At 71.9% G+C, this 55671-nt stretch carries 52 protein-coding genes, 4 pseudogenes and 1 riboswitch (1 of these 57 cut by a window edge); of the genes and pseudogenes, 21 read left to right on the top strand and 35 right to left on the bottom strand.

Annotated elements, in window-relative coordinates; translation table 11 throughout:
- Both SSQG_RS31585 and SSQG_RS31580 read right to left on the bottom strand, forming a co-directional pair.
- On the bottom strand, window positions 1–1276 hold the start of the coding sequence (locus tag SSQG_RS31585) for a CHAT domain-containing protein (protein WP_039934061.1). 1583 nt of this gene lie to the left of the window's left edge; only the first 1276 of its 2859 coding nucleotides appear in the window; its start codon is at window positions 1274–1276; its stop codon lies beyond the left edge, outside the window.
- Between the two features lie 159 nt (window positions 1277–1435).
- Window positions 1436–2712, bottom strand: a pseudogene (locus SSQG_RS31580) (histidine kinase).
- A gap of 181 nt (window positions 2713–2893) precedes the next feature.
- On the opposite strand from SSQG_RS31580, the gene SSQG_RS31575 reads away from it, so the two are divergent.
- Window positions 2894–3094: a hypothetical protein gene (locus SSQG_RS31575; protein ID WP_039934060.1), complete on the top strand. Its 201-nt coding sequence runs from the start codon at window positions 2894–2896 to the stop codon at window positions 3092–3094.
- Window positions 3095–3113: 19 nt separating this feature from the next.
- Here the strand turns inward: SSQG_RS31575 and SSQG_RS31570 are convergent, their stop codons facing one another.
- Window positions 3114–3509, bottom strand: a complete 396-nt coding sequence (locus SSQG_RS31570) for a ribonuclease domain-containing protein (protein WP_003994013.1) — start codon at window positions 3507–3509, stop codon at window positions 3114–3116.
- 149 nt (window positions 3510–3658) lie between these two features.
- Entirely contained in the window at window positions 3659–4285 is a 627-nt protein-coding gene (locus SSQG_RS31565) for a dihydrofolate reductase family protein (protein ID WP_003994012.1), read from the bottom strand.
- Window positions 4286–4494: 209 nt separating this feature from the next.
- Between SSQG_RS31565 and SSQG_RS31560 the strand changes: the two genes are divergently transcribed.
- Window positions 4495–5238, top strand: coding sequence for an SDR family oxidoreductase (locus SSQG_RS31560; RefSeq protein WP_003994011.1), 744 nt, complete (start codon window positions 4495–4497; stop codon window positions 5236–5238).
- A gap of 165 nt (window positions 5239–5403) precedes the next feature.
- On the opposite strand, the gene SSQG_RS31555 is transcribed toward SSQG_RS31560, so the two are convergent.
- From SSQG_RS31555 to SSQG_RS44110, 5 genes and pseudogenes are all read right to left on the bottom strand, one after another.
- A complete protein-coding gene (locus tag SSQG_RS31555; protein WP_003994010.1) occupies window positions 5404–6303 on the bottom strand; it encodes a biotin-dependent carboxyltransferase family protein in 900 nt (299 codons plus the stop codon).
- Entirely contained in the window at window positions 6300–6929 is a 630-nt protein-coding gene (locus SSQG_RS31550) for a 5-oxoprolinase subunit B family protein (protein WP_003994009.1), read from the bottom strand. Before SSQG_RS31550 ends, SSQG_RS31555 begins: the two co-directional genes overlap by 4 nt.
- Window positions 6926–7690 carry a LamB/YcsF family protein gene (locus tag SSQG_RS31545; RefSeq protein WP_039934059.1) on the bottom strand — a complete coding sequence of 255 codons (765 nt, stop codon included), beginning with the start codon at window positions 7688–7690 and terminating at the stop codon, window positions 6926–6928. The genes SSQG_RS31550 and SSQG_RS31545 overlap by 4 nt, the downstream gene beginning before the upstream one ends.
- A gap of 55 nt (window positions 7691–7745) precedes the next feature.
- Window positions 7746–7835, bottom strand: a complete 90-nt coding sequence (locus tag SSQG_RS44115; protein WP_425315005.1) for a hypothetical protein — start codon at window positions 7833–7835, stop codon at window positions 7746–7748.
- Between the two features lie 38 nt (window positions 7836–7873).
- Window positions 7874–8126, bottom strand: a pseudogene (locus SSQG_RS44110) (hypothetical protein); the annotation flags it as partial.
- Between the two features lie 116 nt (window positions 8127–8242).
- Here SSQG_RS44110 and SSQG_RS31540 point away from each other — a divergent pair.
- Window positions 8243–8983, top strand: coding sequence for a GntR family transcriptional regulator (locus SSQG_RS31540; protein WP_052310371.1), 741 nt, complete (start codon window positions 8243–8245; stop codon window positions 8981–8983).
- Here the strand turns inward: SSQG_RS31540 and SSQG_RS31535 are convergent.
- The 4 genes from SSQG_RS31535 to SSQG_RS31520 form a co-directional block, all read right to left on the bottom strand.
- The gene (locus SSQG_RS31535) at window positions 8980–10242 is read right to left on the bottom strand and encodes an ABC transporter substrate-binding protein (RefSeq protein ID WP_039934057.1); all 1263 of its coding nucleotides are present in this window, start codon (window positions 10240–10242) and stop codon (window positions 8980–8982) included. The two genes, SSQG_RS31540 and SSQG_RS31535, sit on opposite strands and share 4 nt — an antisense overlap.
- A complete protein-coding gene (locus tag SSQG_RS31530; protein ID WP_039934056.1) occupies window positions 10242–12236 on the bottom strand; it encodes a sensor histidine kinase in 1995 nt (664 codons plus the stop codon). The genes SSQG_RS31535 and SSQG_RS31530 overlap by 1 nt, the downstream gene beginning before the upstream one ends.
- Window positions 12237–12504: 268 nt before the next feature.
- The gene (locus SSQG_RS31525) at window positions 12505–13779 is read right to left on the bottom strand and encodes an MFS transporter (RefSeq protein ID WP_039935571.1); all 1275 of its coding nucleotides are present in this window, start codon (window positions 13777–13779) and stop codon (window positions 12505–12507) included.
- A gap of 158 nt (window positions 13780–13937) precedes the next feature.
- Complete coding sequence (locus tag SSQG_RS31520; protein ID WP_003994002.1) at window positions 13938–14435, bottom strand: ATP-binding protein; 498 nt, start codon at window positions 14433–14435, stop codon at window positions 13938–13940.
- Between the two features lie 179 nt (window positions 14436–14614).
- Here SSQG_RS31520 and SSQG_RS31515 point away from each other — a divergent pair, with 179 nt between their 5' ends.
- The 3 genes from SSQG_RS31515 to SSQG_RS31505 all read left to right on the top strand — a co-directional run bounded on the left by SSQG_RS31515 (window position 14615) and on the right by SSQG_RS31505 (window position 19051).
- The gene (locus tag SSQG_RS31515; protein ID WP_003994001.1) at window positions 14615–15922 is read left to right on the top strand and encodes an acyl-CoA carboxylase subunit beta; all 1308 of its coding nucleotides are present in this window, start codon (window positions 14615–14617) and stop codon (window positions 15920–15922) included.
- A 17-nt stretch (window positions 15923–15939) separates the two neighbouring features.
- Window positions 15940–16152 carry an acyl-CoA carboxylase subunit epsilon gene (locus tag SSQG_RS31510; protein WP_003994000.1) on the top strand — a complete coding sequence of 71 codons (213 nt, stop codon included), beginning with the start codon at window positions 15940–15942 and terminating at the stop codon, window positions 16150–16152.
- 100 nt (window positions 16153–16252) lie between these two features.
- Entirely contained in the window at window positions 16253–19051 is a 2799-nt protein-coding gene (locus SSQG_RS31505; protein ID WP_078506958.1) for a SpoIIE family protein phosphatase/ATP-binding protein, read from the top strand.
- Between the two features lie 105 nt (window positions 19052–19156).
- On the opposite strand, the gene alc is transcribed toward SSQG_RS31505, so the two are convergent.
- Together alc and allB are read right to left on the bottom strand one after the other, a co-directional pair.
- Complete coding sequence (gene alc / locus SSQG_RS31500; protein ID WP_003993998.1) at window positions 19157–20272, bottom strand: allantoicase; 1116 nt, start codon at window positions 20270–20272, stop codon at window positions 19157–19159.
- Window positions 20273–20322: 50 nt separating this feature from the next.
- The gene (allB, locus tag SSQG_RS31495) at window positions 20323–21663 is read right to left on the bottom strand and encodes an allantoinase AllB (RefSeq protein ID WP_003993997.1); all 1341 of its coding nucleotides are present in this window, start codon (window positions 21661–21663) and stop codon (window positions 20323–20325) included.
- A 248-nt stretch (window positions 21664–21911) separates the two neighbouring features.
- Between allB and SSQG_RS31490 the strand changes: the two genes are divergently transcribed.
- The gene (locus SSQG_RS31490; RefSeq protein ID WP_003993996.1) at window positions 21912–22709 is read left to right on the top strand and encodes an IclR family transcriptional regulator; all 798 of its coding nucleotides are present in this window, start codon (window positions 21912–21914) and stop codon (window positions 22707–22709) included.
- Between the two features lie 388 nt (window positions 22710–23097).
- Here SSQG_RS31490 and SSQG_RS31485 read toward each other — a convergent pair whose 3' ends face one another.
- On the bottom strand, window positions 23098–23391 hold the full coding sequence (locus SSQG_RS31485; protein ID WP_244299532.1) for a DUF5955 family protein: 294 nt from the start codon (window positions 23389–23391) through the stop codon (window positions 23098–23100).
- 196 nt (window positions 23392–23587) lie between these two features.
- Between SSQG_RS31485 and SSQG_RS31480 the strand changes: the two genes are divergently transcribed.
- Window positions 23588–24202, top strand: a complete 615-nt coding sequence (locus SSQG_RS31480) for a nucleotidyltransferase family protein (RefSeq protein ID WP_003993993.1) — start codon at window positions 23588–23590, stop codon at window positions 24200–24202.
- Between the two features lie 207 nt (window positions 24203–24409).
- Window positions 24410–26035, top strand: coding sequence for a malate synthase A (aceB, locus tag SSQG_RS31475; protein ID WP_003993992.1), 1626 nt, complete (start codon window positions 24410–24412; stop codon window positions 26033–26035).
- 7 nt (window positions 26036–26042) lie between these two features.
- Here aceB and SSQG_RS31470 read toward each other — a convergent pair whose 3' ends face one another.
- Together SSQG_RS31470 and SSQG_RS31465 are read right to left on the bottom strand one after the other, a co-directional pair.
- On the bottom strand, window positions 26043–26363 hold the full coding sequence (locus tag SSQG_RS31470; RefSeq protein WP_003993991.1) for a SelT/SelW/SelH family protein: 321 nt from the start codon (window positions 26361–26363) through the stop codon (window positions 26043–26045).
- Complete coding sequence (locus SSQG_RS31465; protein WP_003993990.1) at window positions 26360–27274, bottom strand: HipA family kinase; 915 nt, start codon at window positions 27272–27274, stop codon at window positions 26360–26362. The genes SSQG_RS31470 and SSQG_RS31465 overlap by 4 nt, the downstream gene beginning before the upstream one ends.
- A gap of 148 nt (window positions 27275–27422) precedes the next feature.
- Here SSQG_RS31465 and SSQG_RS31460 point away from each other — a divergent pair, with 148 nt between their 5' ends.
- On the top strand, window positions 27423–28922 hold the full coding sequence (locus SSQG_RS31460; protein WP_039935566.1) for an APC family permease: 1500 nt from the start codon (window positions 27423–27425) through the stop codon (window positions 28920–28922).
- Window positions 28923–28937: 15 nt separating this feature from the next.
- Here SSQG_RS31460 and SSQG_RS31455 read toward each other — a convergent pair whose 3' ends face one another.
- Window positions 28938–29309: a hypothetical protein gene (locus SSQG_RS31455; RefSeq protein WP_003993988.1), complete on the bottom strand. Its 372-nt coding sequence runs from the start codon at window positions 29307–29309 to the stop codon at window positions 28938–28940.
- Window positions 29310–29372: 63 nt separating this feature from the next.
- A riboswitch (cobalamin riboswitch) is annotated at window positions 29373–29496 on the bottom strand.
- Between the two features lie 159 nt (window positions 29497–29655).
- Here SSQG_RS31455 and SSQG_RS31450 point away from each other — a divergent pair.
- On the top strand, window positions 29656–30447 hold the full coding sequence (locus SSQG_RS31450) for a hypothetical protein (RefSeq protein WP_208865682.1): 792 nt from the start codon (window positions 29656–29658) through the stop codon (window positions 30445–30447).
- Here SSQG_RS31450 and SSQG_RS31445 read toward each other — a convergent pair.
- Together SSQG_RS31445 and SSQG_RS31440 are read right to left on the bottom strand one after the other, a co-directional pair.
- Window positions 30438–31589, bottom strand: a complete 1152-nt coding sequence (locus tag SSQG_RS31445; protein ID WP_003993986.1) for an aromatic ring-hydroxylating oxygenase subunit alpha — start codon at window positions 31587–31589, stop codon at window positions 30438–30440. The genes SSQG_RS31450 and SSQG_RS31445 overlap by 10 nt on opposite strands.
- A 101-nt stretch (window positions 31590–31690) precedes the next feature.
- Window positions 31691–33244, bottom strand: coding sequence for an IucA/IucC family protein (locus SSQG_RS31440; RefSeq protein WP_003993985.1), 1554 nt, complete (start codon window positions 33242–33244; stop codon window positions 31691–31693).
- Window positions 33245–33353: 109 nt separating this feature from the next.
- Between SSQG_RS31440 and SSQG_RS31435 the strand changes: the two genes are divergently transcribed.
- Genes SSQG_RS31435 through SSQG_RS31425 form a run of 3 tightly spaced genes read left to right on the top strand, consistent with a single transcriptional unit; the run spans window position 33354 to window position 36960 of the window.
- Window positions 33354–34850: an IucA/IucC family protein gene (locus SSQG_RS31435; RefSeq protein ID WP_039934045.1), complete on the top strand. Its 1497-nt coding sequence runs from the start codon at window positions 33354–33356 to the stop codon at window positions 34848–34850.
- Between the two features lie 44 nt (window positions 34851–34894).
- Entirely contained in the window at window positions 34895–36169 is a 1275-nt protein-coding gene (locus SSQG_RS31430) for a vWA domain-containing protein (RefSeq protein ID WP_039934043.1), read from the top strand.
- Window positions 36169–36960 (top strand): hypothetical protein, encoded by a 792-nt coding sequence (locus SSQG_RS31425; protein ID WP_039934041.1) that lies wholly within the window; start codon window positions 36169–36171, stop codon window positions 36958–36960. Before SSQG_RS31430 ends, SSQG_RS31425 begins: the two co-directional genes overlap by 1 nt.
- Window positions 36961–37010: 50 nt before the next feature.
- Here the strand turns inward: SSQG_RS31425 and SSQG_RS31420 are convergent, their stop codons facing one another.
- Window positions 37011–37637 carry a winged helix-turn-helix transcriptional regulator gene (locus tag SSQG_RS31420; RefSeq protein WP_039934039.1) on the bottom strand — a complete coding sequence of 209 codons (627 nt, stop codon included), beginning with the start codon at window positions 37635–37637 and terminating at the stop codon, window positions 37011–37013.
- Window positions 37638–37723: 86 nt separating this feature from the next.
- Here SSQG_RS31420 and SSQG_RS31415 point away from each other — a divergent pair, with 86 nt between their 5' ends.
- The 3 genes from SSQG_RS31415 (at window position 37724) to SSQG_RS31405 (ending at window position 40154) form a co-directional block, all read left to right on the top strand.
- Window positions 37724–38932: a pyridoxal phosphate-dependent aminotransferase gene (locus SSQG_RS31415; RefSeq protein WP_003993980.1), complete on the top strand. Its 1209-nt coding sequence runs from the start codon at window positions 37724–37726 to the stop codon at window positions 38930–38932.
- 73 nt (window positions 38933–39005) lie between these two features.
- Entirely contained in the window at window positions 39006–39635 is a 630-nt protein-coding gene (locus SSQG_RS31410; RefSeq protein WP_039934037.1) for a hypothetical protein, read from the top strand.
- A gap of 96 nt (window positions 39636–39731) precedes the next feature.
- Complete coding sequence (locus SSQG_RS31405) at window positions 39732–40154, top strand: acyl-CoA thioesterase (protein ID WP_003993978.1); 423 nt, start codon at window positions 39732–39734, stop codon at window positions 40152–40154.
- Between the two features lie 19 nt (window positions 40155–40173).
- Here SSQG_RS31405 and SSQG_RS31400 read toward each other — a convergent pair whose 3' ends face one another.
- The 12 genes from SSQG_RS31400 to SSQG_RS31345 form a co-directional block, all read right to left on the bottom strand.
- Entirely contained in the window at window positions 40174–41562 is a 1389-nt protein-coding gene (locus tag SSQG_RS31400; protein WP_003993977.1) for a nucleobase:cation symporter-2 family protein, read from the bottom strand.
- 266 nt (window positions 41563–41828) lie between these two features.
- Window positions 41829–43208, bottom strand: a complete 1380-nt coding sequence (locus tag SSQG_RS31395) for an 8-oxoguanine deaminase (RefSeq protein ID WP_003993976.1) — start codon at window positions 43206–43208, stop codon at window positions 41829–41831.
- 118 nt (window positions 43209–43326) lie between these two features.
- A complete protein-coding gene (gene pucL / locus SSQG_RS31390; protein ID WP_003993975.1) occupies window positions 43327–44223 on the bottom strand; it encodes a factor-independent urate hydroxylase in 897 nt (298 codons plus the stop codon).
- A gap of 2 nt (window positions 44224–44225) precedes the next feature.
- Window positions 44226–44630 (bottom strand): hydroxyisourate hydrolase, encoded by a 405-nt coding sequence (gene uraH, locus SSQG_RS31385; protein ID WP_003993974.1) that lies wholly within the window; start codon window positions 44628–44630, stop codon window positions 44226–44228.
- Window positions 44627–45142 (bottom strand): 2-oxo-4-hydroxy-4-carboxy-5-ureidoimidazoline decarboxylase, encoded by a 516-nt coding sequence (uraD, locus tag SSQG_RS31380; RefSeq protein ID WP_039934034.1) that lies wholly within the window; start codon window positions 45140–45142, stop codon window positions 44627–44629. Before uraD ends, uraH begins: the two co-directional genes overlap by 4 nt.
- A gap of 145 nt (window positions 45143–45287) precedes the next feature.
- The gene (locus SSQG_RS31375) at window positions 45288–45656 is read right to left on the bottom strand and encodes a helix-turn-helix domain-containing protein (RefSeq protein ID WP_003993972.1); all 369 of its coding nucleotides are present in this window, start codon (window positions 45654–45656) and stop codon (window positions 45288–45290) included.
- Window positions 45653–45904: a hypothetical protein gene (locus tag SSQG_RS31370; protein ID WP_003993971.1), complete on the bottom strand. Its 252-nt coding sequence runs from the start codon at window positions 45902–45904 to the stop codon at window positions 45653–45655. Before SSQG_RS31370 ends, SSQG_RS31375 begins: the two co-directional genes overlap by 4 nt.
- Before the next feature lie 98 nt (window positions 45905–46002).
- The gene (locus SSQG_RS31365; RefSeq protein WP_063749174.1) at window positions 46003–47001 is read right to left on the bottom strand and encodes a DMT family transporter; all 999 of its coding nucleotides are present in this window, start codon (window positions 46999–47001) and stop codon (window positions 46003–46005) included.
- Window positions 47002–47054: 53 nt separating this feature from the next.
- Window positions 47055–48524 carry a pyridoxal phosphate-dependent decarboxylase family protein gene (locus SSQG_RS31360; protein ID WP_003993969.1) on the bottom strand — a complete coding sequence of 490 codons (1470 nt, stop codon included), beginning with the start codon at window positions 48522–48524 and terminating at the stop codon, window positions 47055–47057.
- A 49-nt stretch (window positions 48525–48573) separates the two neighbouring features.
- Window positions 48574–50367 carry an NAD(P)/FAD-dependent oxidoreductase gene (locus tag SSQG_RS31355; protein WP_003993968.1) on the bottom strand — a complete coding sequence of 598 codons (1794 nt, stop codon included), beginning with the start codon at window positions 50365–50367 and terminating at the stop codon, window positions 48574–48576.
- Between the two features lie 45 nt (window positions 50368–50412).
- Window positions 50413–51108 (bottom strand): GNAT family N-acetyltransferase, encoded by a 696-nt coding sequence (locus SSQG_RS31350; protein WP_003993967.1) that lies wholly within the window; start codon window positions 51106–51108, stop codon window positions 50413–50415.
- The gene (locus tag SSQG_RS31345; protein ID WP_003993966.1) at window positions 51108–51839 is read right to left on the bottom strand and encodes a gamma-glutamyl-gamma-aminobutyrate hydrolase family protein; all 732 of its coding nucleotides are present in this window, start codon (window positions 51837–51839) and stop codon (window positions 51108–51110) included. Before SSQG_RS31345 ends, SSQG_RS31350 begins: the two co-directional genes overlap by 1 nt.
- Before the next feature lie 314 nt (window positions 51840–52153).
- Between SSQG_RS31345 and SSQG_RS31340 the strand changes: the two genes are divergently transcribed.
- From SSQG_RS31340 to SSQG_RS39910, 4 genes and pseudogenes are all read left to right on the top strand, one after another.
- Window positions 52154–52975 carry a TIM barrel protein gene (locus SSQG_RS31340; protein WP_003993965.1) on the top strand — a complete coding sequence of 274 codons (822 nt, stop codon included), beginning with the start codon at window positions 52154–52156 and terminating at the stop codon, window positions 52973–52975.
- Between the two features lie 25 nt (window positions 52976–53000).
- Window positions 53001–53895: pseudogene (locus SSQG_RS31335) on the top strand (2-hydroxy-3-oxopropionate reductase).
- Between the two features lie 485 nt (window positions 53896–54380).
- Complete coding sequence (locus SSQG_RS31330; RefSeq protein ID WP_003993963.1) at window positions 54381–54617, top strand: hypothetical protein; 237 nt, start codon at window positions 54381–54383, stop codon at window positions 54615–54617.
- A gap of 162 nt (window positions 54618–54779) precedes the next feature.
- A complete protein-coding gene (locus SSQG_RS39910; protein WP_003993962.1) occupies window positions 54780–55385 on the top strand; it encodes a hypothetical protein in 606 nt (201 codons plus the stop codon).
- A 28-nt stretch (window positions 55386–55413) separates the two neighbouring features.
- On the opposite strand, the pseudogene SSQG_RS31320 reads toward SSQG_RS39910, so the two are convergent.
- Window positions 55414–55671, bottom strand: a pseudogene (locus SSQG_RS31320) (glyoxylate carboligase); the annotation flags it as partial.

Here is a 55671-nt window from a genome sequence, read left to right as displayed (position 1 = left end):
GGCCGACGCGGCGGGAGGCGTCGTAGTTCAGCCGCCGGGTGCGGTGGTCGGGCGCGTACTCGTCGCCCCGCAGGCGGTAGGCCTTGGCCAGGGTCATGCCGGTGCCGCCCCACAGCGGGTGGTGCGGCCCGTCGGTCATCCGCAGGGTGTGCCGCAGCCAGGCGATGCCCTGGTCGAGGTGGTTGGGGCGGTCGGCCGGGGGCGCGAAGTGGAGCGCGGCCATGGTGCAGTGGACGACACCCAGGGCGCCCGTGCCCCGGATCCATCGGTCGTCGTCGGGTTCGAGCAGGTCCAGGGCGGCCTGCTGGAGTTCCATGGCCTCCAGCATCCCCCGGTGGTCCATGGCCGACAGGGCGCGTGCCCCCACGGCGAAGCCCGCCTCGGCCAGTTTGTCCGCCTGGGCGTTGCGCGGCAGTGCGGCGATCCTGCGGCGCAGCTCGTCCGTGGGGGTGGCGGCGCCCGCTCCTTCGGCGACGGGTTCGAGCCGTCCGGTGCGCTGGGCCCGCAGCAGGCTCAGGTGGCTCCGGGCGGCCTCCAGGTTGGACTCGAACGCGAGCAGGTCGACGTGGTCGGCGGGCAGCTCCCCCAGGGCGAGTTCGAGCACGCGGATCTGCTCGGCCATGGCGGCCTCGTCCGCGCGCCGGGCCGCCTGGTGCACCCGGAACAGGGCGACCTGGGCGTTCAGGGCCGACCGCTCGTCCGGCCGGAGTGCCGAGTTCTCGACGATACGGGCCATGTCGTCGACGGCGTCGTCGAAGTCGTCCTCGCCGCCGCCCAGTTGGGCGAGATAGGTGCGTAGGCCGGCGTGGGCGAAGTCGAGGTTCTCCCGGGTCCGGGTGCCGGCCGGGTGCAGGGCGCGGGCCTGGTCGATGCGCGCGATCGCCCGCTCTATCTGGGCGGGCTCGGTGAGGTGCCGCAGCCCGAACGCGCTGTTCTTGACGACGACGTCGGCCTGCCAGGTGCCGTCCGCGGGCCCGTGCTCGCGCACCGCCTGCCAGAGTTCCTCCTCGCGCACCGGGTCGTAGAGCGGTTGTTCGAGCCGCAGGATCGGCAGCACGCAGAGCACGTGTCCGGCGCGCAGCCCGGACATGACGGTGGCCCGGGGTAGCGCCGCCCAGTCCTCGTACAGCTTGTCGTAGGCCTGCCGCGCCGTGTCGCACCCCAGCCGGTCCAGGACCAGTTGGGTCATGCCGGCCAGTTGCCGGGCGTTCACGACGTCCTTGATCCGCTGTTCGATCTCCCAGCGCAGCGCCTGGAGGTCGTAGGGAGTCGTCACTTCACATCCCCCGCTCGGTCTGCCGTGGCGCGGTGCGCGTGAACTGCGGTGCACCAGGCGACATATGCCCATGATCCACCGCATGCCTGGGCGGCCACAAGGCTTTCGGGGGTCGGTGTCGGGCCACCCTTGACGGGCGGGCCGCCGCGCCCCGGCCGCTCAGCTCCACGGCAGCCACGCCCGCACCTCGAACCCGCCGTCCGGGGTGGGCCCGTGCTCCAGGCGGCCACCCGCGAGGGTCGCCCGCTCCGTCAGGCCGATCAGGCCCTGCCCGGAGCCGGGCACGGGCGGCACCTCGCCCTCGGGGGGCGGGTTGCGTACGGAGACGGTGAGGCCGTCGCCCGGTGCGCCGGCGACGGACACCGTGACCTCCGTGCCGGGGGCGTGCTTGCGGGCGTTGGTCAGGCCCTCCTGGGCGATCCGGTAGGCGGTGCGGCCGACGGAGGACGGGACGGCGGCGGGGTCGGTGACGTCGCGGTGGAGGAAGACCTTCATGCCGGCTTCACGGGCCTCGGCGACCAGCGTGTCCAGCGCCGCGAGGGTCGGCTGCGGCCGGCCGGCGTCGTCGGCTTCTCCCGCCCGCAGGACGCCGATGATCTCCCGCAGGTCCTGGAGGGCCTCGTGCGCGCTCTCCCGGATCACGCCCGCCGCCCGTGCCGTCTCGGCCCGGGGGCGCGTCGGGGCCGGAACTCCAAGGCGCCCGCGTGCACGCTCAGCAGGGTCAGCCGGTGGGCGAGCACGTCGTGCATCTCCCGCGCGATGGCCTCGCGGGCGAGCCGCTGCGCCTGCTCGGCCCGCAGCCGCGCCTCGGTCTCGGCCCGCCGGGCACGGTCCCTGAGGCTCAGCATCAACTGCCGCTTGGCCCGTACGAACATGCCCCAGCCGACGATCGCCACCGTCAGCAGCACGGCGAAGACCACGCTCACGAGGTAGGGCATGTCGACGTCGGGGCGCAGCCAGTAGAACAGCGGGACCAGCGCCGCGTTGACGCCGCCCACCCAGGCCACGTACCGGAAGGGCCGGTGCACGGCGAGCGTGAACAGGGCGATGACGCTCGCACCGCCCGCGGTGTCCGAGACGAAGCTGACGGGGGTCAGCGCCACGGCCAGCCCCAGCGGCCAGCGGCGGCGTAGCCAGACCGCCGCGCAGGCCAGCGCGCCCATCACCTGGTCGACCACGGCCAGCCCGTCCGGGACCCGGGGGTTCCTGCTGAGGGCCTCTATGGCGACCATCCCCAGCAGGACGGCGACGACGAAGCAGGCGAAGTCGACGACCCAGTCGCGGGCGGTACGCCGGGGCCGTCGCCCGGGGCGTCCGGCGTCGGGGTCGAGTTCGTGGAGCAGCGCCGACGGGATGAACCATCTGCGCCCGGTGAAGAGCGCGGGCGTCTGTGCCGTCGGCACCGGGGAGGCCTGCCCCGTGTCGTCACCACTCACGGTCGGCAAATCTACGCAGGGCGGGCCCCTTTCACCTCGCCCCGGGCCGGACCGTCGACCAAAGTCGCGGCGCCGGAGACTTTCGGTGCGGCCGGTGGACCCGGAACAGAGACTTCCGTCCGGGTGTGCTCGCCCCGCGGCCGATGTGCGTGGGGGGTCCGACGGGGCGAGGCTTTCCACCATGAGGCAGGTACTGGAGATTCTCGGCTTCCTCGCCCTGGTGCAGGGCGTGGCGGGCCTGGTGCACGAGTTCACCGACTGGGACTGGGGCCTCGTGCAGCGACTGGGGTTCCTCGACGGCCACGAGGTCTACGCGAGCGTCGCCCTGCTCGTGCTGGGCATCGCGCTGTTCGCGGCCGCCGGGAGCCGGAAGTCCGTCTGAGCCGCCGGACGGACCCTCGTCAGCAGCCGTGGTCGACCAGGTCGAAGGACTCGTAGTGGTCGGCGGTGTAGTAGTCCTCCTGGTTCTTCTGTCCGGTGACGATGCGCCGTGCACCGCGCGTGTCGGAGCCGGGGGTGATGACCGTGTACTCGTGGTAGTAGCCGGACGACTGGCTGGGCAGGACGCGCTCCCGGTTCTGGAAGACGGTGCCGTCCTGCTCGAACGGGTAGGGGCCGCCCTGCTCGATCAGGTCGAGCGTGTCGTGGGCCTGGGACGGCAGCTCGCTGTAGCAGATGTCACCGACGGCGGTGGGGGCCGCGTCGGCCGTGGTCGCGGAGACGGTGCCGCCGACGAGGAGGGCGGACAGGAGTGCGGCTGCCGTGCCGAGCCGCGAGGCGCGTGGGGGGAAAATCATGCGCTCATGATGACGCGCGTAGACAGTGGCATGTCAATGACAAGCGGGAAGAATTTGCTGTGAAGTCCCGTGCGTTCGCGGGCAGTTCATCTGACAACCGACGTCCTGGCGCCCTTTTCACCAGGGGTGACACGGACGCCGGTGCAGGGCTACGCGTTCTCCGGCAGGCCGAATTCGCCGTACTCCGGACGGCCCGCCAGGTCGTACGTCTGGATGGAGACGCCGGCGCCGGTGACGCTGCCTCCGGCGTGGCGGAACGCGGTCGGCACGGCGCCCTCCGGGAACAGCCGGAACCCGGTGCCGAGCACGACCGGGAAGGTCAGCAGGTGGAGCGTGTCGACGAGGTCGAGCGCCAGAAGGGACCGGACCAGGGCGCCGCTGCCGTGCACCTGGAGCTCGCCGTCGGTGCGCTCCTTCAGGGCGGTGACCTCCTTGGCGAGGTCCCCCGAGAGCACGGTGGTGCCCGCCCATCCGGGGTCCGTCAGGGTCGAGGAGGGGACGTACTTCGGCAGTGAGTTGAGCTTCGAGGCGACCGGGTCGGCGGGGTCGGTCACCTTAGGCCAGTACGTGCTGAAGATGTCGTACGTACGGCGCCCGAGCAGGAAGGCGCCCGGCTTCACGAAGACCTCGCCCATGAACCGGCCGAAGTCCTCGTCGGCGTACGGGAAGCTCCAGCCGCCGTGGGTGAAGCCCCCGCGGGTGTCCTCGTTCGGGCCGCCGGGGGCCTGGTAGACGCCGTCGAGGGTGACGAAGAGGGTGGAGACGAGCTTGCCCATGGCGGGTGCCTTCCTTCCGGGACGGGTGGGTCGGTCTGCTGTCATGAGGTCTGTTGTCATCGGGTCTGTTGTCATCGGTACAGACCCGGCCGGCACCCGCAACTCATCGCTGGGCCGTTCGCCGTCCGCACGCCGTCGCCGCCGGCCGCCGGGACCTCCATGTCCGTTCCCCGCCAGCGTTCCGGACGCGCCGGCGCTGGGATGGACGCATGACAACCCAAGGAACTCTTGACGGCAAGGTGGCTCTCGTGACCGGCGGCAGCCGGGGCATCGGCGCGGCGACGGCACTGCGGCTGGCCCGTGAAGGCGCGGACGTCGCCGTCGGCTATGTGAACGGCAAGGAGGCGGCCGAGGACGTCGTACGGGCCGTGGAGGCGCTGGGGCGCCGGGCGGTGGCGGTGCGCGCGGACGCGGCGGACGCGGACGACGCGGCCGGTGCCGTGACCGCGACGGCCGATGCGCTGGGCGGCCTCGACATCCTGGTCAACAACGCGGGGGTGGGGGTGCTCGGGCCGCTGGAGACCCTGTCGCTGGCGGATGTGGACCGTGTGCTCGACATCAACGTGCGGGGTGTCTTCCTGACCTCGCAGGCCGCCGCCGCGCGGATGGCGGAGGGCGGGCGGATCATCACGATCGGCAGCTGCATGGCCCAGCGGGTGCCGGGCCCCGGCGGGACGCTCTACGCGATGAGCAAGGCGGCGCTCGCCGGTCTGACGAAGGCCCTGGCGCGGGAGCTGGGCGGGCGCGGGATCACCGCGAACCTCGTCCTCCCGGGCCCGACGGACACCGACATGAACCCGGCGGACGGACCGTTCGCGTCCGGCCAGGCGGCGATGACCGCGCTGGGCCGGTTCGGGACGGCGGACGAGGTGGCGTCGACGGTGGCGTACCTGGCGGGGGCGACGTATGTGACCGGTGCCGAGTTCGCCGTGGACGGCGGGCACGCGGCGTGACACACGTGGGGCGCACCGGGCTGTCAGGCGGTGCGCCCCACGGGACGGGGCGCCGCTCAGCCGGCCGAGGCGACAAGCAGGCCATATCCATAGCGGCCCTGGAGCCCTGGCTCGGACACCAGCCGCAAAGCAGCTACCGCACCCGCTGTCTCAGCGTCGGACTTCTCATGGTGAGACGGCCCGGCCGGCCGGGCGCCGGTTCCGCAGCGGGGTGAAACGCACGGGAAGACCTGGCGGAGCCTGGGCGGCGGCGGACAGCCGGGCCTCGGGGACGACGCCGATGACGGGGTACCCGCCGGTGGTGGGTGAGTCGGCCAGGAAGAGCACGGGCCTGCCGTCCGGTGGCACCTGGACCGCGCCGAGCACCATGCCCTCGCTGGGAAGTTCGCCGTCCACCGCTCGTTCCAGGGCGGGGCCGTCCAACCGCAGTGCGATGCGGTTGCTGTGGGGTGACACGGAGAAACGACCCGCCGCGAGGGTGCGCACGGCCGCGGCGGTGAACCAGTCGTCGCGCGGGCCGAGCAGGACCGGGAGCACCAGTTCCCGCGGTGGCCCGTCGAACAGGGTCAGGTGGTGGCGGGGTGCGCCCGCTCCTGCCGGTTCGCCCAGGGGCAGGATGTCACCGTCCTTGAGGGGCGCGGGGCCGAGGCCGGACAGCAGGTCGGTGGAGCGGCTGCCGAGGACCGGCGACAGGGCGATGCCGCCGCTGAAGGCGAGATAGCAGCGCAGCCCGAAGGTGGCGGCGCCCACGCCGAGCACCGCGCCGGCCGGCAGGTGGACAGGGCTGCCCCATGCCGCCGGCCGACCGTCGACGTGGACCGGGGCGGGCGCCCCGGTGACGGCCACGGTCACCGGCCGGGTGGCGCGTACGGCCACGCCGGTCAGTGTGGTCTCCAGGGTGGCGGCGTCGGCGGGATTGCCCACCAGCCGGTTCGCCAGCCGGTGTGCCGGCTGGTCCAGGGCGCCGGAGCGGGGCACGCCGAGCGCCGCGTGGCCGAACCGCCCGAGGTCCTGCACGGTGGTCAGCGCACCGGCCCGCACCACTTCCACCTTGCCGTCGCTCATGCGGCCGCCTCCTCGGACAGCGGCACGAAACGCACCCGGGTACCCGGCACGAGCAGGGCCGCCGGTTGGCGCTCCAGGTCCCACAAGGTGACCGAAGTCCTGCCGATCAGTTGCCATCCGCCCGGCGAGCTCCGGGGGTAGATGCCCGTGTAGGTGCCGGCCAGGGCCACCGACCCGGCCGGTACCGAGGTGCGCGGCTGCGCCCGGCGCGGCACGACGTACGGCTCACCCTGTCCCGTCAGGTACGCGAATCCCGGGGCGAAACCGGAGAACGCCACCCGGTATTCGGCGCCGCTGTGCACACGGACCACGTCGTCCTCACTCATGCCCCACAGCTCGGCGACCACGGCGAGGTCGGCCCCGTCGTACCGGACGGGGATCTTCACCAGGTCATCGCTGTCCGCCGCCGGCGCGGGAGCGGACCAGCGGAGCAACTCCGCCCGGATGCCGGGGAGATCGTGCACGCCGTACAGCAGCACGGTCTTCTCGCCCGGCACGATCTCCCGCACCGGCGTCAGGGTGCCCGTGTCACGGCGGCGCAGCAGTTCGGCATGCCAGGCCTGAGCCTCGCCCGGTCCGTCCAGATCGATGAGCAGCGAGTCCTGTCCGACCGGCAGCAGCCTCATACGAACGCCTCCAGCCTGACTCCGGCGTCCTGCAGCGCCTTGCGGATCCGGAGGGCGAGGTCTACCGCCCCGGGAGTGTCCCCGTGCAGGCACAGCGACCTGGCCCGTATCGGTACCGGTTCACCGGTGAGTGCGGTCGTGCGGCCGTCGCGGGCCAGCGCGACCACCTGCCTGACGACCTGATGCGGATCGCTGATCACTGCGCCGGGTGTGCCACGTGGGACCAGGGTGCCCGCCGCGGTGTAGGCGCGGTCGGCGAAGGTTTCGGCTACCACGGCCAGCCCTTCTCGGCCGGCCGCCTGATGCATGGCCGAGTCGGCCAGGCACAGGACGGCCAGTCCGGGGGCGGCGTGCCTGATGCCCGAGGCGACGGCGGCGGCCTGTTCGGGGTCGGAGACCACCCGGTTGTAGAGCGCTCCGTGCGGCTTGACGTAGGCGACGTCCGCGCCGGCGGCGCGGGCGAACACCTGGAGGGCGCCGATCTGGTACGTGACCTCGTCGGCCAGTTCGCCCGCGGGGACGTCCATGGCCCGGCGCCCGAATCCGGCCAGATCCCGGTAGGAGACCTGGGCCCCGATGCGCACCCCGCGCTCGACGGCCAGGTCACAGACCCGGCGCATGATGCCGGGATCGCCCGCGTGGAATCCGCAGGCGACATTGGCGCTGGTCACCAGGTCCAGCATGGCCTCGTCATCGGTGAGGGCCCACCGTCCGTAGCCCTCCGCGAGATCCGCGTTGAGATCGATCACGACGTCTGTCATCTCTGGTGCCTGTTTCTCCTCGCGAGAGCACATGTTCCGGATTCCTCGGCACGCGTCATCCGACGCGGTGGTCGGTGTCCCGCACATCCGTGATCAGCATGTATCCGGGTGCGTGGGTCACGGCGAAGGGCGGTCGAGAGGCCATCAGGGCGGCCTGCGGGGTGACGCCGCAGGCCCAGAACAGGAGCCGGGGTCCGTGACGTCGAGCACCGGACACGGCTTGGGGTTGCGCTGGCAGAACAGCAGCACGTCGTAGGCCCAGTCGGCGGGTACCGAGATCAGATTGACCTGGGTGAAGCCCCCGCACCAGCCGGCAGTGGACCGGCTTCTCACCGGTTCGGAACAGCTCCCGGGCCTGAGCGGGGCTCAGGGCTGCGGGGTGAGCGACAGTTGCCACCAGCGATCCTTTCGGCAGGCGAGGTCGAGCGCGGTGCACGCGCGGCCACCCCAAGCTAGAGGATTGTTGAACAATCCCACAAGAGCCGTGTTGTTCCATCCTCGAGTTTTCGGTTGACTGGTCTTCCAGAGCTCCACGAAGGGGGACCGAAGACGATGGCTGCCGAGGTGGATCCGGCCGTGCTCGTGGCGGACCGCGCCCTGCTGGGGCGCTCCAGCACCGCCGAGCGGGTCGCCGACATCCTGCGCACCCGCATTTCGGAGGGGCACCTCGCACCGGGCGGCAAGCTCTCCGAGGACACCATCGGCAAAGCGCTCGGCGTCTCACGCAACACCCTCCGTGAGGCGTTCCGTCTGCTCACGCACGAGAAATTGCTGGTGCACGAACTCAACCGCGGGGTCTTCGTCCGGATGCTCACCGTCCAGGACGTCATCGACATCTATCGGGTGCGTCGCCTCGTCGAATGCTCGGTGGTCCGCCACCTCGGCAACCCGCCGTACGATCTGGCCGCCGCCGAGGCCGCGGTCGCCGAGGGGGAACAGGCCGCAGCGGCAGGCGACTGGCTGCAGGTCGGCACGGCCAACACGCACTTCCACGACGCGGTGGTGGCGCTCGGCGAAAGCGTCCGCCTGAACGAGCTGATGCGTGGCGTGCTGGCGGAACTGCGCCTCGGCTTCCATGTGATGGGCGCGAGACTGCGGGGGTTCCACGAGTCCTACCTGGCCCGCAACCGGGACATCCTCGCCGCCCTCAGATCCGGCGCCATCGTGAAGGCGGAACTCCTGCTCGCCGACTACCTCGACGACGCCGAGGAGGAACTCGTGCGGACGTACGCCGCGACGATCACGGCCGAAGCGGGCCGAAGCCAGGGCGAGCAGGAGCGGCAAGGCCCCTAGGGCATGGGCCACCGCAGCCGTGCGCGAGCCACGTCGAAGGGGTAGACCAGGCGGTAACCCCCCTTCTGGATCTGCTCCACGACGCCCCGGGCCCCGATGTTCTGATGGTTGTCGTCGAACTTCACGCCGTCCCACGGCATGATCGTGTCCCGTCCCGGGACATCGAGGTTCACCAGGGCGGAGCGGATGTCCGCCGGGGAGAGGGAGGTCGCCTCGCCGACCGCCTGGGCGAGGCTCATCACCGCCGTGAACGCACGTGCGGCGTCGTCGTTCATCGGCCTGTGGTACGTCGCCCGGTAGAGGCCGGCGACGGCCCGTGCCGCCCGGTTGTGCGTGGCCAGGTCCGCGGACCAGGCGAACCGGCTGCATATCCCTTCCGCGTCGCGGCCCTCCGTCGTGACGAAGGCCGGGTCGGCGTACCCCCCGCCGAAGGCCACGAGAGCCGGTGGCTCGTACGACACGGCGCGGGACTCATCACTCAGGGCGAGCGCCTGCGGCGTGTACAGCAACGTCAGGACGACGTCCGGGTCCGAGGCCCGCACCTTTTCGACGGCCCCCGACAGGTCGGTGGACCCGGCGCTCACCTCGACGTCGGCCACGACATCGCCGTCGACCTGCGAGGCGAGGCGCTTGATCATGTCCGATCCGTCCGAGCCGTACTGGTCGTCCGTGTGCACCACGGCGATGCGTCGAACGGCGGTGCCTTCGCTCTGGCGCTGCTCCTTGAGCAGTGAGAACACCACCCGGCCGTAGCCGAGGTCGGAGGGCCCCGTACGGAAGAACCAGTCCAGGCCCCGCTCGGTCAGCGACGCCGCCGATGATCCGCCGTTGACCAAGGGGACCTTCAGCGCCTCGGCCCGCGCGGCGGCCGCCTGGGTGACCGCCGACTCGTAGCCGCCGGCCACGGCCACCGCGCCCCGGCCCCTCACGAGCCGCTCCACCTGTCCGGCGACGGTCGTGCCGGAAGCCGCGGTGTCGGCGGTCAGCAGCCTGATCTTCGTACGGTTCGCCCGGAGGAGCCCCTCCCCCGGGCCGAGCGGAAGCGGGATGGAGGTCAGGTCCTCGTTGACGATCTTCACCGCCAGTTCGGCACCGCGCCGGGTGTCGGCGCCCACGGTGGCCGCGGGGCCCGAGAGCGGGGCCAGGAAACCGATGGACACGGTGGCCCGGGGGTTCGCCACGGGGTCCCCCGTGCAGGCGGAGGTGAGCAGCAGGGCCGAACAGAGGGCGGCGACCGCGCCGGCAGCGGGTCTCGGCATCACGGTTGTCCTTCTGTGGTGAACGGTACGGACGGCGGTGCGTGGCCGGCGTCGGCGTGCAGCCCGTCGGAGAACCGGCGGTGGACCAGCCAGTCCTGCGCCGAACCGAACGCGGGTGCGGCGGGCGGGACCTGCGCGGCGAGTGCGTGCGGGTGGGCGGCCTCAGCGGCGGAAGGGTCCTCGAGCCTGGCCAGCAGGTGACGGGGCAACCGCACCAGGGCCGTCGTCCCCCGCCGGGGCGAGGGGACGAGGGCGACCGAGATGCCGTGTCTGGACGCGAGGCGGCTGACGACGAAGAGGCCCATGGTCTGCCCCGCCTCGGGGTCGAAGGCGCGCACGGAGGACAGCCGGTGGTTCGCGAGCGCCAGGTCGGCGGGAGTCATCCCCGACCCCTCGTCCACGATGGTGATCACCAGACCGGCGGCGCGGTCGCGAGCGACGCCGTACGTCACCATGACGGTGGAGCGCGGGCCGGAGAACTGCGTGGCGTTCTCCATCAGTTCCGCGAGGAGGTGCACCAGGTCGGTCACGGCGTCACCCACGACGTCCGCCTCGACGGACGGCCGGCAGACGACCCGGGCGTAGTGCTCCACCTCGGCGCTCGCCGCGAGCAGGACCTCCGCCAGGGGCATCGGGCGGTCCCATCCCCGCCCGGTGTCCGAACCCGCGAGCACCAGCAGGCTCTCGTCGGTACGCAACATCTGCGTGGCCAGGTGGTCCAGTTGGAACAGCCGTGCCAGGCGCTCGGGGTCCCGCTCGTCCTGTTCGAGGTCTCCGATCTCGGTGAGGAGCTTGCCCACCAGACGCTGGTTGCGGCGGGAGAGGTGCACGAACATCCCGTTGATGTGCGAGCGGAGCGCGGCCTGATCCGTGGCCAGCCGCACGGCCGCGTCGTGCACGGCGTCGAAGGCCCGGGCGACCTCGCCGATCTCGTCCTCGCAGACCACCCCGGTGGGTTCGGCCCGGATGTCGCCGAGGTCATCGACGTCCGCCTGCCGCAGACGTTCGAGCGCCGCGGGCAGCCGGTGGTGGGCGACATCGAGGGCCGAGGCGCGCAGTGTCCGCAAAGGACGCGTCATGGACCGTACCGCCGCGGTGACCATCCCTCCGGTCGCCAGGAACACGGCCAGCATGCCCGCCGCACCCCACCAGCCGGCCCACAGCCGTGCGGCGTGCGCCGCGTCGCTGACGCTGATCAGGTCGTCCAGGACCCGGGACTCGACCGTGCGCATCAGTGCGATCTTGCGCCCGGAGACCTGCTTCCACCGGGCCGGTTCGATACCGATCCGGCCGGCCTGCGCCTGCTCGGCGGCCCGTTCCTGGATGGCCTGGGCAGCGCTGACCGAGGTCCCCTTGACGGAGTCGGCGTACAGGGTGCGCTGCGGCAGGCTGGTCGTGGCCAGGAAGTCGTCCACGGACTCCTGCTGACGGGCGACCGCGCCGGCGAACTCCGGGAACTGGCCGACCAGGAACGTCCCGGTGGTCAGGGCGGCATTGAGTTCCGCCCGGACCCGGCTGGTGTTCTCCACGGCGACGGACAGCGTGTTGAGGACCCGCACCCGTTGCGCGGACGTCCCGTCACCGTTGTGCTCGGCGAGGACCGGGCCGAGGTCCATCAGTCTGCTCACCATGACCGTGTAGCCGGCGACGATCGCCCCCTGGGTCAGCCCGGCCTCGTCCACCGCCCGGCGCAGCCCGCCGAGCGTGCGCAACTCCTCCGCGGCCCTGCGCGACGCCACCTCCAGTCGCGGATCACCGGCGGCGTCGAGGGCGCCCGCCGCCCGGCGGTAGGCGACGGCGGCGGTGTCGGCCGCGGCGCGTCGTTCGTCGAGGCTGCCGCGCGAGCCCTCGCGCCGTTCGGCGACGAACGCGGCCGTGTCGTCACGCTCGTCCTGGAGGGCGTGGACCAGGCCGAGGGCGGGGCGCTGGAGACGGGCCAGTGCGGCGAACCGCCCGTAGTCACGGGCGTCGCCGATGGTCCGGGAAAGGCTCACGGTAGCGAGGAAGCCGGCCAGGAGTCCGGGGATCAGGACGACGGCGGTGAGTTTGCTGCGTACCCGCCAGTTCCTGGCGCGGGCGAGATGGCGCGCTGTTCGCGCGTCGGGCCAGTGACGAGGACGAGGTCTCGTCCGGTGGGCCCTGCCGACTCTCGGGTGCAAGGGATGAAGCCTCTCCTGTGCGGCGGCGCCCCGGGGCCATGGGTCCGGTGTCATTCGGCCCCGGGGCGCCGCGCCGTACGGTGCGTCCCAGTGGCGGGACGCCTCAGGTGAGTTCGGTACCGCGGGTCTCCGGCAGCCCCAGGAGGGCGACCAGGGCGATGGCGTAGCCGATGACTCCGTAGATCAGGGCGCCGCCGACGCCCGCGCTGCCCGCGGAGAAGCCGACCGCGGTGGGGAAGAAGGCGCCGAGGGCGCGGCCGACGTTGTACGTGAAGCTCTGGCCGGTGCCACGGACCGGGCCCGGGTAGAGCTCGGCCAGGAAGGCACCGAACCCGGAGAAGATGGCGGAGGCGCAGAACCCCAGCGGGAAGCCCAGGAGCAGCAGCGTGGTGTTGGCGCCCTGCGGGATGTTGATGTAGGCCAGCAGCAAGCCGGCGCTGAGCACCGCGAAGAGGGCGAAGGTCTTCTTGCGTCCGAGCACGTCGGTGATGTAGCCGGCGGCGAGGTAGCCGAGGAAGGCGCCGGTGATGAGCATGAACAGGTAACTGCCGGTGCCGACCACGGTGAGGCCGCGCTCGACCTTGAGGTAGGTGGGCAGCCAGGTGGCGATGGTGTAGTAGCCGCCCTGCACACCGATGGCGAGCAGCGTCGCGAAGAGCGTCTTGCGGGCGAGGTCGCCCTTGAAGATCGACGACAGCGGGACACGCGGTTCCTTGCTCGCCAGCCGCTCGGTCACCTCGGGGGCGTCCTTGACGTTGCGGCGGACGTACACCAGCAGCAGCGCGGGCAGAGCGCCCGTCCAGAACATCACCCTCCAGCTGATGGAGGGGTCCAGGGTGTCCATCACGACCGTCGACACCATCACGGCGAGGCCCCAGCCGACCGCCCAGGAACTCTGGATGAACGCCAACACCCTGCCGCGATAGCGGGACTTGGCGTACTCCGCCACCAGAACAGCCCCGGCCGCCCATTCACCGCCGAAGCCGAGGCCCTGGAAAGCCCTGCACACCAGCAGCATCGGGTAGTTGACGGCGAAGCCGCACAGCACGGTGAAGACGGCGTAGGTGGCCACCGTGATCATGAGCGTCTTCACCCGGCCGACCCTGTCGATCAGCAGGCCCGCCAGAACGCCACCGAGCGCGGACACCAGCAGCGTGACCGTGGTCAGCAGGCCCGTCTGCGCCGTGGTGAGGCTGAAGTAGGCCGCCATGGCCACCATGCTGAGCGGGAGTACCTGGAAGTCGTACGAGTCGAGGGCGTACCCGCCGAACGCTCCCTTGAAGGCGCGGCGTCCCTGCGGGGAGAACGACCGGTACCAGGCGAATCGGCCGGTCAGATCCTCGGCGACGACTGGGGGACTGGTGGGCGTGGTTGTCATGGAGACCTCACGGGAGGAGGGAACGGAGTAGAGGTGGCTGGTGATGGGTCGGTCCATCCCGTACGCCCAGCCTTCGTGGGAACCGGCCCTGCGCACCAGCCGGCCTCGACGTGGGAACAACCTAGGGATCGTTCAACGATCCCTCAAGAGGAATGGGCTTATTTTCTGCTTTGGCTTTCCACGTGCACATCGAGTGAGCCGACCGACGACCGGACGGACACCTCGGCCCACACCACGAAACCGTGCGGCAGGCGCCAGGCGCCCCACCGCGAGGACAGCGCCTCGACCAGCAGCAGACCCCGGCCGCCGCAGCTCGACCCGTCCCCGCGCTCGCGCGGCTCCGGAACCCCGGCCCAGCCCAGCCCGTGGTCGCCGACCTCGAGGCGCACCACGTCGGCGGCGCCGTCCGGTATGTGCCGCACCGTGTGCCAGACGGGACCCGACCCGTGGCAGACAGCTTTCGTGACGAGCTCGGAGACGATCAGCGTCGCATCGTCGGCCACCTGGGACAGGCCCCAGCCGTCCAACTGCGCCACCACCTGCCGGCGGGCCGACCGAGCGGATGCGGCGACCGAAGGGAGGTGCCACGTCGCGCGATCCGCGACATCGGCACCCAGGACGGCCACAGCCGGCCGAGAGGAAGGGAAGGGAGACATCTTTGCCCCACAGAGGTAGGTGCGAGAGTGGATTGTTCAACAATCCTCACAAGTGAATACTCCCCATCAGACGACGGCGTCAATGCTTCGGCGGGGACGTGGAGTATTGAAGGATTGTTCAACAATCTCTAGGCTCTGCGGTCACAGCTTCCAGCACTCACCAGGACAGGAACATCCGGATGACCGAAGTGGGCACCGACCTCAGCAGCGCCCGCGAGCTGGTTGAGCTGCTGCTCGACGAAGGCTCCCTCACCGAGTCGGACGCCGTGGCACATCGCCACCCCGACAACGTCGTCGGCTACGGCACGGTCGACGGCCGGCCCGTGTGCGTCGCCTCCGGCCCGAAGATCCCCAAGGCGCTGGAGTTCGCCCTGAAGACAGGATGCCCGCTCATCTCCGTCGTCGGCTCCGACACCGGCGGAGGTGCCGTGGGCCTCCCGGGGGAGATCTTCCGCCGCGCCGTACTCGCCTCCGGGGTCGTCCCCCAGATCGCCCTGATCGTGGGGCATGCGGGCCACGCCGCGCCCTCCCCCGCCGTCAGCGACTTCGTGGTGACGAGCGACCAGGCGTCGTACATGTTCGCGACCGGACCCGTGGAAGTCGAGGACGTCACCGAAGAGCTCCTGGGCCCCGAAGAGCTCGCCGGCGCCAGGGCCCTCAGCACCGAGTCCGCCATCGCACACCACATGGCCGACGACGAGAAGGCCGCCGTCGAATACGTCAGAACACTGCTGTCCTACCTCCCCTCCAACAACCTGGAGGAGCCACCGGCCGACCCCTGGAGTCTCACGGAGGATGTCGAGGCGGAACTGCGGCCACTGCTGGACTCGGTCGTACCCCCCACGCTCCACCAGCCGTACGACATGCTCCAAGTCGTCGAAAACGCCCTGGACGACGACGAGTTCCTGGAGACCCAGGCCCTCTTCGCCCCCGCCGTCATCACCGGGTTCGGCCGCGTCGAGGGTCACCCCGTCGGCATCGTCGCCAACCAGCCCCTGCGCCACGGCGGTTGTCTGGACACCGACACCTGTGACAAGGCCGCCCGCTTCATCCGCACCTGCGACGCCTTCAACGTGCCGGTCCTGACCTTCGTCGACGTCCCGGGCTTCCGCCCCGGCACCGACCAGGAGCGGAGCGGCACGGTCCGCCACGGCGCCAAACTGGCCTATGCCTACGCGGAGGCCACCGTGCCACTGCTCACCGTGATCACCCGCGAGGCCCGCGGCGGCGCCTACGACGTCATGGGCTCCAAGCATCTCGGCGCGGACCTCAACCTCGCCTGGCCCACGGCCCGCATCACCGTGCCCGGAACACGGCTCGCCCCACAGGACACCCGCCTCGACTCCGACTCGGCCCTCGAAAGCGGCTACGTCGACGCCGTGATCACCCCGTCCCTGACCAGGCAGCACCTCATCCGGGGCCTGCGAGCCCTGCGCACCAAGCGCGAGACACAGCCCGGCAAGAAGCACGGCAACATCCCCCTCTAGGAGGTGAGGAACTCACCATGCCCCTGCCCCTTGTCACGATCGTGCGCGGGCGACCCACCGCCGAGGAACTGGCCGCCGTCATCGCGGTCTTCCAGGCCCGGGCCGCGGCCCCACCGCCTCCCGCCCGACCGCTCGCCGAGCCCCGGCGGTCCGCCTGGAACGACCGCGCCTCGGCCATCGAGATGCGGCGTCTTCCCGGGATGTTCCGCTCCACGCGACGCCACGCCTGACCTGCCCGGCAGGCGGGCGGAACCTCGAGGGAGCACGGGCGGGTGATCCGTTTCCGTCGGCAAGGTCGCCGTCCGCAGCAATAGGAGTAGAAAGTACGACATGGTCCTGTTCACCCGCGGAACACGCAGCCGCCGTGAAGGCCGCCGCCGGGCGCCGGGCGCCACGCAGGCGCCGAACGGACGCCCCCGATCCCTGCTCGGCATACGCAGCGTGGCGGGCCAGGTCTTCCTCCTGCAGGTCGTGCTCGCGGTGCTGCTCGTCGCCGCCGCGGCGGCGGCTCTTGTACTGCAGGCCAGGCGCGACAGCACCAGGGAGGCCCGGGCCCGGACCCTCGCCGTGGCCGAATCCGTCGCCCAGTCGCCGGGCATCGTCGCCGCCGTGGACGGCCGGAACCCGACGGCGGCGCTGCAGCCGCGCGCCGAGGCGGTCCGCAAGCGCACCGGCGTCGACTACGTCGTGCTGTGGAACACGGACGGGATCCGGTACACCCATCCCGACCCGGACATGATCGGAAAACACATCGTCGGCCCGTACCGGGACACCATCGACCTGGCGCGGGCCGGCCGGCCCCTCGTCAGGACCATCGACACGGTCACGGGCCTCACCGTGAACTCCTCCGTCCCCATCACCCGCCCGGACGGTTCGCTCGCCGGCATATCGTCGGCCGGTATCACGGTGCGCAACGTGAACAACATGGTGGCGGACCAGCTGCCCCTGCTGCTGGTCTCCGTCGCCGGCGCACTCGTCCTCACCTCGGGAAGCGCCGTCCTGGTGAGCCGACGGCTGCGGCGTCAGACCCACGGTCTGGGCGCGGCCGAGATGACCCGCATGTACGACCACCACGACGCGGTACTGCACTCCGTACGCGAGGGGGTCGTGATCGTCGAGGGCGACGGACGGCTGCTGCTCGCCAACGACGAGGCACGGCGGCTCCTGGGGCTCCCCGACGACGCGGAGGGGCGCCCCGTGGCCGGCCTGGGCCTGGCCCCGAGCACCGTGGAACTGCTGGCCTCGGCCCGGATGGCCACGGACGAGGTGCACCTGGCCGGGGACCGGCTACTGGCGGTCAACGTCCGTCCCACGGACCGTGACGGCGGCCCGGCGGGGAACGTGGCGACACTGCGGGACACCACCGAGCTGCACGCACTGGCCGGCCGGGCCGAGAAGGCCCGGGAGCGGCTGGAGCTGCTGTACAGCGCCGGGGCGCGGATCGGCACCACCCTGGACGTGGTGCGTACCGCCGAGGAGCTGGCCGAGGTGGCGGTCCCCCGGTTCGCGGACTTCGTCAGCGTGGAGCTGCTGGACCCCGTGCTGCGCGGTGAGGAGCCGGCCGGACCGAGCAGCGAGATGCGCCGCACCGCCCTGCGAGGCGTCCGGGAAGACCCGCCGCTCTACTCGGTGGGCGAGCTGGTCAGGTTCGCCCCCTCGACCCCGATGGCCGTAGGAATGCACAGCGGCCGGGCGGTCCTGGAAGCCGACCTGCGCGCCGCGCCCGGCTGGGAGGCCCAGGACCCCGAACGCGCCCGGAGGATCCTCGACTACGGCATCCGCTCCCTGATCGCGGTGCCGCTGCGGGCCCGCGGTGTGGTGCTGGGAGCGATCGACTTCTGGCGGATGGACCCGTCCGAGCTCTTCGGGGAGGAGGATCTGTCCTTCGCCGAGGAGCTGGCGGCCCGGTCCGCGGTGTGCGTCGACAACGCCCGCCGCTACACCCGGGAACACACCATGTCCGTGACCCTGCAGCGCAGCCTGCTGCCCGGCGGCCTGCCCGAGCAGAGCGCAGTGGAGGTGGCCTACCGGTACCTGCCCGCCCAGGCCGGAGTGGGCGGCGACTGGTTCGACGTCATCCCGCTGTCGTGCACCCGGGTCGCCCTCGTGGTCGGTGACGTGGTCGGCCACGGGCTGCACGCCTCGGCCACCATGGGCCGGCTGCGCACCGCGGTGCACAACTTCTCCGCCTTGGACCTGACCCCCGACGAACTCCTGACCCACCTGGACGAACTGGTCGCCAGAATGGACCAGGACGGGGCTGCCAGGGGCGGTGACGAGGGGGCCACGGGAGCCACCTGCCTGTACGCCGTCTACGACCCGGTCTCCGGTCACTGCAGCATGGCCCGCGCCGGGCATCCGGGTCCCGCCCTGATCCGCCCCGGTGGCGCCGTGGAGTTCCCCGACGTGCCCGCGGGCCTGCCCCTCGGCTTCGGGGGACAGCCCTTCGAAACCGCCGAACTCGAGCTCCCCGAGGGCAGCCGGCTCGCCCTGTACACCGACGGGCTCGTCGAAGACCGCCACCGCGACTCCGGCACGGGCCTCGAACTCCTGCGCAGGGCCCTCGCGAGCCCCGCCGACCGGACCATGGAGGACACCTGCCAGGCGGTACTGGACGCCCTGGTGCCCGCAGACCCGAGCGACGACATCGCCCTGCTGATGGCCCGCACCCGCGTCCTCGCCCCCGAGCAGGTCGCCACGTGGGACATTCCCGCGGACCCCGCCGCCGTGGCCGCCGTCCGCAAGGAGGCCACCCGGCAGGTGGCCGACTGGGGGCTGGGGGAGATCTCCTTCGCCGCCGAGCTGATTCTCAGCGAACTGGTCACCAACGCCATCCGCTACGGCAGGGAGCCCATCACCGTACGCCTGCTCCTCGACCACACCCTGGTCTGCGAAGTCGCGGACGGCTCCAGCACCTCCCCTCACCTGCGCCGGGCCAAGACCACCGACGAGGGCGGACGCGGCCTGTTCCTCGTCACCCAGTTCGCGCAGCGCTGGGGCACCCGCTACTCGTCCGACGGCAAGGTGATCTGGACCGAGCAGGCCCTGGACGGAGGTGAGGCCGCCACCGGCGGTGAGGCGCTGGGCACCGGACTGCTGGACGCGTGGGACGACGTGTCGCTGCCGTGACCGCGCGGCACTCGGACCACAAGGGGTTGACGTGCTCCGTTGCACGGAATCAGACCACGTGACCTGATCGAGGACCCCTCAGAGGCACCCGCCCACGGACAACCTCTAGCCGCCCAGTTCCTGGTGGCGTGCCGCGAGGCGGCTCGTGCCCTCCTGGGTGAGCGAGCCGAACAGGCGGAGCCGGGAGATGCCGCCGTCCGGGAAGATGTCCACGCGCGCGTGCGTGCCGACGGCCGGGTCGGGCAGGACGAAGCGATGGTTGGTGTCGGGCTGGAGGCGGGTGCGGGGCAGGATCTCGCGCCACTCGCCGTCCTCACCGTCCTTGACCGACACCGACGCCCAGCCGGCGCTGTTGCCCTTGAGGTACGCGGTGTCGATCTCCAGGGCGCGTACCTGGGCCTGGGCGGCGAGCCGGTAGCGGATCCAGTCGTGGCCCTGGTCGCGCCGGCGGCGGGTCTCCCAGCCGTCGTCCATCTTGCGCGAGCGGCCCGGCTGGATGGTGTTGCTCGCCGGGGAGTAGAAGAGGTTGGAGGCGTCCTCGGCCCGGCCGCCGTTCTCCAGGGCGACGACGTCGAAGGTGCCGAGGACCTCCAGCCACTCGGGGTCCGGGACGACCTCGCCGTACACCCGCAGGCGTGCGATGCCGCCGTCGGGGTGCTGGTTGACCCGCAGGTGCGTGAAGCGCTGCTCCACGGAGACCTCGAAGCCGTTCGCCGCGTGGCCGCCGACCGGGGTGCGCGGGACCAGGGCCGTCCACTTCACGTCGTCGCCGAGGAGCTCCTCCGGGGACGGCGAGCCCGGCACCGAGGTGCCCTCGACCGACACCGCCTGCGGGTAGTTGCCGCGGAAGTGGGCCGTGTCGACGACGATCCCCCGGATCACGCCCGGCGCGCCGAGGCGGACCAGCGCCCAGTCGTGGTCCTCGGCGGTCGGCCACGGGTGCTCGGCGGACGCGCCCCGGCGGCGGCGCGTCTCCCAGCCGTCCATGATCTTGCCCTTGTGCCCGAAGTGCTCGGGGTCGAACTCGGCGCGCTCGGGCACCAGGAGGTTCTCGCGCTGCGCGAAGAACTCGTCGTTGGCGGCGATGACTCCGGCGCCGAGGCGCCGGTCGGCGAGGTTGGCGTACTGGGTGAAGGGGAAGTCGGCGGTGCGGTAGTCCGCATACGGGTCGCCGCCTCCGTAGGGGTTCGCGTCGCCGGTGAAGCTGGGAATCGCCGTCACGTGCTGTGCCTTTCGGGAGTCGGCCGGTGGGGATGCGGATGCGGGGAGGGTCAGGGGTGCCTGGTGAGGAGTCGGCCCTTCGGCTCGGTGAACTCGCCGTCCGCGACGATGCGCTGCCCGCGCAGCCAGGTGGACTTCACGACGCCGTGGAGGGTCCTGCCCGCGTACGCCGTGACGTGGTTGCGGTGCTGGAGGCCCGCCGGGTCGACGGTGAAGGTCTCGTCGGGCGCGAGGACGGCGAAGTCGGCGTCGTGGCCCGCCGCGATGGCGCCCTTGCGGGTGTCGAGGCCCACCAGTTCGGCGGTGCGCGTCGACATCCAGCGGACCACGTCCTCCAGTCCGTGGCCCCGCTTGCGGGCCTCCGTCCACACCGCGGCCAGGCTCAGCTGCAACCCGGAGATACCGCCCCAGGCCGTCGCGAAGTCGTCCGTCTTCAGGTCGGCGGTGGACGGGGAGTGGTCGGTGACGACGCAGTCGATGGTGCCGTCGGCCAGGGCCTGCCAGAGCAGGTCCTGGTTGGCGGACTCGCGGATCGGCGGGCAGCACTTGAACTCGCTGGCGCCGTCGGGGACTTCCTCGGCGGTGAGGGTCAGGTAGTGGGGGCAGGTCTCCACGGTGAGCCGTACGCCCTCCGCCTTCGCCTCGGCGATCAGAGGCAGGGCGTCGCTGGAGGAGAGGTGCAGGACGTGCACGCGCGCGTGGAGGGCCTTCGCCTCGGTGATGAGCTGGGCGATGGCGGTGTCCTCGGCGTTCCGGGGGCGGGAGGCGAGGAAGTCGGCGTACCGGGGACCGCCCTGCTGCGGGGCCGAGGAGAGCAGGTGCGGGTCCTCGGCGTGCACGATGAGCAGCCCGTCGAAGGCGGCGATCTCGGCCATGGAGCGGGCCAGCGGGTCCCGCTCGAGGTGCGGGAACTCGTCCACGCCGGACGGCGAGAGGAACGCCTTGAAGCCGAAGACGCCGGCCTCGTGCAGCGGGCGCAGGTCCTTGACGTTGTCCGGCAGGGCGCCGCCCCAGAAGCCGACGTCGATGTGCGCCTTGTCGGCGGCGACCTGCTGCTTGGTGCGCAGGTGTGCGACGGTCGTGGTCGGCGGGAGGGAGTTGAGGGGCATGTCGACGAGGGTCGTGATGCCCCCGGCCGCGGCGGCGCGGGTGGCGGTCCAGAAGCCCTCCCACTCGGTGCGGCCGGGGTCGTTGACGTGCACGTGGGTGTCGACGAGGCCGGGCAGCAGCACGTGGTCGCCGAGGTCTTCCAGGCGGGCGCCCTCGGGCACGGGCGCGTCGTACGGGAGGACGGCCCGGATCGTGCCGGCGGCGACGGCGACCGAAGCGGCGCGCGTCCCCTCGGGAGTGATGACACGCGTCGAGCGCAGCACCAGTTCAGTGTCGGACACCCGAACCCCTTTACATCCGCTTACTTCCGCGTAACGGAATTCAACTTTCTGTTGAAGGAGTCTTCACTCCCACTCCGGCGCCGTCAAGGGCACACTGGACGGTGACTCCCTTCAGCGCAGGCACACTGGACGTTTCCACAAAGCGGAATTAAACTTCCAGTACGCAGAACGTAGCTACGTACAAGCGGGGAGTCAACCGACTGCCGGGTAGGCTTCAGCTCTTCCGCCAGTCCCGAAAGGAACGCGCCGTGCCGACGTCCAGCGCCAGCACCACCGACTCCGCCCGGTCCTCCGCCAACGGCGGCGTCCAGTCCCTGGAGCGCGCCTTCGACCTGCTCGAACGGATGGCGGACGCGGGGGGCGAGGTCGGCCTGAGCGAGCTGTCCGCGAGCAGCGGCCTGCCCCTGCCGACCATCCACCGCCTGATGCGGACGCTGGTGGCCTGCGGGTACGTACGGCAGCAGCCCAACCGCCGGTATGCGCTCGGCCCGCGCCTGATCCGCCTCGGTGAGTCCGCCTCCCGGCTGCTGGGCACCTGGGCACGGCCCTATCTCGCCCGGCTGGTCGAGGAGACCGGCGAGACGGCGAACATGGCGCTGCTGGACGGGGACGAGATCGTCTACGTGGCGCAGGTGCCGTCGAAGCACTCGATGCGCATGTTCACGGAGGTCGGCCGGCGGGTGCTGCCGCACTCCACGGGCGTGGGCAAGGCGCTGCTCGCCGGTTTCCCGCCGGAGGAGGTGCGCGCGCTGCTCGCCCGCACGGGCATGCCCGCCGCGACGGAGAAGACGATCACGACCCCCGACGGGTTCCTCGCGGCGCTGGAGGAGGTACGCGGCCAGGGTTACGCGATCGACGACAACGAGCAGGAGATCGGCGTCCGTTGCCTCGCCGTCCAGGTGCCCGACTCCCCCACGGCCGCGGCCATCTCCATCTCCGGCCCGGCGGGCCGCGTCACGGAGGCGGCGACGGAGAAGATCGTGCCGGTACTGCAGCAGATCGCCGCCGAACTCTCCGAGGCCCTCGCGAGCCAGAACCCCGCGTGACGGGCTGACGACGCGAGCACCTCACGCCTCCGGCAGCCCCGGCCACAGGACCGCACTCAGTACGGGCCGCCACGGAACAGCATGCCGGCGTGGTGACGTGCGCAGACGCCGCGCCTCGCCGACCATGGCGATGTTCCCCCGGCTGCCGCTCTGGATGAAGTCGGCGACCCATCGTGCGACGGTGCTGGCCGGCCGCGGACAGCCTGCCGTGCCCGGCCCGCACCGGGCGACCGGTTTCTCCTCCCCGGACAGAACACCTAGTGCCCCGACAGGCAAGGTTCGCCCCGTCGCGACGCCCGGCACTCCCCCAAGCTCTTCGAGCAGGGGGTACCCCCAGAGCACGCACCGGACGCCGCTCCTCGACGGGCAAACGTCGCCTGTCGCGGCACTAGCCCTGCCCCCGCACCGGCCCTCCGAAGAGGTCCACGGCGTGGCGGACCTCCCTCAGGTTCGGGGACAGCGCGCTCACCGAGCCGATCGCGCCGGCGATCAGCAGCAGGGAGCGGCGCAGCCGCGGGATCTCGGGGGCGCCGCCCGCGGCCATCGCGTCCAGCGCGGCCAGCTCCTCCTCGGCGATGCTCCGGTCGGCGAACTCGCCGGGATGGGCGGCCAGCCGGCGGCGCAGCCGCGCCACGGCGGAGCGCAGCTCCGTCACACGCGGATCCTCGTCGCCGCCGGTCACAGACCCCTGCCGCTTCTGCTCCACGCTCCGCAACACAGTCCTCCCCCTCGCACCACGTCGTGCGCCTGCCCTTCCGGCCCGAGGACACCCGGCCGGTCGGTGCGGGGACAGTAAACGACTCGACCCACCAGGCGCCAGTCCATTGCGTCATCGACTTGCTCCGCTGAGTGACTTCCCGGTGCGGTATGCAGGACCCATGACGACAAGGAAGACGACGGACGAGGGGTCCGAGGTTGCCGGGTTGTTGCTGGCCGCCGGCGGCGGGCGGCGACTCGGCGGGCGCCCGAAGGCCCTGCTGACCCACCGGGGCCGGCCACTCGTGGAGCACGCGGTGCGGGTACTGCGCGAGGGTGGCTGCACGCGCGTCCACGTGGTGCTGGGCGCCCGGTCGAACGAGGTGCGCGCACGAGCCCGGCTGCGGGACTGCGTCCTCGTCGACAACCCCGGCTGGGAACGGGGCATGGGGTCGTCCTTGCGGGCCGGGCTGGACTCGCTCGCCGGTACCGGGGCCGGCGCCGCCGTGGTCTCGCTCGTCGACCAGCCCGGCATCGGGCCCGAGGCGGTGGCCCGGGTCCTGGAGGCGTACACGGGCCGGGAGTCACTGGTGTCGGCCGCCTATCAGGGAGTTCGCGGCCATCCCGTGCTGTTCGGCGCCGCCCACTGGGCGGGGATCGCCGCGACCGCGACCGGGGACCGGGGGGCACGCGCCTACCTGAAGGAGCACGCGCCGGAGATCACGCTCGTCGAGTGCGGGGACGTCGCCCGGCCCTTCGACATCGACACCGAGGCCGATCTGGCCCACCTTGAGTGAACGGGGTGGCACGCGGAGCCACCTTGCCTCGACTCGGAGAGTCTCGACATCAACACACGATTGAACTTCCACTATGAGGAAACTAGTATCCACTGTTCAGAAGCGCCCGAGGGCTCTGAGGGCGCGGAACGCCGTATTCGGGAAGACTGGCACCCGGTGCCGAACCGCCGGCTCGTCTTCGTAGCTCGCTGAAGGAAGTGACAGTCCATGTCCGCACCAGCGCCGTCCCCGCTGGCCATCGTCGACGCCGAGCCCCTGCCCCGGCAGGAGGAAGTGCTCACCGAAGCGGCGCTCGCCTTCGTGGCCGAGCTGCACCGGCGGTTCACGCCCCGGCGTGACGAACTCCTCGCCCGCCGCGCCGAGCGCCGCGCCGAGATCGCGCGCACCTCCACCCTCGACTTCCTCCCGGAGACGGCCGCGATCCGCGCCGACGACTCCTGGAAGGTCGCTCCGGCGCCCGAGGCCCTGAACGACCGCCGGGTCGAGATCACCGGCCCCACCGACCGCAAGATGACCATCAACGCCCTCAACTCGGGCGCCAGGGTGTGGCTCGCGGACTTCGAGGACGCCTCCGCGCCCACCTGGGAGAACGTGGTCCTCGGCCAGCTCAACCTGACCGACGCCTACACCCGGAACATCGACTTCACGGACCCGAAGTCCGGCAAGTCGTACGCCCTGAAGGCGAACGAGGAACTCGCCACGGTCGTGATGCGCCCGCGCGGCTGGCACCTGAACGAGCGTCACCTCGTCGACGCGGACGGCACTCCGGTGCCCGGCGCGCTCGTCGACTTCGGGCTGTACTTCTTCCACAACGCGGGGCGCCTGCTGGGCCTCGGCAAGGGCCCGTACTTCTACCTCCCCAAGACGGAGTCCCACCTGGAGGCCCGCCTCTGGAACGAGGTCTTCGTCTTCGCGCAGGACTACGTCGGCATCCCGCAGGGCACCGTCCGGGCGACCGTGCTGATCGAGACGATCACGGCCGCGTACGAGATGGAGGAGATCCTCTACGAGCTGCGCGACCACGCCTCCGGGCTGAACGCGGGCCGCTGGGACTACCTGTTCTCCATCGTCAAGAACTTCCGGGACGGCGGCGCCAAGTTCGTCCTGCCGGACCGCAACGCGGTGACGATGACCGCCCCGTTCATGCGCGCGTACACCGAACTCCTCGTCCGCACCTGCCACAAGCGCGGAGCGCACGCGATCGGCGGCATGGCCGCGTTCATCCCGTCCCGCCGGGACGCCGAGGTCAACAAGGTCGCCTTCGAGAAGGTCCGGGCCGACAAGGACCGCGAGGCCGGCGACGGTTTCGACGGCTCCTGGGTCGCCCACCCCGACCTGGTGCCGATCGCCATGGAGTCCTTCGACAAGGTCCTCGGCGAGAAGCCCCACCAGAAGGACCGGCTGCGCGAGGACGTCGACGTCAAGGCGGCCGACCTGATCGCCGTCGACTCCCTCGACGCCAAGCCCTCCTACGCGGGGCTGGTCAACGCCGTGCAGGTCGGCATCCGTTACATCGAGGCCTGGCTGCGCGGCCTCGGCGCGGTCGCGATCTTCAACCTGATGGAGGACGCGGCGACCGCCGAGATCTCCCGCTCCCAGATCTGGCAGTGGATCAACGCGGGCGTCGTCCTCGACAACGGCGAGAAGGTCACCGCCGAGCTGGCCCGCAAGGTCGCCGCCGAGGAACTGGCGAACATCCGCGCGGAGATCGGCGACGAGGCCTTCGCGGCCGGCAACTGGCAGCAGGCGCACGACCTGCTGCTGAAGGTCTCCCTCGACGAGGACTACGCCGACTTCCTGACGCTGCCGGCGTACGAGCAGCTCAAGGGCTGAACGGCCGCTACCGCTCCGAGTGGCCCAGGGACTTGCCCGGGGCCACTCGGTCGCGTACGGCCTTCTTCACGGCCGTCGGCTCGGGGAAGCCCTGCTCGCGGCGGTCCCAGACCACCTCGTCACCGACCCGGACGACGAACACCCCGCCCTTGCCGGGCTTCAGCGCGAGTTCGGTCAGTTCGGCCTCGAAGGTCGTGAGCAACTCCTGCGCCAGCCATGCCGCGCGGGGCAGCCAGCGGCACTGGGTGCAGTACTCGATCTCGACCCGCCGCGGGGTGTCCGGGGAGTCCTCCGTGAGTTCGATCTCGACCCGCTGAACGTCCGTCATCCGAGGTGTACCGACCAATCCTGTCGGGCCGCGGGCTTGCCGTGCAGGTCGGGGACCTGCTTGAGCCACGCGGGGCGTCCTTGCTGGTTCCTCGCCGCGCGCAGGGCCTCCTCCGCGGCGAGCTCCTCCCGGGAGGGGAAGCCGGTGGGCAGCCAGGCCTCGGAGGACCGCACGCGCGCGTGGAGGTACGCCACGTACGCCTCGCGCGCCGCGTCCGGCGTGGCGAAGCCCGGCTCGTCCGCCAGCCAGGGGTCCGGGACCTGGCCGAGGATCCGGCGCAGCAGCTCCTCGGTCACCCTGGGCGCGAGCTCGGCGTCGGCCGCCCGGACGTCGGGGCCGTAGTGGCCGAGGGCGTGGTGCCGGAAGTCGTAGGCCCTGGCGGGGTCGGAGCCGTCCCAGCGGTGGTGGAAGACGAGGGCGGCACCGTGGTCGATGAGCCACAGGCGCGGGGGTGCCACGCCCAGGGTGGGCCAGACCATCAGGTTGGAGCTGTGGACGGTGCGGTCGACGTTCACGGTCAGCGCGTCGAGCCAGACGATCCGCCCCGCCTCCAGGGGATCGACGGGGAAGACCCGCGCGACCTCGGGCGTGAAGTCCCGGGCGCCCGGCAGGTAGTCCATGCCGAGGTTCACACCCGCGCTGGCCGCGTGCAGCTCCCGCACCTCCTGGTGCGGCTCGTTGTCGGCGACCGCCGGGTCGAAGCGCACCAGAACCAGTTCGGGGAACCGCAGCCCGAGAGCACGGGCCAGTTCACCCACGATGACCTCGGCGACGAGCGCCTTGCGGCCCTGCGCGGAGCCGGTGAACTTCACGACGTACGTGCCGAGGTCGTCGGCCTCCACGATGCCGGGGACGGAGCCGCCGGAACGCAGGGGTGCGATGTAGCGGGTGGCGGTGACCTCGGGCAGCATCCTCCAACCGTACCGGGCACCTCGTACACCGAAGCGAATTTTGACGCCGCCCGACATCCGACATAAACCGCTGAACCACCATAAATAGCCGAAATGCCTCATCCCTGCCTGTTGTATGGAGCCGTCCAGCACATCGGGAGTGAAGAACATGGCCGACGAGATCACGGACGCGGGGCCGCCGCCGTCCGCGAGCCTGAAGCCCGATGCGATCGGGTTCCTCGACGCGCTGGTCATCGGGCTCAACGCGACCTCTCCGGCCTACTCCGTGGCAGCGGTCATCGGCCCGATCGTGGCGCTGGTGGGCATCTACGCCCCCGGGGTGATGCTCGCGTCGTTCGTGCCCATGCTGCTGATCGCGTCCGCGTTCTACTACCTCAACAAGGTGGACCAGGACTGCGGCACGACCTTCTCGTGGGTCACCCGGGCCATGGGCCCGTGGGCGGGCTGGCTCGGCGGCTGGGCCATCACGATGACGGGTGTCCTGGTGGTCGGGTCGCTCGCGGACGTCGCCGTGACCTTCTTCCTGCTCGCCGTCGGCCTGGACGGCTGGGCCGACAACGACGTCGTGCGCCAGGTGCTCACCGTGCTGCTCATCGTGGTGATGACGGCGGTCTGCGTCATCGGCATCGACGTGTCGGCCAAGGTGCAGAACGTCCTCATCCTGGCGCAGGTCGCCTGCCTGCTCGCCTTCGCCGTGGTGGCCCTGTACCGCGTCTACGCCGACACCGGCACCCTGGACTCCGTCGAACCGAAGATCAGCTGGCTGGACCCGTTCGGAGCCGGCGGGGCGCCGCTCACCTCCGCCCTGCTGCTGGGCGTGTTCATCTACTGGGGCTGGGAGTCGGCGGTCAACCTCACCGAGGAGGTCGAGGACTCGGCGATCGCGCCCGGCAAGGCGGCCGTGTGGTCGACGGTGCTGCTGCTGGTGACCTACGTCGCGGTCGCCTTCGCGGTCGTGGCCTACGCCGGGACGGCCTACCTCGCCGAGAACGCGGCGGAGGAGGAGTTCGTCTTCGCGCTGCTCGCCGAGGAGGCGATGGACGGCTGGGACTGGGTGGTGCTGCTGGCGGTGTCGACGTCCGCTCTCGCCTCCACGCAGACGACGATCATCCCGGCCTCGCGCACGGGGCTGTCCATGGCACGCCGGTACGCCCTGCCCGCGCACTTCGGCCGCATCCACCCGCGGTTCCGCACCCCCGACGTGAGCACCTGGTGGGTCGCGGGCATCGCCGTCGTCTGGTACCTCGTCCTCTTCCACATCAGCGAGAACGCCCTCTTCGACTCCCTGACCGCCCTGTCCCTGCTGATCGCGTTCTACTACGCGCTCACGGGTCTGGCCTGCGCGGTCTACTACCGCCGCGAACTGACCCGCAGCGCCCGCGACTTCCTGCTGATCGGCCTCGGCCCGCTGGTCGGCGCCGGGCTGCTGGCGTGGCTGCTGGTGGAGTCCGTGTCGGACATGGCCGACCCCGCCAACTCCTACAGCGGCGTCTCCTGGTTCGGGCTCGGCCCCCCGCTCGTCATCGGCATCGGCATCACCCTCACGGGCGTGGTCCTGATGGTCGTGTGGCGGCTGATGGCCCCCGCGTTCTGGTCGGAACGCCCCAGCACGGTCGACCCCGCCCTCCCGCACGGCAAGGAATCCTGACGGTGCCGGTGGCCCTCACGAGCCGCCCGGGCGCCGTTTCGCGAGCGGGCTGAAGGCGTACAGGTCGAGGATCTCGGGCCGGGGGGCGACACCGGGACCACCCTCCCGGACCCAGGAGACGATGTCCTCGGTCGCGGCGGGGTCGTTGACCAGCCCGAGCCACACCGGCCGCCCGCCGGCGGCCCGGCCCGCGGCGGAGGGCTGGACGACGATGACGTTGGCCTGGTCGCAGACGTCGAGGCAGTCGGAGATCCGGACCGGCGCGGCCGCGCGCAGCCGCTCGGTCTGGGCGGCGTGGTCGACACCGGTCACCTTGCCGCTGCCGCAGCAGCAGTCCCGGCACACGACGATGCGGCACGGAGGCCCTCCGGCCGGCGTTGCGGACATGCCGCACCTTCCCTCTCTCCCGGGGAGATCCGCCCCGGTGGTTCGTCGAGGAGGCGACCGCGTGAGTCTCCTGGCTCTCGGGTCGACGCCGGGTCCTGGGCTTTCACCCCGTCGCGGGCAGTGGCCTGTCGGGAACGGCTCCACCGATCACAGTGGCGGGACCGCGCCGGATCACACCGGCTTCCTCGTCCGCCGTCGCCTTGTTCGCCGGCCATCTTGCCATGGGGCCGGGGCAGGACGGCAGTTGCCGACCGGCTTACGGCTTCGCCCGGCGGTCACGGGCAGGGGCCCGCCGGCGGGTTCGGGGTACGGTTCGAGGGGGTTGTGTGAGGAACGGGGAGGCTCGGTGGGGGCGGGGAAGCGGCGTACGGCGGGGAGCGTGGCGTGGCTGCTGATGGGGGTTCTGGCTCTCGTCTTCGGGGTGGCCAGTGCCCTGGAGGTGCGTGGAGCGCTGGACCGGGAGCGGGAGTTCCGTGCCGCGCCGGCGTGCGCCTCGGTCCCGGTGAAGGCGTCGGGGTGCCGGTGGGAGCAGGAGTTCACCGTCCGCAGGGCCGACACGCATCGCGGGGAGCGGAACGCCTCACCCGAGGCGGAGTTGGTGCTGGCCTCCGGCAAGCCCCGGGAGGTGACGTTCCCGCACGCCGATCCGGTGGTGTCGGAGCTGGAGCCGGGCGACAAGGTCGTGGGCCTGATCTGGCACGGGGATGTCGTCGAGGTGCGGGACGACGGCGATCGGCGGCAGTGGACGTCCGACTCGCCGGTCGGGTGGCCCGAGGACCGTCTCGGCGGCGCCCTGATCTGCTTCTCGTTCGGGCTGCCCGCCGTCGTCGGTGGGGCGTGGCCCCTGTTCGCGCGGGGCGGCCGACGTCATGCGAAGGCGGCCTCGGTGGTGCGGGGGCACGGCGTCGGCATGGCCGGCGCGGCCGTCCTGACGCTGTGGGCGCAGTCCGCCAACGACTGGCCGCTCTGGTCGATCCCGGCGATCTGGGGGCCGCTCGCGCTGCTCGGCCTGGCGTCCATGACGGCCTTCGCGATCGCCGCCCTCCGCGGTGACCTGGACGACAACGCGCCGGACACACCGGACACACCGGAAGCCGCTGAGCCGGGCGCCACGGCCACGGCGTCAGGTCACTCCTGACCCTGGGCACCGGCGGAGAGCCGCGCGCCCCCGCACAGGGAGGCGCCGCCGCACCCCGCGGGCCGGACCTCGATGGGGACGCCGTTCGCGCGCAGCACCTCGCGGACGTCGAGGATCAGCGGGAACACCTCGTGGTTGCGGTCCTCCCCCTGCTCGTCCCAGGCCCGCTGCTCCGCTTCCACCGCCATGCGGTCCTCGGCGAACACGCGCTCGGTGAAGCGCCGGATGAACGGCCAGGCCAGCCGGAGGAGGCCGGGGATCCGGGGTTTCTCGATCATGAGCAGGCCGTAGGCGTGACACCTGCGCTGCTCGGCGTCCTCGGGTACGTAGGCGGCCCAGAGGCGGAAGGCCGGGCGGTCGGCGTTCTCCGGGACCAGGTCGAGGGTCTGGTACGGGTACTCGGTGCGGATCGTCATGACATCGGCGGTGCCGGCCCCGATGCCCTCGGAAGCCAGCAGGCCGGCGCTGCGGCTGCGCTTTCCCCCGGTGTGGGTGAACAGGTAGCCGGCCTCCACCGAGCGCTCGTCGCTCCGGTAGCCCAGCAGTTCGGGGCGGAGTCTGCCGACCACGCCCCGGTGCAGGAACTGGTGGTTCATGTCGAGGAGGTTCTCGTGCATGAACGAGTAGTGGCAGTGCACGGTCCGGGAGTACGTCATGGTCCGGTAGCGCGGCGAGCCGAAGGCCGGCAGCTCGGGCAGCGGCGTGGCCGCGGCCCGCCGCGGGTCGCCCGGGAAGACGAACACCAGGCCGTACGCCTCGCGGACGGGGTAGCCGCGCACGCCGCGCGGGGGCCGGCGGTCGCCCTTGCCCAGGTACGGGATCTGTGAGAGGCGGCCGTCGCCGCGGTAGGCCCAGGCGTGGTAGCGGCAGCGGAGTGTCTCGCCCTCCACGGCTCCCATGCTCAACGGCACCTGCCGGTGGGCGCAGCGGTCCTCCAGCGCGTGGACCTCACCGCTCCGGGTGCGGAACAGGGCGATGCGCTCCCCCGCGAACACGGTGGCCAGGACCCGCTCGCGGCGCAGGTTCCGGGACAGGGCGACCGGATACCAGTGGTCGGGGTGCAGCCCGACCCGCCGGAGATCGGCCTCGGCGGGATCCGGGTCACTGTGTCCCGCGGCGCTGGCCCTGTCGGTCTCGGTCATACCTCTCCTCGCGGGTGGGACACGGCACGGACAGCCACCCCCACCCTGACCGCCACCCGTCGTCCGTGCCCCGCCGGAGAGTCCGGACGGGTGAGCGGCTGTCAGGCACCGCGCAGCGGGTTGGGCAGCGGCAGGTAGCGCGCGTCCGCGCCGTTCGCGTTCGTCCAGCGCAGGAGGAGGTTCGTCTTGCCCGGCAGGGTGGGTGAGGCGAGCAGCGCGGGGATCTCGGGGACGTCGTGGCGGGCGAGTTCGCGGCGGGCGGCGGGCCAGGGGTCGAAACCGGGGTGGCGTTCGGCGAGGGCGCCGGCGATCTCGGCGAGGTGGTTGACGACCAGGCAGTACACAAGCCGCTCCCAGCCTGCTTCGCGCGACACCTCAGGCAGCAGCTTCACGCCCTCGGCGTCCCGGTACAGCGCCTGCACGGGCATGCCCTCGGCGTCCACGGCGACCAGGGTGTTCTGCAGATGCGCCTCGATGACGACGCCGTGCCCGGCGAAGGCCGCCAGCGCCGGCGGCACCACCTGCGCGAGGTAGGCCGCCCACCAGGCCCCGGGGTCGGCGGCACGGTCGAGCGGACTGCCGTCGAAGCCCTCGACCAGCCCCGCGGCGAGCAGCGGGGTGGCGCCCGGCAGCAGGTGGTCGCGGAAGCCGTCGCGGACGAGGACGGCCAGGGCCTCGAAGGCGAAGTCGGCGGTGCGGTAGCCACGGTCGCTCAGCCAGGCCGGGGGGCCTTCGAAGGCCTCGAAGGCGGTGCACACGGCCGCGTCGGTCCGGCGCAGGGCGAGCAGGTCATGGCGCCACAGCCGCCGGATGTCGTTGGTGATACGCACGTCCAGGCTGAACTTGAGGAAGAGGTCCCGCTCGGGCGCGTAGAGCGTGCGGATCGCCGCCGTCGGCCAGGTGCCGGGGGCGGTGGTGCCGAGCCGGACGAGTCTGCCGTCCGCGAAAGCGGCGGCGAGCTCCGGAGCGGCCAGGTCGAGCTGCCAGGGGTGGGCGGGCAGCAGCCGGTAGCCGGGCGGGGCCGTGCCCAGGGCGTCGAGGGCGGAGGTGTCACCCTCCTCGACGACGGTGTCCTCGCGCAGCCCGAGCAGGGTCAGCGGGAATCGGGCGTATGCCTCCGGCGCGTACGGCAGCCAGCCGGCGGCGGGGCCGCCCCCGCGCGCCTTGGGGGCGGGATGGTGGGTGTGGCCGGTGAGGAGGGACTGCTCGGAGCGCCGGTAGGGGTCGTCGGGCTGGGGCGTCCCGGCGCGGGCGGCGAGCAGTACGGCCACGGCGTCGCGGCTGTCGATCATCTCGGCGGGCAGTTCGTCATTGGACAGCCCGGTGTGCCGGCGCAGCTCCTCGGCGACGAGTTTGACCAGCTCGGTGTGGCCGAGGGGGTGCCAGCCGTCCGCCGTGCGCACCTCGGGGTCGGTGGGCCGCCGCGTGCGGCGCACCCGCAGCAGGCGGTCCCCGCCGGGCAGGTGGTAGACCCGGTGCTCGGTCGTCCGGCGCACCGGCCGGGCCACCTCCCGCAGCAGGCAGTTCAGCAGTGGCACGGCGGCGTGGGCGTCGGCGCGCCGGGCCAGGCCGCCGGTGACCGGATCGTCATGGGCGCGGTCGCCGGGGGCGGAGTCGCCGCCGTCGGACGGGGGCATGAGGTCCACGCGTTCCACTCGTTCCCTGTGGTCCTTCCGGATCTCCGGACTTCCGGGCGGAGATGATCATTATGTGTGACGTCGCCACCCCGTCGTGACGCCTTATTCGTACCCGAGGAGCCCGCCCGTGCACCGTTCCCCCACCGCCGAGGCCGAGGTCGCCGACGAGCTGGCCGTCGTACGGCCCGGTCTCGTGCCACGGTACGAGGCAGAACTGCCCGGTGCCCGGGCGGCCGTGCTCTCCCGGTTGTGGCGCGGTCTCGCCCACGATCCGCTGCCCTGGGTCGTCCGCGGGGAGCGGAGCGGGGACGGCCTGACCCTGCGGCTGTCCGACGGCCGGCGGCTGCACGGCCCCCGGCCGGACCCGTACGCGACCGGCGCGTACGTCTGCGTCGTACGGCTCGACGAGGCGGAGTACGACGATCCGGCCCGGCTGGTGACGGACCTCGCCGTTCCGCACTCCGCGTCCTTCGCCGCCGAACTCGGGCACAGTGTGGCCTCGTTGGCGCTGTCGAGGGCGGCACAGGAGGGGCGCGGGCCGGACGCGTGGCCGGAGAGCGACTGGGCGTGGGAGCAGCGGATCGTCGACGGGCACCCGTTCCACCCCACCTGCCGCTCCCGGCCCGGTTTCTCGGTGGCCGAGCAACTCGCCTACGGGCCCGAGCACCGGCCGGTCGTGGAGCTCGGGCTGGTGCCGGTGCGGGCGGAGGAGTGCCTGGTGACCGGCGTGTGGCCGCGGGAGCTGCGGGACGGGGAGCGTGTGGTGCTGCCGGTGCATCCCTGGCAGGCGGCGCACGTGCTGAAGCGGGGGTGCGAGGAGTGGCGCGCCGCCCATCCGCTGATGTCCCTGCGGACCCTCGCCCTGCCCGGCGGGCCGCACGTCAAGACCTCGCTCAGCGCCCGGCTGACGTCGTCGGTGCGGGACATCTCGCTGCCCTCGGTCGCCGCGTCCGCGATGCTGTCCGGCTTCGCCGAGACTCCGGCGGCGCGCACGGACGGCCTGCTGCACATCACCCGGACGCTGGGCGCGGCGGCGGCCGGCTCCCCCGACTTCGCGGCCGTGCTGCGGGAGTCGCCGCAGACGTACGCGACGGGCGGCGAGCGGGTCCTGCCGGTGGCGGCGCTCGCCACCACCGGACTCCCCCGCTCCCCCGGGTGGCTGGCCCGCTTCGCGCGGCTCGCCCTCGGCGTCGGCCTGCGGCTGCTGGAGCTGGGCGTGGCGCTGGAGGCGCACGGCCAGAACCTCCTGGTGATCCTCTCGCCGGCCGGTGATCCACTGCGGCTGGTCTACCGGGACCTGGCCGACATCCGGGTGAGCCCGGCGCGCCTCGCCCGGCACGGCATCACGGTGCCGGACCTGCCCGCCCGCATGGTCACGGACGACGAACGCGCGCTCCGGCGCAAGCTGTTCGGTTCGCTCGTGGCGGGCGCGCTGGCGGGCACGGCCGGATCGGGGGCGGCGCTCGCGGAGGCGCTGGAGACGGCCCTGCGGGATCTGCCGGACACCCCGGACCTCGCGGCGCTGCGCGCCGACCCGCTGCCCACGAAGGCACTGACGCTGATGCGGCTCTCCCCGCGGACGGCCGGGGACCAGTGGGCGGAGCTTCCCAACCCTCTTGTCTGAGGCTCGTTTTGGAGCAGGCCACCGGGGATCAATAAGATCCGCCGATGATCACAAGAAAACGGCCGGCGGCAGTGGTCTGTGCCCTGCTCGCCGTGTTGACGGCCGGGTTGGCCTTCCCGGCCGGAGCGGCCGCCGGTGAACCCACGGGCCAGGACGCCCCCAAGGTCGACCTCGTCCTCGACGTCAGTGGTTCGATGCGGGCACGGGACATCGACGGACAGTCACGGATGGCCGCCGCGAAGCAGGCGTTCAACGAGGTGCTCGACGCGACGCCCGAGGAGGTCGAGCTCGGCATCCGCACCCTCGGGGCCGACTACCCGGGGGACGACCGGAAGACGGGCTGCAAGGACACCGCGCAGCTCTACCCGGTCGGCCCGCTGGACCGCACCGAGGCCAAGACGGCCGTCGCCACGCTCACCCCGACGGGGTGGACGCCGATCGGCCCGGCGCTGCTGAAGGCGGCCGGCGACCTGGACGGCGGGAACGGCTCCAAGCGCATCGTGCTGATCAGCGACGGCGAGGACACCTGCGCCCCGCTCGACCCGTGCGAGGTGGCCCGCGAGATCGCCGCCAAGGGCATCGGCCTGACCATCGACACCCTGGGCCTGGTGCCGACCGCCAAGCTGAGCAGGCAGCTGAGCTGCATCGCCGAGGCGACCGGCGGCACGTACACGTCCGTCGAGCACCAGGACGAACTGACCGACCGGGTCAACCAGTTGGTGGACCGGGCGGCCGATCCGGTGGTGACGCCGGTGGCCACCGAGGGCGCGACCGAGTGCGCGAAGGCGCCGACGCTGAAGTCCGGCCTGTACACCGACCGGGAGGAGTTCGGGCAGCAGCGCTGGTACCGCGTCGACGTCCTGCCGGGCCAGGAGCTGCGTGCCTCGGTGAGCGTGGCGGCCGACCGGGCGGTGAACCCTGACTACGGGGTGCTGCTGCGGGCCGTCACGGTGCACGGCCGGGAGATCGTGCGCGGTGAGGCGGCGGGCGGCGGCCGGACCGACGTGATCTCGACCGGTCTGCGCTATCCGAAGCCCGAGCGCGAGGACTCCGACAGCGACAAGCCGGCGGCGGAGGCGGTGTGCCTCGCGGTCACCAACTCCTACTCGGCCGCCTCCGGGGTGAAGACCACGCCCGGTCTGCCGCTGGAGCTGACGGTGGACGTGGTGGACGGCCCGTCGCACGCGAGTGACGTGGCCTCCTTCGGTCTGGGGCGCGGCTGGTGGCTGCTGGGCGTGCTGATTCTCACCGGCTTCCTCGCCGGTCTCGTCTGGGGCTGGCTGTCGCGCTGGCGGGTCGCGGTCTGGAGGACCAACTGATGCGAGTGATACGTGTGTTGAGCGCCGCGCTGCTGGCCCTCGGACTTGCGGCGGGTCCGGCCGCGGCCGACTCCTCGCCGAGTCCCTCGCAGGACGCCTCGTCGGCACCCACGCAGGCGGGCACCTCCTTCCGCACGGCGACCGAGATCGAGCAGGGGCAGCGGGCCACGGCGAGCGGCTCCACGGGCGACTACCTGTACTGGTCCTTCCCCGCCGACACCGGACAGCGCCCGACGGTCCGGGCGACGGTGAAGCTGCCGGACACCCATGCCGCGCAGACCTGGCAGATCGACGTGTACGACGGGCTGCGCCGCCGTCAGGCCTGCCAGTACGGGGCGCAGACGCGCACCGCGGCGGCGGACTCGGCCTCGGTGGAGCTGGCCTGTGTGCTGCGCACGGTCCGGGCCTGGTCGGAGCCGTGGGCGAACGACCCGCTGCCGGGCACGTACTACGTCCGGCTGACGGTCACCGGCGTCCCCACCTCCGACCTGGGGCTCCGGGTCGACACCGACATGCGTGTGGAGTCCAGGGACATCGGCGGTTCGGCGGCGGTGGACGGCTCGCTGTCGGAGCCGCTGGTGCCGGGCATCGCGGTGAAGTCCGAGGGTGAGAAGGAGGACCGGGCCGTGCTGTTCGGCCTTGAACCCGAGGACGGCTGGGCGTCCGGCTGGTGGTCGGACCGGTGGGTGTGGACCGCGGTGGGCGGGCTGCTGGCGGCGCTGGCGGGTGTCGCCGGGTACGTGTTGACGCGCGGCGCGGGACGGCCGTCCCGTGTGCCGCCCGCATCCTGACAGTGACCCGGTGACTCGGAAGGCCCGCCCCGTGCGGGCCTTCTTCCTGTTCAGGCCTCCTTCAGCGCCTTGGCGAGGGTGCCCTCGCCGGTCACCTCGATCCGCCCGTCCCGCACGGCCTGTGCCAGGCTCAGCTCCCCCCGGCCGAGGGCCGTGCAGGTGCCGGTGTCCAGGACCAGCCGGGCGTCGGGCTCTGCGGGCGCGGGCCCGTCACCGTAGACGGGCCCGTCCTCGGCGCCGGCGTGCAGATGGAACAGCCCCTCCTCCAGGCGGACTTCGACGAGTCCCTCCCCGTCGAGCAGGCGCAGCAGCGGCAGGGCGAACCAGTGGGCCCGTACCGCGTCCGTGGGGCGCCGCTCCCCGAGTTCCGCCTGCCCCCACGCGCCCAGCGCCTGGAGCACGGGCAGCAACTCCCGTCCCCGAGAAGTGACTTCGTACACGTAGGCCGCGCCGGGCGGGGGCAGCCTGCGGCGGGTCGCGAGGCCGTCGCGCTCCATGTCCTTCAGCCGCGAGGCGAGTACGTCCGTGCTGACGCCGGGCAGATCGGCGTGCAGGTCGGTGTAGCGGCGGGGACCGGCGAGGAGCTCCCGGACGATCAGCAGGGTCCAGCGGTCGCCGACGACGTCGAGGGCGCGGGCGGCGGAACAGTACTGGTCGTAGCTTCGGCGAGGTGGCATGCGACGCAGTCTAGACAAGTTGTTGGACTTTCCAAGCGCGTACTTGGTAAAACCAAGCAACACCAGATTCCGGAGGGGAAGCGCGCATGGAGTTCCGGCAGTCGAGCAAGCTGAGCGAGGTCTGTTACGAGATCCGCGGCCCGGTCATCGAGCATGCCAACGCGCTGGAGGAGGCGGGTCACAGCGTGCTGCGGCTGAACACCGGCAATCCGGCGCTCTTCGGGTTCGAGGCGCCGGAGGAGATCCTCCAGGACATGATCCGGATGCTGCCGCGGGCGCACGGTTACACCGACTCGCGCGGTGTCCTCTCCGCCCGCCGGGCGGTCGCCCAGCGCTACCAGACGCTGGGTCTCGAGGTGGGCGTCGACGACGTCTTCCTCGGCAACGGCGTCTCCGAGCTGGTCTCGATGGCCGTCCAGGCGCTGATCGAGGACGGCGACGAGATCCTGATCCCCGCCCCGGACTTCCCCCTCTGGACGGCGGTCACGACCCTCGCCGGCGGCAAGGCGGTCCACTACCTGTGCGACGAGCAGGCCGACTGGTACCCGGACCTGGACGACATGGCGTCGAAGATCACCGACCGCACGAAGGCGGTCGTGATCATCAACCCCAACAACCCCACCGGCGCGGTCTACCCGAAGGAGATCGTCGAGGGCATCCTCGACCTCGCCCGGCGGCACGGCCTGATGGTGTTCGCCGACGAGATCTACGACCAGATCCTCTACGACGACGCCGTGCACCACTCGGCCGCGGCCCTCGCCCCCGACCTGGTGGTCCTCACCTTCTGCGGCCTGTCGAAGACCTACCGCGTGGCGGGCTTCCGCTCCGGCTGGATGGTGGTCACGGGCCCCAGGCAGCACGCGAAGGACTACCTGGAGGGCCTCACCATGCTGGCCTCCATGCGGCTGTGCGCCAACGCGCCCGCCCAGTACGCCATCCAGGCCGCGCTCGGCGGCCGGCAGTCCATCGGCGAGTTGACCAGGCCGGGCGGGCGGCTGCTGGAGCAGCGGAACGTGGCCTGGGAGAAGCTCAACGAGATCCCCGGCGTGACGTGCGTGAAGCCGAAGGGCGCGCTGTACGCCTTCCCGCGCCTGGATCCCAAGGTGCACAGGATCCACGACGACGAGAAGTTCGTGCTGGACCTGCTGCTGCGGGAGAAGATCCAGGTGGTCCAGGGCACCGGATTCAACTGGCCGGCCCCGGACCACTTCCGCATCCTGACCCTGCCGCACGCCGAGGACCTGGAGGCGGCGATCGGGCGGATCGGACGGTTCCTCGGCGGGTACCGCCAGTAGGCGCCGTTGTCAGTGCCCGGTCGTAGCCTTCCAGCAGGTGGGGCGAGTGCCCCCGGCCGGAGAGGAGCGTGCCGTGACGCGACCGCCGACCGCCGCGCAGCGGCGGGTCATCGACGCCGCCGACCCGGTGACGGGGCGGCTGCGGGGTACGGAGGCGCAGCTGGCGGCGCTGGTGAAGCGGGGGCTCGCCTTCCGGCATCCGAGGCCGCCGCACGACCACTTCCTGACGCCGGAGGGCCATCGGGTGCGGCAGGGCGTCATGGAGGCGCCCGCGCCCGCAGCCGAGGCCCCCGCCGGCGCCGGTGTGTTCGCCGCCCGCGTCGGCGGCGAGGAGGCGGTGCCGGAGACCGGGCCCGCCCGGCGCCGTGAGGTGCACAGCGCCTGGCAGGGGCTGCTGGAGCTGCGCCGGATGACCAACCCGGACGGTGCCGTCGACCGGCCCTGTGGCTGGGAGCGTACGCATCTGGTGCGGGCCGCCGCGCTCGCGCTGGAGGCGGCCGGACACCGCCCGGCCGGGGCGGACGCCTCCGGCTACCGGGTCCGGGAGACCCCGCAGCCGGAGGCGGTCGCGGTGCACGAGCCGGACGGCGAGGCACTGCGGACCTGCGCGGCCACCCTGGAGGCGGCCGGCTGGCAGGTGAGCGAGCACCGCGAGCCGCGCACCGGGACGCGGTATCTCCTGGCTTCTCCGCGCCGGGCGTGATGAACATGCCAAGATCGGTGGACCGTTGCGTGAACGATCGTTGCGCACACGATCGTGTGCGCACACCACGAGAGTCCGGTGCGAGAGGGGAAGCCGATGAGCGAGCCGTTTTCCGTCCCCGTGACCGTCCGCGGTTACGAGACCGACGTGCAGGGTCACCTCAACCAGAGCGTGTACCTGAACTACGCGGAGCACGCCCGCTGGTCGTTGCTGCGGGCGGCGGGGATCACCCAGTCCGCGCTCGTCGGCAGCGGGGTGGGCCCGGTCGCCCTGGAGACGACCATCCGCTACAAACGTGAGCTGCTCGCGGGCGACGAGGTGGAGGTGACCTGCGCCTTCGACTGGGGCGAGGGCAAGACCTTCCGGATCGAGCAGACCGTCCGCAAGGCCGACGGCACGGTGGCGGCCGAGATCACGGCGGTCGGCGGACTGATGGACCTGAAGGCCCGCAAGCTGGTCGCGAACCCCCAGGAGTACTTCGCGAAACTGGCGGCCGATCCGGGCTTCTTCGGGCTGTAGCCACGGACCGGCCCCGGCTTCAGGGCGCGGCCGGGGTCGTGGGCGCGGCCTTGATCTCCTCCCCCGCCTCCATCGGATGGGTCACGTCATGGGCGTCCCGGCCGCTGCTGCCCAGGTGGTTGAAGACCAGGTTCAGCAGGACCGCCGCCACACAGCCCGTCGAGATGCCGGAGTCGAGAACGATCCGGGCCGTCTCGGGGAAGGCGTGGTAGAACTCGGGCGCCGTGATGGGGATGATGCCGACGGCCAGGGAGACGGCCACGATCAGGACGTTGTTGTCCTTCTCCAGACCGGCCCGGACCAGGGTCTGGATGCCGCTGGCCGCGACCGACCCGAACAGCACCACACCCGCGCCGCCGAGCACCGGGCGCGGTACGACGGCGATCAGTGAGGCGGCCATCGGGCACAGGCCCATCAGGACCAGGAAGCCGCCGCCGGCCGCCACCACGTAGCGGCTGCGGATCCTCGTCATCGCGACCAGGCCGATGTTCTGGGCGAAGGCGCTGCACATGAAGCCGTTGAACAGCGGGCTGATCGCCGAGCCGAGGGTGTCGGCGCGCAGGCCCGCCGCGATGGTCTTCTCGTCCGCGGGGCGGTCGACGATCTCGCCCAGCGCCAGCATGTCGGCCGTCGACTCGGTCATCGACACCACCATCACCACGCACAGCGAGAGGATCGCGGCGAGCTGGAACCGCGGTGCGCCGAAGTGGAAGGGGGTGGGGAAGCCGATGACCGCCGCGTCCGCGACCGGGCCGAAGTCCGTGGCGCCGAAGGGAATCGCGATCAGCGTGCCCGCGACCAGCCCGAGCAGTACCGCGATCTGCTTGACGAAGCCGCGGGTGAAGCGGCGCAGCAGCAGGACGAGGACGAGGGTGCCGGCCGCCAGGCCCAGGTTGGTCGCCGAACCGTAGTCGTGTGCCGCCGGGTCGGGGCCCTGCGCCCAGCCGAAGGCGACCGGCAGGAGCGATATCCCGATGAGGGTGATCACGGAGCCGGTGACGACCGGCGGGAAGAAGCGGATCGCCTTGCAGAAGACGGGGGCCGCCAGGAAGCCGAGGAGTCCGGCGACGATGACCGCGCCGAAGATGACGGGCAGCGCGTCGGACTTGTCCTCGGTGGAGGCGACGATCGCGGTCATCGGGGCGACACCGGCGAAGGTGACGCCGTTGACGAACGGCAACCGGGCGCCGATCTTCCAGACACCGAGCGTCTGGAGGATGGTGGCGAGGCCCGCGGTGAAGAGGCAGGCGCCGGTGAGGAAGGTCAGGTCGGTGGCGGTCAGGCCGATGGCCGCGCCGACGATCAGGGGTGGGGCGACGACGCCCGCGTACATGGCGGCCACGTGCTGGAGGCCGGTCGTCGCCATCTTGAGCGCGGGGAGTTTCTCGTCAACGGGGTGGTCGGCCACAGCGGCTTCCCTCCGGTCGGTTACACGGCCGCGTCACAGGGCTGCCGTGGGTGTCAGGGAGGTGGTGCGGGTGGTCATGGGGGTACCTCCCCGCTCGAGCGAAGCCGAGAGCTTGGGGGAGGGACCGGACATGCGAGGACGGAGGGGGGTGACCGTTCCGGGGCGCGCGCGTCCACGCGCACCCCGGGAACGGCCGCCGTGGACCCCGCTCGGGGCCACGGCCACCGGCCGGGAGCCGTCCCTCCCGTCCGGAGTCATCCGGGTGTTCAGCCCTGGGCGGCGATCCGCGCCAGGCGCTGGGCCTCGTCCCGCGTGGCGCGGGCGATGGCGTCCTCGTCGGCCGTGAGCAGCCGCCCGTCCTCGACGATCTGCCGGCCGTTCACGAAGGAGGCGGTGACCGGGGCCGCCGCGCCGAAGACCAGGGCGGTCACCGGGTCGGCGATGGAGGCGTGGGCGAGCGTGTCCAGCTTCCACAGGACGAGGTCGGCGAGCTTGCCGGGTTCCAGGGAGCCGGTCTCGCTCGCCCGGCCGAGGACCTGGGCGCCGCCGTACGTCCCGAGCCGCAGCGCCTGCCGGGCGTTCAGCGCCCGTTCCCGGTGCGCGCCGAGGCGGTTGATGAGCAGGGCGTTGCGCAGTTCGGTGTGGAGTTCGCCGGACTCGTTCGACGCGGTGCCGTCGACGCCGAGGCCGACCGGGACGCCGGCCGCGAGCATGTCGGGGACGCGGGCGATACCGGCCGCGAGGCGGGCGTTGGAGGAGGGGCAGTGCGCGACGCCGGTCCCGCTGCGGGCGAAGGCGGCGATGTCGGAGTCGTTCATGTGGACGCAGTGCGCCATCCACACGTCCTCGCCGAGCCAGCCGGTGGACTCGAAGTAGTCGGTCGGGCCCATGCCGAACAACTCGTGGCAGAACTTCTCCTCCTCCACGGTCTCCGAGCCGTGGGTGTGCAGCCGGACGCCGAGCCGGCGGGCCAGTTGGGCGCCGTCCCGGAGCAGTTCGGTGGAGACGGAGAAGGGCGAGCAGGGTGCGACGGCGACCTGGGTCATGGCGTCGAAGGAGGAGTCGTGGTGCTCCCGGACGGTCTCCTCGGTGGCCGCCAGCGCACCGTCCAGGGTCTCGACGGCGAAGTCCGGGGGCAGGCCGCCGTCCTTCTCGCTGCGGTCCATGGAGCCGCGGGCCAGGGTGAAGCGGACGCCCATGTCACGGGCGGCGCCGATGATCGCGCCGGACAGGTCGCCGGAGCCGTGCGGGAAGACGTAGTGGTGGTCCATGGCGGTGGTGACGCCGCCGCGGGCCATCATCGCGAGCGAGCCCTGGGCGGCCGCGCGCACCATCGGCTCGTCGATGCGCGCCCAGACCGGGTACAGCGCGACCAGCCAGTCGAAGAGGTTGTGGTCCGTGGCCAGGCCCCGGGTGATCCACTGGTAGAAGTGGTGGTGCGTGTTGATCAGGCCGGGCGTCACGAGGTGGCCGGAGGCGTCGATCCGGCGTACGACGTTCTCCAGGTCCTCCGGGGCTCTGCCCGCGCCGAGGGACTCGATGCGGTGGCCGGCGAGGACGACGTGCCCGGAGGCGTACTCGGTGTCGTTCGCGTCGACGGTCGCGATCGCGCAGTTCTCGATGACGATGCGCCGGTCTGCTGCCATGGTTCGTCCCTTTTCACGAAGTGTGCTGCATTGGCGAGGGCACGGCAGGACCCTGGAGATTTGAGTGCCGTGGCCGGGACAAGGGTTCCCCGGCCACGGGTGCCGAAAGAGGGAGACCTCAGAGGTTGGTGAGGTCCACCGGGATCCTCGCCTCGCAGCCGTCCCTGAGGATCGTCGCCTCGATCAGGCCGTAGGGGCGGTCGGCGGCGAAGTAGACCTCGTTGTCGTTCTTGAGCCCGAACGGCTCCAGGTCGACCAGGAAGTGGTGCTTGTTCGGGAGGGAGAAGCGGACCTCGTCGATCTCGCCGCGGTTGTCGATGATCCGCGCGCCCATCTGGTACAGCGTCTGCTGGAGCGAGAGGGAGTACGTCTCGGCGAAGGCCTGGAGCATGTGCTGCCTGACCTGGCCGTAGGACGTCTCCCAGTCGGGCATGGGCTGCTCGTCGTCGCTCCAGTTGAACCGCCAGCGGCCGGAGACCTCGGTGGCCAGGATGCGGTCGTGGGCCTCCTTCAGCGTCGTGTACGTGTCCTTGACGTAGCCCCAGAACTCGGAGTCGGTCGAGTTCATCACGACGAGGTCCTTGAGGCCGGAGACGACCTCCCACGACGTGCCGTCGTAGGTGATCTGGGTCAGCCGGACCTCCTGGCCCTTGCGGACGAAGGAGTGCTCGGCCTCGCCGGACACCGCGATCCGGTCCCAGGCGTACTCCTCGACGCGTATGCGTGCCGTCCTGATCGGCTCCTGGCTCGTCACGAAGTGGCGGGCGAGGTGGATGCCGAACTGCTCGGCGGACTCGATGCCGTGCTCCTTGGCGAACGCGTACACCGTGTTCTTGGTGGTGTCGGTCGGCAGGACGTTGGCGTTCGAGCCGGAGTAGTGGACCTCGTCCATGTCGCCGCTCAGCGACACGGAGACGTTCAGGTCCTTGATGTGATGGGTGGCGCCGTCCCGCGTGATCTTGACGACTCGGTTCTCGGCCTTGCCGTACTGGTTCTGTCCCAGAAAGGTGGGCATAGCTAGCTCCCTCGGTAAACGGAGTAGCCGAACGGGTTGAGCAGCAGCGGTACGTGGTAGTGCTCGCCCGGCACGACGGCGAACGTGATCGCCACCTCCGGGAAGAACGCACCGGCACCGCTGTCCCGATTCGCGGGGGCGTCCTGCTGCGCATCGGCTTGCTTCTTCGCGGATTTCTCGAAGTACGGCTCCACCGCGAAGTCGAGCCGTACGTGGGTGGTTCCCTCCGGCAGGGCCGGCAGGTCCTTGCACCGGCCGTCCGCGTCGGTCGCGGAGCCGCCGAGCGCCTGCCACGCGGCGTCGCGGCCGGCACGGGCCGCGAGCTCGACGGCGACGCCCGCGGCGGGACGGCCGATGCTGGTGTCCAGGATGTGCGTGGACACCGAGGCGGTGGTGCTGGTGCTCATGGTCGGGCTTCCTCCGCGACGAGTCGGGCCAGTCGGATGCGGTTGATCTTGCCCAGCTCGGTGCGGACGATCTCCCGCTCCCGCTCCGGCGTGTTGCCGATCCGCTCCCGGACCGCGTCGCGCATCTGCTCGCCGGTCAGGCCGGTGGCGCAGATCAGGAAGACATGGCCGAACCTCTCCTGGTAGGCGAGGTTCAGCTCCAGCATCTCCGCCTTGAGCGCGTCGGAGGCGCCCGCCATGCCGCGCTGTTCCCGGGCCGAGGTGGGGTCGCCGGGCTTCGGGCGGCCGATGGGCGGGTGTCCGGCCATCGCCTGAGCGAGGTCCTCGGCCGTCAGCTCCGCCATGGCGGCGTCGCTCGCGGTGTACAGGTCCTCGGCCGTGGCGTAGGGGCGGGCGGCCAGCAGCCGCTTCGCCCACGCCGTGGAGGCGCACGCCTCGTGGAGCGCGGTACGGGCCGCGTGCTCCTCGAGGGCGTTGAACCGGGTCAGGCCCGGCGTGGAAGTGGGAGTCACGGGAGCCTCCGTGGCCGGATGCGGCCGTCGTGCTGAACGGGCGTGCCGATAGCTAACGCCCTCCCGCGACAGCACGTCAACAGTTTGTTGAAAATTCGCGGGGAGAAGCCGGGCGGGGCGAGGAGACCGCCGGATGCCGGGCCGGTCAGGCCCCCTTCTCGCGGTTGAGGTAGTTGTAGACGGTGAAGCGGCTGACGCCGAGGGCGCTCGCCACGGTCTCCACCCCGTGCCGTACGGAGAAGGCGCCGCGCGCCTCGAGTATCCGTACGACCTCCTGCTTGGCCTTGCGGTCCAGGTCGGCCAGCGGCAGGCCCTTGCGGCGCTCCATGGCGGCGAGGATGTGGTCGAGGGAGTCGGCGAGCTGCGGCAGCCGTACGGCGACGACCTCGGCTCCCTGCCAGGACAGGACGACGTCGTCCGGGCCGGCCTCGTCCGGCGGGACCAGCTCGCCGCCCATGGCGTCGACCAGGGGCTTGACGGCCGCGATGAACGGCTCGTCGCCCGCGCCGCTCATGCCCCCTCCTCCTCGATCACGTTGACCTGGAGCGAGATCCGCGTGGCGCCCGCCTCCAGGGCCTTGCGGAGCAGGGCGTCGACGGCGGTGAGCACCGTGTCGGCGCCGCCCTCCGCGGTGTTGCCGAACGGGCCGACGTCCACGGCGTCCAGCTCGGCGGCCTCCACGACCTCGCGGGCCACCACCGCGTGCGCGGGTGCCTCGTCGAGGTCGAAGGGCTCCGTGGTGAACTCCACTCTCAATCGCATGCTGCCCCCAAACGCCATCGTGACCTGCGCCCGGATCACCCGCCACGGGGCGCGTCGGGGCGGGCGCACGGACGTGCCGCGTCCGCCACGAGGCGACCCTAGCCGACGCGGGCGCCCCGGCCCTGTCGCTCCTCGGCTTCCCGGGGCAGCCGGCTGCGGTCGAAGACGTAGAAGCTGAAGAACACCCCGCCGATGACCAGCAGGCCTCCCCAGAACTCCTGGGCGGTGGGCATGCGCTGTTCCCACAGCAGATAGAACAACGCCCCGAACACGGCCTCCATTCCGATCACCGGCCCCATGACCGTGGCCGGCAGGCGCCTGGAGGCGATGTTCCAGAACCAGGTGGCGCACCAGGAGCCCAGCACGGCCAGCGCCGCGCACCAGGCCAGGAACGGCAGCAGCGTGCCCGCGTCCGCGAACGGGGAGGTGCCGTCGGCCGAGGCGGCCAGCGGGAGCAGGACGAGCGAGCCGCCGAACGCGCCGATGCCGATGCAGGCGGTCCACACGGCGTTGTCGGGGGCCGGGACCGTACGCCGCAGGATCATCCGGTTGGCGATCACGAAGTACGACCACGCGACGCAGGAGGCGAACCCGAGCGCGGCGCCGAGGAGCCGGTCCTGTCCGTCGCCGGCCGTGCCGAGGGAGGCGGTGCCGCCGTTGACGAGGAACAGTCCGCCGGCGATGACCGCGATGGGCAGCAGGCCGCTGCGCCAGGGGAAGACCTTCTCGACGGCGTTGGAGATCAGCGAGACCATGACGGGGATCAGCCCGGTCATGGCCGAGGCGAGCACACCGCCGCCGACGGACGCGGCCATCGACAGCAGCAGGTAGAAGCCGATGTATCCCACGACGCCGAGGTGCAGCGCCTTCAGCACGTCACGCCCGCCGAGCGCGCGCAGCCGCTCCCACCGCGCGGCCAGGACGACGGCCGACATCAGCCCGAACACCGCGTACCTGCCCAGGACCAGGTAGTAGACGTTCACCGGGTCGACGGCGGCGGGGCCGAGGAAGGTGAAGCCCCACAGGGCCGTCGCGACGAGTGCGGCCGCCAGGCCGACCAGTGCGGGAGCGGAGTGCCGCCGCCCGGCGGGGTCCATGGGTGTCTCCTCTCGTCGGGCTGCTCCGCGGTCCGGCGGCGGTCGGTGCCGGGTCATCGTGACGCTGCGACGAGTTCGTCGCCGAGCTCCACGACCCGGGCGACGAGGAAGTCGAAGTCGGAGTGGACCGTCCGGTGGTTGTTGTTGGCGACCCGGAGCACGAACCTGCCGTCGATCACCGTATGGGACGGCATGGCCTCACCCGCCGTCTGGAGGCGCGACAGGACGTCCCTGTTGACGCGGTTCAGCTCGTCGGGCCCGGCACCGGGCCAGGTGTAGCGGAAGCACACGACGTTGAGATCGCTGCGGGACACGAGCTCCAGCCGGTCCGAGCCGTCGACCAGCTTGGCGAGGTGGGCGCACTGGTCGATGTTGCCCGCGATCGAGGCGGCGTAGGACTCGATGCCGTGCGCCTTGAGGGCGAACCACACCTTCAGCGCCCGGAACCGCCGGGACTGCTCGATGCCCCGGTCGGAGAAGGCGAGGGAGTACGCGGCGGGCCCCTGGGCCGTGCTGCTGATGTAGTCCGCGCTGGAGCTGAAGGTGTTCTCCAGCGCGCCGGAGGCACGGACGAGCACGCAGCTCACGTCGAACGGCATGTACAGCCATTTGTGCAGGTCGAAGACGAGCGAGTCGGCCTCGGCCATCCCCGCCAGCAGGGGCCGGTGGGTCGGCAGCAGCTGGGCGAAGGCCCCGAAGGCGCCGTCGACGTGGAACCAGAGGTCCTCCTCCCGGGCGACGGCGAGGAGTTCTTCGAGGGGGTCGACGGCCCCGGTATTGACCGTGCCGGCGTTTCCGACGAGACAGAGCGGGACGTGTCCGGCCTCGCGGTCCCGGCGGATCGCGGTGCGCAGCGCCTCCGTGTCGATCCTGAAGCCGGTGTCGACCGGGATCTGCCGGAAGTACCGGCCGCCGATCCCGAGCAGTTCTACGGCCTTCTCGATGGAGTGGTGGGTCTGGGTGGAACCGTAGACGGTGAACTGGCGGCCGTCGGCGACGGCGCCCCCGCCGCGGATGTCCTCGGCCCCGGCCGCGGCCTGCCGGGCGGCGGCGAGGGCGACGATCTGCCCCATCGAGGCACCGCTGGTCAGCAGGCCCGACCCGGTGATGGGCCAGTCCATGGCCTCCTTCAGCCACTCCAGCACCTGGTGCTCGACCATCATGGCGGCGTTCTCGCCCGACCCGAGCGTGCAGTTGACGAGGGACGCCAGCAGGTCGGCGTAGGCGGCGACCGGCACGCCGGAGCCGTTCGCCCAGCCCCAGAACCGGGGGTGGATGTTGCCGCGCGGGTACGGCAGGACCGTCGTGCGGAACTCCTCGTAGACGTCCTCCGCCGGGGTGGGGGTCCGGGGCAGGGGGATGTCGAGGCGCGTGCGGATCTCGGCGGGGACCGGCTGCCACACGGGGCGGTCGCGGATGCCCGCGAGGTGGTCGGCCATGTCGTCGACCATGCGCCTGCCCAGCGCCTTGAACTCCTCCCAGTCGGGCGGGTCGAGCGGGACGGACTCTTCGTGCGGGGACACCGTGCCTGCCTCCTGGCGGTATCGGCGGTATCGGCGGTATCGGCGGTGGTCAGGCCGGGTATGCCGCGGGTTCCATCGGTGCGGCGGCGGCCTGGGCCTCGTCCGCCATGAAGGCGGTGAGGCGCTCGGGGTGGTAGAGGGCGTGCATCGGGTGCGGCCGTCCGGTGAGGGAGGCCAGGACGGCCCGGGCGACGGCGGGGGCCTGGGCGAAGCCGCCCGTGTTGTGACCGCCGTTGACGACGAACAGTCCGCCCCGCGCGGTGGGCTCCGTGTGGTGGAGGCCGAGGGAGGTCGCGGTCCAGGGCCGCACGCAGTACTTGAAGTCGTAGTTGTCCGAGGCGCGGGACGAGGCCGAGCGGTGGGCCTGGTCCGGGAAGAGCCGCTCGACGGTGTCCAGGATGCCGAGCCGGACGGCGTCGAGCTGTGCCTCGTCGACGTGGCCGGCCAGCCCGACGTAGCCGTACCCGGAGCCGACGATCAGCGTGGACCGTCCGTCGCCGTCCACCGCGACGGTCACGTTGGCGTCCTCGGTGACGTGCCCGCGGCGGCCGACCTTCAGCGAGCAGGGCAGCCGGGCGCGTTCGTTGCTGAGCCGCATCCAGCCGCCCAGCACGCCCTGGATCCTGCCCTCGCAGGGCGATCCGTCGAGCAGGGCGTGACCGTGGGCGCCGGGCGAGGCGACGACGTGGGCGTCGTCGGGGATCGGGACGGCGCTGTCGAAGCCGGTCACCGTGCCCGAGGTGTCGCGCAGGACCCGCCGCACGGGAGCGTTCCAGTGGAACGTCACGCCGCGCTCTTGGAGGAAGGAGACGAGGCCGTGCGCGAAGCGGTGGACGCCCACGGTGAAGCCGGGCACGAGGAAGCCGCCCGCCAGCGCGCCGGACTCGAAGGCCTGGGCGAGACCCGGGAACCGTGCGGTCAGCTCCGCCGGGGACAGTTCGCGGGCCAGCGCGCCGACGGCGCGGTGCCGGGCGAGTGCGGCCTGGTGATGGGCCGCGTCTCCGTAGAGGCGCAGGATGCCGTCGGTGAGGACGACGCGCTCGAAGAGGCCGGGTAACTCGCGGCGCAGCGCGGTCCACTCGTCGAACGCCTCGGCGGTGAAGGCGAAGATGTCCTGGTTGTAGGCGCGGGCCAGCCAGGACGGCACCCGTTCGAACTCCTCGATCCAGGCCTGCTCCCGTTCGGTGAGCGGTCGGCTGCCGGTGGCGAGCCAGCCCTGCCGGTCGACGGGCCGCCGGAAGTACTGCGGCGGGGTGCCGTGGAGGTCCTGGTTGTTGTAACTGTCCATCTCGGTGAAGGTGACCATGCGGGCGTCGTCACCGGCGTGGGTGCAGCCGTACCGGAGCCAGTGGGCGCCGCCGGGGGCGGGTGACCGGTCGAGGACCGTGACCCGGTGGCCGTCCCGCCACAGGTACAGGGCCGTCACCAGGTTGACGATGCCGGCGCCGATCAGCACCACGTCCCGGCCCTCGGCGCCGGGGCGCGTGGGGAGGGACCGTTGGAGGGCGAACCGTCGTTCGAAGCCGCCGAGGGCCGTGGCGAGCGAGGTGAGCGTGGAGTCGGCCTGCGTGAACTCGGTGACGTCCGCCGGGGCGGACCTGCGGGGAACGCCGGTGACGTAGGAGAGGAACTTGGGGCCGGGCACGGTCGCGGACCAGTGCCTCAGGAAGGAGTCGGCGGGGCGCCTGGACAGGATGAGGCCCCGCGCGCCCCGGGCCGTCACCTGGGTGAGGAGCCGGTCGACGGGGGCCGCGTCGAGGTCCGGGGCGTGGTCGATCGTTCCGTCGCGCAGGACGTCGGATCGGGCCAGGTCGGGGCTGGGGGTGGTGATGATCGTCTTCACGGCACCGTTTTCCGTACGAGGGGTGGGATTGCCACCGGAAATACCTCAGATCCGCTGGCCGGTGAACGGGAGGGGGTGGCGTCTCAGACGAAGGCCGGGCCCGGTCCGGTCGGTGTCGATATCGACACCGACCCAGCCTTCCCGGAATGCCTGGTCCAGTCCTGCCGTGTCGGAAAAGGGGAGACAGCGCTCGGGCGGCGGCTTCGTCGCAGTGGTTTCTTTCACGGGCCAAGCCCCCGGAGTGGGCCGGTAGAACAGAAAGCGAAGTTTTCCGCCGAACTTCCGGACCAGTCGGACGGGACGGAATCCCGCGCGCATCAGCGATCCGACACCTGCGGGATTCTGCGGTGAACTGGTCGCGCAGAGATGCCGGATGTCGAGGCCGGCCACGTCGTCGAGCGCTCTGCCGTTCATGAGCCGGGCGAGTCCGTGGCCCCGCCATTCGGGCAGGACGGCGATGGTGTCCCAGTGCGCGACCCGGCCGTACTCGGCGGGCGGCAGGGGGGTGTCCTTCGCCAGGTTGAAGTCCCGGTCGCGCGGAAAGTAGACCATTCGGTAGGCGACCGTCCCGGTGCCGTGGTTCACGCCGTAGCAGAGCCCGCCGTCGGCGAGGCAGTACGAGACGAACTCGGGCGTGCTGGTCTGGAAGACGTCCGGGTCGGCGAGCGACGCCCGGATGCGTTCCTGGAGGTCCAGGATCAGTCCGAGATCCCGTGGACCGAGTCGGCGGACGTCGAACATCAGCGCCCCCCGAGGGCGTACGAGGGTTCCCCGGCCGCCGCGTGCTCCGCCGCCACCGCCACGAACAGCGAGATCAGCGGGTCGGGCACGTCCGGCCCGGTGGGCAGCTCCGGGTGCCAAAGGACGCCCACCGCCCAACCCGCGCCGACATGCTCGATCGCCTCGGGCAGGTCGTCGTCGGAGCGGGCCGTCACCCGCCACGGACTGTGCGCCGCCGCGGGGCCCAGGCCCTGGTGGTGGTACGAGGTGACGGTGACGGTCCGCCGACCGTACGCCCGGGCGACGGTGCTGCCCTCCGCGAGCGTCACGTCGTGCAGGGAGGTCTCCGTCAGGGAGGTGCGGTGGGCGACGCGGCCGCCGTTGACATCGGGGATGTGGGAGATGAGCGGATTTCCCGTGGCGGCGTACAGGACCTGACAGCCGCGGCAGATACCGAGAACGGGCAGTCCCGCCGCCAGCGCGGCGTGTGCGAGGCGTAATTCGAAGACGTCACGCGTGGGCTGGTACGTATATCCGGGCTGCCGCGCCGTGCCCGTGCAGTGGTCCGGGTCGATATCCTCACCGCCGGTGAGCAGGAGGCCGTCGAGGCCCGAGAGATAGTGCTCGCAGAGTGCCTCGTCGACGCAGGGAACGACCAGGGGAATGCCGCCCGACCGGGCGACGTGTTCGACGTAGCCCCGATGGATCGAATGGCTCTCCAGCCCGGAACGGAATCGCGCAGTAATACCCAACCGCGGTTTCATGTTCAGCCCCCGTCAGCGTATGCAAACAGCCGACACGCTAACTGAAGCAGTTCTTGCCACCATAAGGAGATTTCGAGCCAACAAATTCGGCCCACTCCATGGCCGAAACGGTTTCCCGGAAACGACGGAATTCAGCCACGCACCGCCCGGTACGCGGCGGCGGCCGACCCCACCTCCTCTCCCGCAGGCGTCGGACGGCAGCCGCCGACCCCCTTGACAACCTTCGCGAGCCGACGGCAGTCTTCCGTTGAGCAGAAACTAGATTCCGCGATACGGAATATAAGGAAGGGAGCGCCGCCCCGATGGGATTCGCAGACCAGCGCTTCAACGTCAACCTGTCGATCCTCTTCACGGAACTCCCCCTCCTGGAGCGCCCCGCGGCCGCCGCCGCTGCCGGCTTCTCCGCGGTCGAGCTGTGGTGGCCCTGGATCGACTCACCGGTCCCCGAGCGGTCCGAACTCGACGCCCTGAAGCGGGCGATCGAGGACGCGGGCGTCCGGCTCACCGGCCTGAACTTCTACGCCGGCCGGCTCCCGGGCCCGGATCGCGGCGCCCTGTCGGTCCCCGGCGAGGAGTCGGAGCGGTTCCGCGCCAACGTCGACGTGGCGGCCGGCTTCGCGCAGTCGCTGGGCTGCAAGGCCCTCAACGCCCTCTACGGCAACCGTGTCGAGGGCGTGGATCCGGCCGAGCAGGACGCGCTCGCCCTGGAGAACCTGGTCCTGGCCGCCGGGGCCGCCGACCGGATCGGCGCGATCCTGCTGATCGAGGCGCTGAACGCCCCCGAGTCCCCGCTGTACCCGCTGGTGTCGGCCCCGGCCGCCGTCGACGTCGTCGACAGGGTCAACGATGCGACAGGACTGGACAACGCCCGGTTCCTCATGGACCTGTACCACCTGTCCATGAACGGCGAGGACCTGCCGCTGGTGATCGAGCGGTACGCCGCGAAGACCGGCCATGTGCAGATCGCCGACACCCCGGGGCGAGGCGCGCCGGGCACGGGCTCGCTGCCCCTCGAAGACCTCCTCGACCAGCTGAGGAAGGCGGGTTACGACGGCTGGGTCGGCCTGGAGTACAAGCCGGGCGACCGCCCGAGCGCCCGGGCCTTCGACTGGCTGCCCCGCTGACCCCCGCACCGAAAGGCACACCCTCATGAGCAACGCACTCCCCAAGATCGCCTGGATAGGCCTCGGCATCATGGGCTCCCCCATGTCGGAGAACCTGATCAAGGCGGGTTACGACGTCACCGGCTTCACGCTGGAGCAGGACAAGCTGGACCGCCTGGCCGCCGCCGGCGGCACCGCGGCCCGTTCGATCGCCGAGGCCGTGCGGGACGCCGACGTGATCGTCACGATGGTGCCCGCGTCCCCGCAGGTCGAGGCCATCTCGTACGGCCCCGACGGCATCCTGGAGAACGCGCGGTCCGGCGCGCTGCTGATCGACATGTCGTCGATCACCCCGCAGACCTCCGTCGACCTGTCCAGGGCCGCCGGGGACAAGGGCATCCGGGTGCTCGACGCCCCCGTGTCCGGCGGCGAGGCGGGCGCGATCGAGGCCGTGCTGTCCATCATGGTCGGGGGTGAGCAGGCCGACTTCGACCAGGCGAAGCCGATCTTCGAGGCGCTCGGCAAGACCATCGTGCTGTGCGGTCCGCACGGCTGCGGCCAGACCGTGAAGGCCGCCAACCAGCTGATCGTCGCCGTGAACATCCAGGCGTGCGCCGAGGCGGTGGTCTTCCTGGAGAAGTCCGGCGTGGACCTGAAGGCGGCGCTGGACGTCCTGGGCGGCGGACTGGCCGGCTCGACCGTGCTGACGCGCAAGAAGGACAACTTCCTGAACCGCGACTTCAAGCCGGGCTTCCGGATCGACCTGCACCACAAGGACATGGGCATCGTCACGGACGCCGCCCGCAACGTCGGCGCGTCCCTGCCCGTCGGTGCCGTGGTCGCCCAGCTGGTCGCGAGCCCTGCGCGCGCAGGGCGACGGCGGCCTGGACCACTCGGCGCTGCTGCGAGCCGTGGAGCGGCTCTCCGGCGCCCAGGTCTGACCCCCGCTCATCCCCCGGGGTCCCTCATGCTCCGGGCGGCGCCGCCGCTGACATGTGTCCTGTCGCGCCCAAAGGGGCGGCGCCGCCCGGGCCCACCCGTGCCCACCCCTTCCGCCGGCCCGTCGCGGGCGGCGTGTGGAGGAGGCGGTCACACTCTGGGCGAGGACCGACCCCCCGAACTCCCTGACCGTGTCCGACCGCCCGGGGCGACCCGGATGAGGGGTGGTCGCCCGCGGGCGCGGGCGCGGGCAGGGCATGGACCGCGGCGGCTGCGAGCCAGTGCGGTGGTGAAGGGCGCCGGGCCGGCTTCTCGACCTGAGGGAAGACGTCCCGGACCCGTCGCACCCGCCGCGGTCCCGGTTGTCCCCCCCCCCTTGAAGACCCCGTCCGGCGGCGCGAACGTCCTGTCGCGCCCAGCCTCGCGCCGTCGGACGGCCCAGCCCGTTCAGCGTGCGGAACCGTCCGGTCCGCAGCAGCCTGAAGGCATGGCACATCCAACCGAGCACCCGCACGTCGTGGTCCACGCCCCCGCCCTGGACGGCTCCCGCCGGGTCACCCTGGGCGACGAGCCACTGGGCGTCGCCACACACACGGACGACGTCGCCGAGATCCTGCGGCAGGCCGACCTGTACGTCACCGACGTAGCGGAGAGCGACCTCGTGGAGTGGCAGGGCGGCGGCCCGGACGACTGGCCGGGGCTGTCGGAGCACCACACCGTGTAGGCAGGCCTACGGCACCGGTCGTACGCGCCCTACGGAACCCTCAAATCAACCTCTGAACCCGGCCCCGGGGGCTTCAACTGCCCCCGGGGCCGGGCACATTCTCGACTACACACGGGGCCCGCCGGCACGGGGGCGGCGGGTCCCGGTACGGGGGTTGAAGCCATGGGCGACGGTACGGCGGTCCGGCTGGAGCCGCACGAGATCGCACTGCTGGGGGAAGGTCCGCGGGCCGCCGTCACCGTCGCCGTGGTGGACCTGCATCTGCGCGGCCTGGCCGAGGCCGGCCGGCCCGGGACGGTCCGGGCGGGCGTCGCGGACGCCGTGAGCGCGCGGCGACCCCCGTCTCCGCTGGCCCAGGCGGTGCACGCCCGCCTCCATGAGCCCGCCGGCCTGAGGACGTTGGTGAAGGATCCGGAGGTCCGGCTCGCGGTGGCCCTCATGCGCGTCCCCCTCGCGGAGGCGGGCCTGCTGCGCTATCCGCTGCTCGGCGCGACACGCGCCGCCCGCCGCCACGTTCGGGACCTGCGGCAGCACCACCCGCTGCCGGCGGACAGACGCGGCCTGACGGACGACGAGCGGCTGCTCGCCGTCGCGCTGCACGGCGAGGCGGCGCTGCGGTTGCTGGTGCCGCGCTTCGCCCTGCGGGCGGGTCTGGTCCGTCGTGCCGAGGTGGGCGGCAAGGGCCTTCTCAAGCACTCATCGCGCGGTGCGAACGGAGGCGGTGGGGGCTACTACTCCTGCGGCGGGGGCGGGGGCGGAGGGGACTGAACGTGTCCCTGGACGCCTGAGGGGCTGGGTCCTTCGCCACCTCGACGAACAGTTCCAGCGCGGCCCTGGCGTCGGAGGCGATGCCGTAGTCGGGGGCGAAGATCCTGCCGAGCTGGGTGGGCTCGATGTCGACGTGGACGAAGGTCCGGCCTGCGGTGTAGACGTCGAGTCTGCCGGTGTGGCGGTTGGCCCAGCGGTTGCCGATGCCGAGGACGAAGTCGGATTCCAGGAAGGTCGCGTTGCCGTAGCGGTGCGAGGTCTGGAGGCCGACCATGCCGGCGTTCAG

This window comes from Streptomyces viridochromogenes DSM 40736 (genome assembly GCF_000158955.1).
GTDB lineage: Bacteria > Actinomycetota > Actinomycetes > Streptomycetales > Streptomycetaceae > Streptomyces > Streptomyces venetus.
This window is presented reverse-complemented; position numbering and strand designations above follow the sequence as displayed.

Bases quoted from the DNA above. Each gene is read 5' to 3' on its own strand.
- SSQG_RS31575 (WP_039934060.1), top strand. From the start codon at position 2,894: ATGAGGCAGGTACTGGAGATTCTCGGCTTCCTCGCCCTGGTGCAGGGC.
- SSQG_RS31570 (WP_003994013.1), bottom strand. From the start codon at position 3,509: ATGATTTTCCCCCCACGCGCCTCGCGGCTCGGCACGGCAGCCGCACTC.
- SSQG_RS31565 (WP_003994012.1), bottom strand. From the start codon at position 4,285: ATGGGCAAGCTCGTCTCCACCCTCTTCGTCACCCTCGACGGCGTCTAC.
- SSQG_RS31560 (WP_003994011.1), top strand. From the start codon at position 4,495: ATGACAACCCAAGGAACTCTTGACGGCAAGGTGGCTCTCGTGACCGGC.
- SSQG_RS31555 (WP_003994010.1), bottom strand. From the start codon at position 6,303: ATGAGCGACGGCAAGGTGGAAGTGGTGCGGGCCGGTGCGCTGACCACC.
- SSQG_RS31550 (WP_003994009.1), bottom strand. From the start codon at position 6,929: ATGAGGCTGCTGCCGGTCGGACAGGACTCGCTGCTCATCGATCTGGAC.
- SSQG_RS31545 (WP_039934059.1), bottom strand. From the start codon at position 7,690: ATGACAGACGTCGTGATCGATCTCAACGCGGATCTCGCGGAGGGCTAC.
- SSQG_RS44115 (WP_425315005.1), bottom strand. From the start codon at position 7,835: ATGGCCTCTCGACCGCCCTTCGCCGTGACCCACGCACCCGGATACATG.
- SSQG_RS31540 (WP_052310371.1), top strand. From the start codon at position 8,243: ATGGCTGCCGAGGTGGATCCGGCCGTGCTCGTGGCGGACCGCGCCCTG.
- SSQG_RS31535 (WP_039934057.1), bottom strand. From the start codon at position 10,242: ATGCCGAGACCCGCTGCCGGCGCGGTCGCCGCCCTCTGTTCGGCCCTG.
- SSQG_RS31525 (WP_039935571.1), bottom strand. From the start codon at position 13,779: ATGACAACCACGCCCACCAGTCCCCCAGTCGTCGCCGAGGATCTGACC.
- SSQG_RS31520 (WP_003994002.1), bottom strand. From the start codon at position 14,435: ATGTCTCCCTTCCCTTCCTCTCGGCCGGCTGTGGCCGTCCTGGGTGCC.
- SSQG_RS31515 (WP_003994001.1), top strand. From the start codon at position 14,615: ATGACCGAAGTGGGCACCGACCTCAGCAGCGCCCGCGAGCTGGTTGAG.
- SSQG_RS31510 (WP_003994000.1), top strand. From the start codon at position 15,940: ATGCCCCTGCCCCTTGTCACGATCGTGCGCGGGCGACCCACCGCCGAG.
- SSQG_RS31505 (WP_078506958.1), top strand. From the start codon at position 16,253: ATGGTCCTGTTCACCCGCGGAACACGCAGCCGCCGTGAAGGCCGCCGC.
- SSQG_RS31480 (WP_003993993.1), top strand. From the start codon at position 23,588: ATGACGACAAGGAAGACGACGGACGAGGGGTCCGAGGTTGCCGGGTTG.
- aceB (WP_003993992.1), top strand. From the start codon at position 24,410: ATGTCCGCACCAGCGCCGTCCCCGCTGGCCATCGTCGACGCCGAGCCC.
- SSQG_RS31470 (WP_003993991.1), bottom strand. From the start codon at position 26,363: ATGACGGACGTTCAGCGGGTCGAGATCGAACTCACGGAGGACTCCCCG.
- SSQG_RS31465 (WP_003993990.1), bottom strand. From the start codon at position 27,274: ATGCTGCCCGAGGTCACCGCCACCCGCTACATCGCACCCCTGCGTTCC.
- SSQG_RS31460 (WP_039935566.1), top strand. From the start codon at position 27,423: ATGGCCGACGAGATCACGGACGCGGGGCCGCCGCCGTCCGCGAGCCTG.
- SSQG_RS31455 (WP_003993988.1), bottom strand. From the start codon at position 29,309: ATGTCCGCAACGCCGGCCGGAGGGCCTCCGTGCCGCATCGTCGTGTGC.
- SSQG_RS31445 (WP_003993986.1), bottom strand. From the start codon at position 31,589: ATGACCGAGACCGACAGGGCCAGCGCCGCGGGACACAGTGACCCGGAT.
- SSQG_RS31430 (WP_039934043.1), top strand. From the start codon at position 34,895: ATGATCACAAGAAAACGGCCGGCGGCAGTGGTCTGTGCCCTGCTCGCC.
- SSQG_RS31425 (WP_039934041.1), top strand. From the start codon at position 36,169: ATGCGAGTGATACGTGTGTTGAGCGCCGCGCTGCTGGCCCTCGGACTT.
- SSQG_RS31420 (WP_039934039.1), bottom strand. From the start codon at position 37,637: ATGCCACCTCGCCGAAGCTACGACCAGTACTGTTCCGCCGCCCGCGCC.
- SSQG_RS31415 (WP_003993980.1), top strand. From the start codon at position 37,724: ATGGAGTTCCGGCAGTCGAGCAAGCTGAGCGAGGTCTGTTACGAGATC.
- SSQG_RS31405 (WP_003993978.1), top strand. From the start codon at position 39,732: ATGAGCGAGCCGTTTTCCGTCCCCGTGACCGTCCGCGGTTACGAGACC.
- SSQG_RS31395 (WP_003993976.1), bottom strand. From the start codon at position 43,208: ATGGCAGCAGACCGGCGCATCGTCATCGAGAACTGCGCGATCGCGACC.
- pucL (WP_003993975.1), bottom strand. From the start codon at position 44,223: ATGCCCACCTTTCTGGGACAGAACCAGTACGGCAAGGCCGAGAACCGA.
- uraH (WP_003993974.1), bottom strand. From the start codon at position 44,630: ATGAGCACCAGCACCACCGCCTCGGTGTCCACGCACATCCTGGACACC.
- SSQG_RS31375 (WP_003993972.1), bottom strand. From the start codon at position 45,656: ATGAGCGGCGCGGGCGACGAGCCGTTCATCGCGGCCGTCAAGCCCCTG.
- SSQG_RS31370 (WP_003993971.1), bottom strand. From the start codon at position 45,904: ATGCGATTGAGAGTGGAGTTCACCACGGAGCCCTTCGACCTCGACGAG.
- SSQG_RS31365 (WP_063749174.1), bottom strand. From the start codon at position 47,001: ATGGACCCCGCCGGGCGGCGGCACTCCGCTCCCGCACTGGTCGGCCTG.
- SSQG_RS31350 (WP_003993967.1), bottom strand. From the start codon at position 51,108: ATGTTCGACGTCCGCCGACTCGGTCCACGGGATCTCGGACTGATCCTG.
- SSQG_RS31340 (WP_003993965.1), top strand. From the start codon at position 52,154: ATGGGATTCGCAGACCAGCGCTTCAACGTCAACCTGTCGATCCTCTTC.
- SSQG_RS31330 (WP_003993963.1), top strand. From the start codon at position 54,381: ATGGCACATCCAACCGAGCACCCGCACGTCGTGGTCCACGCCCCCGCC.
- SSQG_RS39910 (WP_003993962.1), top strand. From the start codon at position 54,780: ATGGGCGACGGTACGGCGGTCCGGCTGGAGCCGCACGAGATCGCACTG.